Origin of the sequence: Actimicrobium antarcticum, assembly GCF_039536745.1 — a bacterium.
Classification (GTDB): domain Bacteria; phylum Pseudomonadota; class Gammaproteobacteria; order Burkholderiales; family Burkholderiaceae_D; genus Actimicrobium; species Actimicrobium antarcticum.
Genome location: NZ_BAAAZE010000010.1, coordinates 171542 through 229212, shown reverse-complemented (window position 1 = coordinate 229212; position 57671 = coordinate 171542). Strand labels below are relative to the sequence as shown.

53 protein-coding genes and 1 pseudogene (1 of these 54 cut by a window edge) are annotated in these 57671 nt (G+C 58.8%); 34 read left to right on the top strand and 20 right to left on the bottom strand.

From position 1 onward, the window contains the following. The 9 genes from edd to ABD720_RS13905 all read left to right on the top strand — a co-directional run. Positions 1–63: the end of a phosphogluconate dehydratase gene (gene edd, locus ABD720_RS13945; RefSeq protein ID WP_344763944.1), read on the top strand. The gene continues 1791 nt to the left of window position 1, outside the view; only the last 63 of its 1854 coding nucleotides appear in the window; the start codon falls outside the window, past its left edge; the stop codon is at positions 61–63. A gap of 17 nt (positions 64–80) precedes the next feature. After that, positions 81–710, top strand: coding sequence for a bifunctional 4-hydroxy-2-oxoglutarate aldolase/2-dehydro-3-deoxy-phosphogluconate aldolase (gene eda, locus ABD720_RS13940; RefSeq protein WP_344763943.1), 630 nt, complete (start codon positions 81–83; stop codon positions 708–710). Between the two features lie 196 nt (positions 711–906). Next, positions 907–1059 carry a DUF3309 domain-containing protein gene (locus ABD720_RS13935; protein ID WP_344763942.1) on the top strand — a complete coding sequence of 51 codons (153 nt, stop codon included), beginning with the start codon at positions 907–909 and terminating at the stop codon, positions 1057–1059. Between the two features lie 80 nt (positions 1060–1139). Next, positions 1140–2093 carry a DnaJ C-terminal domain-containing protein gene (locus ABD720_RS13930; RefSeq protein WP_344763941.1) on the top strand — a complete coding sequence of 318 codons (954 nt, stop codon included), beginning with the start codon at positions 1140–1142 and terminating at the stop codon, positions 2091–2093. Beyond that, the gene (locus ABD720_RS13925; protein ID WP_344763940.1) at positions 2090–2422 is read left to right on the top strand and encodes a chaperone modulator CbpM; all 333 of its coding nucleotides are present in this window, start codon (positions 2090–2092) and stop codon (positions 2420–2422) included. Before ABD720_RS13930 ends, ABD720_RS13925 begins: the two co-directional genes overlap by 4 nt. Positions 2423–2470: 48 nt before the next feature. Beyond that, entirely contained in the window at positions 2471–2671 is a 201-nt protein-coding gene (locus ABD720_RS13920; RefSeq protein WP_344763939.1) for a hypothetical protein, read from the top strand. Positions 2672–2700: 29 nt separating this feature from the next. After that, on the top strand, positions 2701–3096 hold the full coding sequence (locus tag ABD720_RS13915) for a TraR/DksA family transcriptional regulator (RefSeq protein WP_344763938.1): 396 nt from the start codon (positions 2701–2703) through the stop codon (positions 3094–3096). A gap of 73 nt (positions 3097–3169) precedes the next feature. Continuing rightward, positions 3170–3541 carry a translational machinery protein gene (locus ABD720_RS13910; protein WP_344763937.1) on the top strand — a complete coding sequence of 124 codons (372 nt, stop codon included), beginning with the start codon at positions 3170–3172 and terminating at the stop codon, positions 3539–3541. 10 nt (positions 3542–3551) lie between these two features. Further along, complete coding sequence (locus ABD720_RS13905) at positions 3552–4424, top strand: universal stress protein (RefSeq protein ID WP_344763936.1); 873 nt, start codon at positions 3552–3554, stop codon at positions 4422–4424. A 43-nt stretch (positions 4425–4467) separates the two neighbouring features. Here the strand turns inward: ABD720_RS13905 and ABD720_RS13900 are convergent, their stop codons facing one another. Next, the gene (locus ABD720_RS13900; protein ID WP_344763935.1) at positions 4468–6177 is read right to left on the bottom strand and encodes a methyl-accepting chemotaxis protein; all 1710 of its coding nucleotides are present in this window, start codon (positions 6175–6177) and stop codon (positions 4468–4470) included. Positions 6178–6528: 351 nt separating this feature from the next. Here ABD720_RS13900 and ABD720_RS13895 point away from each other — a divergent pair, with 351 nt between their 5' ends. Both ABD720_RS13895 and rpiA read left to right on the top strand, forming a co-directional pair. Next, positions 6529–7869 (top strand): hemolysin family protein, encoded by a 1341-nt coding sequence (locus tag ABD720_RS13895; protein ID WP_344763934.1) that lies wholly within the window; start codon positions 6529–6531, stop codon positions 7867–7869. A gap of 94 nt (positions 7870–7963) precedes the next feature. Further along, positions 7964–8635 (top strand): ribose-5-phosphate isomerase RpiA, encoded by a 672-nt coding sequence (gene rpiA, locus ABD720_RS13890; protein WP_344763933.1) that lies wholly within the window; start codon positions 7964–7966, stop codon positions 8633–8635. A gap of 94 nt (positions 8636–8729) precedes the next feature. Here rpiA and ABD720_RS13885 read toward each other — a convergent pair whose 3' ends face one another. The 3 genes from ABD720_RS13885 to argA all read right to left on the bottom strand — a co-directional run bounded on the left by ABD720_RS13885 (position 8730) and on the right by argA (position 13072). After that, positions 8730–10739 carry a hypothetical protein gene (locus ABD720_RS13885; protein ID WP_344763932.1) on the bottom strand — a complete coding sequence of 670 codons (2010 nt, stop codon included), beginning with the start codon at positions 10737–10739 and terminating at the stop codon, positions 8730–8732. A 704-nt stretch (positions 10740–11443) separates the two neighbouring features. Then, positions 11444–11716, bottom strand: a complete 273-nt coding sequence (locus tag ABD720_RS13880) for an oxidative damage protection protein (RefSeq protein WP_344763931.1) — start codon at positions 11714–11716, stop codon at positions 11444–11446. Between the two features lie 45 nt (positions 11717–11761). Continuing rightward, positions 11762–13072, bottom strand: coding sequence for an amino-acid N-acetyltransferase (gene argA / locus ABD720_RS13875; protein ID WP_344763930.1), 1311 nt, complete (start codon positions 13070–13072; stop codon positions 11762–11764). Between the two features lie 25 nt (positions 13073–13097). Here argA and hrpA point away from each other — a divergent pair, with 25 nt between their 5' ends. After that, complete coding sequence (gene hrpA / locus ABD720_RS13870) at positions 13098–17036, top strand: ATP-dependent RNA helicase HrpA (RefSeq protein WP_344763929.1); 3939 nt, start codon at positions 13098–13100, stop codon at positions 17034–17036. Between the two features lie 36 nt (positions 17037–17072). Here hrpA and ABD720_RS13865 read toward each other — a convergent pair whose 3' ends face one another. Then, positions 17073–18050, bottom strand: a complete 978-nt coding sequence (locus ABD720_RS13865; protein ID WP_344763928.1) for a hypothetical protein — start codon at positions 18048–18050, stop codon at positions 17073–17075. A 176-nt stretch (positions 18051–18226) separates the two neighbouring features. Between ABD720_RS13865 and ABD720_RS13860 the strand changes: the two genes are divergently transcribed. The 7 genes and pseudogenes from ABD720_RS13860 (at position 18227) to ABD720_RS13830 (ending at position 27509) form a co-directional block, all read left to right on the top strand. After that, positions 18227–19126 (top strand): DMT family transporter, encoded by a 900-nt coding sequence (locus tag ABD720_RS13860; protein ID WP_344763927.1) that lies wholly within the window; start codon positions 18227–18229, stop codon positions 19124–19126. A 131-nt stretch (positions 19127–19257) separates the two neighbouring features. Continuing rightward, complete coding sequence (locus ABD720_RS13855) at positions 19258–20310, top strand: ABC transporter substrate-binding protein (RefSeq protein WP_344763926.1); 1053 nt, start codon at positions 19258–19260, stop codon at positions 20308–20310. Positions 20311–20344: 34 nt separating this feature from the next. Then, positions 20345–22393, top strand: a complete 2049-nt coding sequence (locus ABD720_RS13850; RefSeq protein WP_344763925.1) for an ATP-binding protein — start codon at positions 20345–20347, stop codon at positions 22391–22393. Between the two features lie 1824 nt (positions 22394–24217). Beyond that, positions 24218–24340: pseudogene (locus ABD720_RS19345) on the top strand (PEP-CTERM sorting domain-containing protein); the annotation flags it as partial. Between the two features lie 341 nt (positions 24341–24681). Beyond that, positions 24682–26016, top strand: a complete 1335-nt coding sequence (locus ABD720_RS13840; protein WP_344763923.1) for a sensor histidine kinase — start codon at positions 24682–24684, stop codon at positions 26014–26016. Next, the gene (locus tag ABD720_RS13835) at positions 26016–26633 is read left to right on the top strand and encodes a response regulator transcription factor (protein WP_344763922.1); all 618 of its coding nucleotides are present in this window, start codon (positions 26016–26018) and stop codon (positions 26631–26633) included. Before ABD720_RS13840 ends, ABD720_RS13835 begins: the two co-directional genes overlap by 1 nt. Positions 26634–27239: 606 nt before the next feature. Then, entirely contained in the window at positions 27240–27509 is a 270-nt protein-coding gene (locus ABD720_RS13830; protein ID WP_344763921.1) for a hypothetical protein, read from the top strand. A 136-nt stretch (positions 27510–27645) separates the two neighbouring features. Here the strand turns inward: ABD720_RS13830 and ABD720_RS13825 are convergent, their stop codons facing one another. After that, the gene (locus tag ABD720_RS13825; protein ID WP_344763920.1) at positions 27646–27843 is read right to left on the bottom strand and encodes a hypothetical protein; all 198 of its coding nucleotides are present in this window, start codon (positions 27841–27843) and stop codon (positions 27646–27648) included. Positions 27844–28138: 295 nt separating this feature from the next. Here ABD720_RS13825 and ABD720_RS13820 point away from each other — a divergent pair, with 295 nt between their 5' ends. From ABD720_RS13820 to ABD720_RS13785, 8 genes are all read left to right on the top strand, one after another. Then, positions 28139–28360, top strand: coding sequence for a hypothetical protein (locus ABD720_RS13820; protein ID WP_344763919.1), 222 nt, complete (start codon positions 28139–28141; stop codon positions 28358–28360). Positions 28361–28427: 67 nt separating this feature from the next. Then, on the top strand, positions 28428–29060 hold the full coding sequence (locus ABD720_RS13815) for a glutathione S-transferase family protein (RefSeq protein WP_344763918.1): 633 nt from the start codon (positions 28428–28430) through the stop codon (positions 29058–29060). 197 nt (positions 29061–29257) lie between these two features. Further along, positions 29258–29872 (top strand): GbsR/MarR family transcriptional regulator, encoded by a 615-nt coding sequence (locus ABD720_RS13810; RefSeq protein ID WP_344763917.1) that lies wholly within the window; start codon positions 29258–29260, stop codon positions 29870–29872. A gap of 52 nt (positions 29873–29924) precedes the next feature. Beyond that, complete coding sequence (locus ABD720_RS13805; protein WP_344763916.1) at positions 29925–31292, top strand: cytochrome ubiquinol oxidase subunit I; 1368 nt, start codon at positions 29925–29927, stop codon at positions 31290–31292. Next, on the top strand, positions 31292–32314 hold the full coding sequence (locus ABD720_RS13800; protein ID WP_344763915.1) for a cytochrome d ubiquinol oxidase subunit II: 1023 nt from the start codon (positions 31292–31294) through the stop codon (positions 32312–32314). The genes ABD720_RS13805 and ABD720_RS13800 overlap by 1 nt, the downstream gene beginning before the upstream one ends. Positions 32315–32521: 207 nt before the next feature. Continuing rightward, the gene (gene dcd / locus ABD720_RS13795; protein WP_344763914.1) at positions 32522–33088 is read left to right on the top strand and encodes a dCTP deaminase; all 567 of its coding nucleotides are present in this window, start codon (positions 32522–32524) and stop codon (positions 33086–33088) included. A gap of 105 nt (positions 33089–33193) precedes the next feature. Next, positions 33194–35101 carry a UvrD-helicase domain-containing protein gene (locus tag ABD720_RS13790; protein WP_344763913.1) on the top strand — a complete coding sequence of 636 codons (1908 nt, stop codon included), beginning with the start codon at positions 33194–33196 and terminating at the stop codon, positions 35099–35101. A 77-nt stretch (positions 35102–35178) separates the two neighbouring features. Then, positions 35179–36039 (top strand): ankyrin repeat domain-containing protein, encoded by an 861-nt coding sequence (locus ABD720_RS13785; RefSeq protein WP_344763986.1) that lies wholly within the window; start codon positions 35179–35181, stop codon positions 36037–36039. Between the two features lie 465 nt (positions 36040–36504). Here the strand turns inward: ABD720_RS13785 and ABD720_RS13780 are convergent, their stop codons facing one another. The 7 genes from ABD720_RS13780 to ABD720_RS13750 form a co-directional block, all read right to left on the bottom strand. Further along, on the bottom strand, positions 36505–36933 hold the full coding sequence (locus ABD720_RS13780) for a hypothetical protein (RefSeq protein ID WP_344763912.1): 429 nt from the start codon (positions 36931–36933) through the stop codon (positions 36505–36507). After that, on the bottom strand, positions 36881–37498 hold the full coding sequence (locus ABD720_RS13775) for a nucleotidyltransferase domain-containing protein (RefSeq protein WP_344763911.1): 618 nt from the start codon (positions 37496–37498) through the stop codon (positions 36881–36883). The genes ABD720_RS13780 and ABD720_RS13775 overlap by 53 nt, the downstream gene beginning before the upstream one ends. 153 nt (positions 37499–37651) lie before the next feature. Next, positions 37652–39904 carry an Orn/Lys/Arg family decarboxylase gene (locus ABD720_RS13770; RefSeq protein WP_344763910.1) on the bottom strand — a complete coding sequence of 751 codons (2253 nt, stop codon included), beginning with the start codon at positions 39902–39904 and terminating at the stop codon, positions 37652–37654. 138 nt (positions 39905–40042) lie between these two features. Beyond that, positions 40043–40624, bottom strand: coding sequence for a DUF4337 domain-containing protein (locus ABD720_RS13765; protein ID WP_344763909.1), 582 nt, complete (start codon positions 40622–40624; stop codon positions 40043–40045). A 2-nt stretch (positions 40625–40626) separates the two neighbouring features. Then, positions 40627–41127, bottom strand: coding sequence for a dihydrofolate reductase (locus ABD720_RS13760; protein WP_344763908.1), 501 nt, complete (start codon positions 41125–41127; stop codon positions 40627–40629). Positions 41128–41247: 120 nt separating this feature from the next. Then, positions 41248–41622 carry a hypothetical protein gene (locus tag ABD720_RS13755; protein ID WP_344763907.1) on the bottom strand — a complete coding sequence of 125 codons (375 nt, stop codon included), beginning with the start codon at positions 41620–41622 and terminating at the stop codon, positions 41248–41250. A gap of 98 nt (positions 41623–41720) precedes the next feature. Then, a complete protein-coding gene (locus tag ABD720_RS13750) occupies positions 41721–41900 on the bottom strand; it encodes a hypothetical protein (protein WP_344763906.1) in 180 nt (59 codons plus the stop codon). Between ABD720_RS13750 and ABD720_RS13745 the strand changes: the two genes are divergently transcribed. Beyond that, the gene (locus ABD720_RS13745) at positions 41884–43596 is read left to right on the top strand and encodes an immunoglobulin domain-containing protein (RefSeq protein ID WP_344763905.1); all 1713 of its coding nucleotides are present in this window, start codon (positions 41884–41886) and stop codon (positions 43594–43596) included. The genes ABD720_RS13750 and ABD720_RS13745 overlap by 17 nt on opposite strands. Positions 43597–43674: 78 nt before the next feature. Here the strand turns inward: ABD720_RS13745 and thyA are convergent, their stop codons facing one another. Then, positions 43675–44469, bottom strand: a complete 795-nt coding sequence (gene thyA, locus ABD720_RS13740) for a thymidylate synthase (RefSeq protein ID WP_344763904.1) — start codon at positions 44467–44469, stop codon at positions 43675–43677. 329 nt (positions 44470–44798) lie between these two features. Between thyA and ABD720_RS13735 the strand changes: the two genes are divergently transcribed. Further along, entirely contained in the window at positions 44799–45830 is a 1032-nt protein-coding gene (locus ABD720_RS13735) for a hypothetical protein (RefSeq protein WP_344763903.1), read from the top strand. A gap of 15 nt (positions 45831–45845) precedes the next feature. On the opposite strand, the gene ABD720_RS13730 is transcribed toward ABD720_RS13735, so the two are convergent. The 6 genes from ABD720_RS13730 to ABD720_RS13705 all read right to left on the bottom strand — a co-directional run bounded on the left by ABD720_RS13730 (position 45846) and on the right by ABD720_RS13705 (position 52600). Beyond that, positions 45846–46181 (bottom strand): YnfA family protein, encoded by a 336-nt coding sequence (locus tag ABD720_RS13730; RefSeq protein WP_344763984.1) that lies wholly within the window; start codon positions 46179–46181, stop codon positions 45846–45848. Positions 46182–46310: 129 nt separating this feature from the next. Then, entirely contained in the window at positions 46311–48131 is a 1821-nt protein-coding gene (locus ABD720_RS13725; RefSeq protein WP_344763902.1) for an ABC transporter transmembrane domain-containing protein, read from the bottom strand. Next, on the bottom strand, positions 48128–49192 hold the full coding sequence (locus ABD720_RS13720) for a lipocalin-like domain-containing protein (protein ID WP_344763982.1): 1065 nt from the start codon (positions 49190–49192) through the stop codon (positions 48128–48130). The genes ABD720_RS13725 and ABD720_RS13720 overlap by 4 nt, the downstream gene beginning before the upstream one ends. Further along, entirely contained in the window at positions 49192–51714 is a 2523-nt protein-coding gene (locus tag ABD720_RS13715) for an ABC transporter permease (RefSeq protein ID WP_344763901.1), read from the bottom strand. Before ABD720_RS13715 ends, ABD720_RS13720 begins: the two co-directional genes overlap by 1 nt. Further along, positions 51711–52388, bottom strand: coding sequence for an ABC transporter ATP-binding protein (locus tag ABD720_RS13710; RefSeq protein ID WP_425547978.1), 678 nt, complete (start codon positions 52386–52388; stop codon positions 51711–51713). The genes ABD720_RS13715 and ABD720_RS13710 overlap by 4 nt, the downstream gene beginning before the upstream one ends. Further along, positions 52385–52600: a TIGR02450 family Trp-rich protein gene (locus tag ABD720_RS13705; protein WP_344763899.1), complete on the bottom strand. Its 216-nt coding sequence runs from the start codon at positions 52598–52600 to the stop codon at positions 52385–52387. The genes ABD720_RS13710 and ABD720_RS13705 overlap by 4 nt, the downstream gene beginning before the upstream one ends. Positions 52601–52737: 137 nt before the next feature. On the opposite strand from ABD720_RS13705, the gene ABD720_RS13700 reads away from it, so the two are divergent. Genes ABD720_RS13700 through ABD720_RS13680 form a run of 5 tightly spaced genes read left to right on the top strand, consistent with a single transcriptional unit; the run spans position 52738 to position 57214 of the window. Then, positions 52738–53847, top strand: a complete 1110-nt coding sequence (locus ABD720_RS13700; protein WP_344763898.1) for a transglutaminase-like domain-containing protein — start codon at positions 52738–52740, stop codon at positions 53845–53847. Positions 53848–53862: 15 nt separating this feature from the next. Beyond that, a complete protein-coding gene (locus ABD720_RS13695) occupies positions 53863–54381 on the top strand; it encodes a TlpA family protein disulfide reductase (protein ID WP_344763897.1) in 519 nt (172 codons plus the stop codon). Positions 54382–54391: 10 nt separating this feature from the next. Then, positions 54392–55360, top strand: coding sequence for an L-histidine N(alpha)-methyltransferase (egtD, locus tag ABD720_RS13690; RefSeq protein WP_344763896.1), 969 nt, complete (start codon positions 54392–54394; stop codon positions 55358–55360). 2 nt (positions 55361–55362) lie between these two features. Then, on the top strand, positions 55363–56556 hold the full coding sequence (egtB, locus tag ABD720_RS13685) for an ergothioneine biosynthesis protein EgtB (RefSeq protein ID WP_344763895.1): 1194 nt from the start codon (positions 55363–55365) through the stop codon (positions 56554–56556). Positions 56557–56575: 19 nt separating this feature from the next. Further along, positions 56576–57214 (top strand): glutathione S-transferase family protein, encoded by a 639-nt coding sequence (locus ABD720_RS13680; RefSeq protein WP_344763894.1) that lies wholly within the window; start codon positions 56576–56578, stop codon positions 57212–57214. Positions 57215–57671: the final 457 nt, after the last annotated feature.

Sequence of the window (57671 nt, the reverse complement as noted above, 5' to 3'; positions counted from 1 at the left end):
GAGGGCGCGACGACCTTTGATTTGCCACCCGTTTTGCCTACCGTCGAGAAAGTCACCGTATGAATCTGCTGCCACAACCCATGCCCGATCTGCTCCACATCATGCGTGCCTCGCCGGTCATCCCGGTGATCGCGATTGACGACCTCGATCAGGCCGTGCCGCTGGCCAGGGCGCTGGTCGCCGGTGGCATCCGTGTTCTCGAAGTCACGCTGCGCACCGTCCACGGACTGGCAGCCATCCGTGCCATTGCGGAACAGGTGCCCGATGCCATCCTCGGCGTTGGCACGTTGACGCTGCCCGAAGAATTTGCGGCGGCGCGCGACGCCGGTGCCGTGTTTGGTGTCTCGCCCGGGTTGACTGCGGCGCTGATTGCGGCGGCCCGATCCAGCGGTCTGCCGCTGCTGCCGGGCGTGATGACGCCGTCCGAAGTGATGGCGGCGCGGGAGGCCGGGTTCAGACAACTGAAGCTGTTTCCGGCGGTGCCGGCCGGCGGCGTTGGCATGCTCAATGCGATTGCCGGACCGCTAGCCGATGTCATGTTTTGTCCGACCGGCGGCATCTCGCTGCACACCGCGCCGCAGTTTCTGGCTTGCAGGAACGTGGCGTGTGTCGGCGGCTCGTGGCTGACGCCGAAAGATGCCTTGGCGGCGGGGGATTGGGCGCGGATCACGGCGCTGGCGAGCGAGGCGAGCGCATTGCGGGTGGGTTGACGGGAACTGCCTCCCTGCACCGACCCCATGCGGTGACTGCCTTCGCTGGCTCCTGAGTGAGACTGCACAGCCAAAGTTGCAAAACTGACCAACTTGGTGTGCCAGCGCACGGAACTTTCGGGTGTAGATGCGTACTCTGACGAGGTACCAAATTCATCAGAGAAATCTGTCACTCGTTCCATTTTCTGGAGTTCTCATGGGCACCATCCTGCTCGTCATTCTTATTCTGGTCGTCATCGGCGCACTCCCTTCGTGGCCGCACAGCCGTAGCTGGGGATATGGTCCAAGCGGCATCACCGGGCTTATAGTGATTGTCCTGATTATCATGCTGCTCACAGGAAGACTGTAAGCAGCCACCGACCGTATGCTGCGGCGCAAGTGCCGCGTCACACGGTCGGTGCATAGTCCAACCTTTGGGATGAGATTTCGATGAAGTACAAAGATTATTATCAGGCGCTGGGGGTAGAGCGCACCGCTTCCCTCGACGATATCAAGAAGGCCTATCGCAAGCTGGCGCACAAGTACCATCCCGACGTCTCCAAAGATCCCGGCGGCGAAGAAAAATTCAAGGTGGTGGCGGAGGCCTATGCCACGCTCAAGGACACTGAAAAAAGGGCTGCCTACGACCAACTGGGACAGCGTCCGGCCGGCGAAAATTTCGCTCCGCCGCCCGAGTGGCAACAGCAGTACGGCGCTGGCGCAGACCGCTTTGATGATGTCGATCTCTCGGACCTGATGGGAGCCTTTCGCTCGGGCGCGCGCGGCCAGGGCGGAGGTCGTTTTCGTGGCGCCTTTCCCGAGGACGGCGAGGATTACTCCGTAGTCGTACCCGTCACCCTTGAAAAAATTTACAGCGGCGGTGAAACCGATGTCGCCGTCGATCTGCCCAGGTATGACGAGCACGGCTTGCCGCATCGGGTCGCACGCACCTTCCGCGTGACGATTCCGAAAGGCGCGACCGACGGCCAGCGCATGCGCCTCGCTGGCAAAGGCGGAACCGGACGGCACGGTGGCAAGGATGGCGATCTGTATGTGGTGTTGTCGCTTATTGCGCATCCGGTGTTCCGGATCAACGGACGTGACCTGGTGCTCGATTTGCAGCTGGCACCATGGGAAGCAGTACTCGGCACGGCCGTCAAGATACCGACCCTGGGTGGCCAGGTAGAACTCAATATCAAGGCCGGGACCACGTCGGGTCAGCGCTTGCGACTGGGCGGTCGTGGTCTGCCGGCGGCGGGGAGTTCACCAGCGGGCAATCTGTATGCCGTCGTGCGCATCGTTGTGCCCAAGTCCGTCAGCCCGGAAGAAAAAACGCTGTACGAACAACTCGCTGCGGCATCGAACTTCGATCCGCGCAAACTCGTTGAAAAGGGAGCGTCATGAAGCTGACCATTTCCGATGCCGTCTGGCTCGATGACGACGGCACATGTACCGCGGCCCATTTGGCGGCGGTATCCGGTTTGTCGTCCGACGAACTTGGCGAACTGATCGATATCGGTCTCGTCAATCCGGTCGATCCTGATGTAACACCGCTGGCATTTCGATTGAGCCATATCGTCACGGTTATCGAAGCGCGCCGCCTGCGTGACGATTTTGAACTCGACCGCAACGGCATGGCGCTGGCGCTGACGCTGCTGCGCCGAATCGACGAGTTGCAAGTTGAACTAGGCGCATTACGTGCGCTGCAGAATCCGGCACAACCAGCGACGTAGTCACACACGGTGCGATGCAAACACCCACCACGACAAGGAGCCTCATTCATGAACAACAAACCTGCACCAGCCGGGCATCCAGCGTCGCCGGCCAAGAAAAAACCAGGCGAATCGCCTGACGTAATCTCTCACGAGCAACCTGACGAAGATGCGCTGGACGAGGCATTGGAAGAGAGTTTTCCGGCCAGTGACCCGATCTCCGTCGATATAACGAGAGTGGAAGCGCCGCCTGCAAAGAAGCGCTCCTGACCAATCCATCCATTTTTTCGGAGTACCTGATGACCAAGCTTACCGTCGCACATATTCACGATATCACCGCATCATTGCAGCAACGCCGCCAGGAGTTACTGGCGATCGCCGGACCGCACTTGCACCGCTCCGAGGATGCTTCCAGTCTGGTGCTGTCCAATCCGTCGGAAGACGGGGAGGGCTCCGTTGCCGCCGATGTCCTCAATGACACCGATATCGCCCAGCTTGGCCTTGAGCTGGCCGAGCTCGGCGAGATCGATGCAGCACTCGTGCGCGTTGACGCCGGTACTTTCGGCATCTGCACTGCTTGCGGCGAGCCGATCCCGGAGGCACGCCTGCGTGCCATGCCGGCAGCAAGGTTCTGCATCGCTTGCCAGGAGAGTAGCGAGAAAGTACTCGGCTTTCCACATAACGTGTCGCTCTGACGTTCCGGGCCATCCAGCCCCCAGCCCCAGAGGCGATTCGCCATCCGTTCAACATCACGCAAGGAGTCATTTCATGTCATTCAATCACGTCGTAGTCTGGATCGATCATGCGCAGGCCCATCTGATCCACTTTAATCCTGACGCCTCGGAAAGCGAGATGATCAACCTGCATTCGACGCACAACGCGGTTCATGTCGCGTCGGACAAGGAAGGCCCGGCCGCCCATCAGTATCTGGAGCAAGTGGCAAGCGCCCTGGCCGGTGCAGGCGAGATCCTGGTGGTTGGCCCTGGTGTCGAAAAACTCGTGCTGATGAAATATTTGTCGAAGCACCAGCCGGCAGTGGCGGACCACGTCGTCAGCGTGGAAACCGTCGACCATCCAACCGACGGACAGTTACTTGCCTACGCGCGCAAATACTTTGTCCGTGCCGATCGACTTCTGTAAAGGATGCTCCATGAATTACCCATCGATACTGGTTCACGTCGACGCGTCCAGCCGCACCGCAGAACGCGTGCGGATTGCGGCCGAAATGGCGCTGCGTGATGACGCGCATCTGATAGGCACGGCCACCACGGGTGTCTCGGGATTGTTCTATTTGCCGGGGGCGATCGGCGAAGGCAACCTGCAACTGGGTGCGATGCTGGACATGCTCAAGCAACGCGGCAACTTTGCCCTGGAGGGCTTCACGGCGATCGTTGACAAGATGGGCGTGCGATCTTTTGAAACCCGTTTGGCCGACGAGGAAGCAGGCCCCGGCATCAGCCTGCAAGCCCGTTATTGTGACCTGGTGATCATCGGGCAAACCGATCCGGGTGAGTCGTCACCGTCAGTCACCGATCAGTTTCCGGAATATGTCGTGATGCACTCGGCCCGTCCGGTGCTGATCATTCCGTACGCCGGCCATTTCGAACACATAGGTCGCCGCGTGCTGATCGGTTGGGATGGCAGCATGCAGGCCACACGTGCCGTGACGGCCTCGATTGCATTGCTGCGGCAAGCCGGGTCAGTCCAGCTGGTGGTGTTCAATCCGACCGCAAAGGCCGGGGTGCACGGTGACCAGCCGGGTGCCGACATCGCACTCTATCTGGCGCGTCATGGCATCAAGGTCGAGGTGTCGGTCCAGACCACCTACGACAGCAACTCGTCGATCGGACGAACGACCGATCTCGACATCGGCAACGCCTTGCTCTCGCATGCAGCCGATATCGGCGCCGATCTGATCGTCATGGGTGGCTACGCCCATTCGCGCTTCCGGCAGGTCTTGCTGGGCGGTGTCACCAACACCATCCTGTCGTCGATGACCGTACCGGTGCTGATGGCGCATTGATGCTCAGGGAGAGCGCGCAGGGCGGGCCTTCGGTACCGCTTTCTCAAAACTCTTCCCAGTCGCCTCCTGTCGCTGCAGCAACTGGTGTCGACAGCGCCTTTGCCTGTCTGGCCGGCACCACGGCAGGCCGCTTCTGCGTTGCACGGGGCAGGGCAGCTACATCGGGCCGAACGACGGCTTTAGGCGGCTGAACACGCGCGTCGTTTCTGCCTGCCGTCTTGAAGACACTCACCACTCCGACCAGATTTCCTGCCTGATCCTGCAGCGATGCTGCTGCTGCTGCCGCCTGTTCGACCAGTGCGGCATTTTGCTGCGTGACGTCATCCATTTGCATGATGGCCTGGTTGATCTGGTCGATCCCGGCGGTCTGTTCCTGGCTGGCCGCTGTAATTTCGCCGATGATATCGGTGACACGGCGCACGCTGGCGACGACTTCGGTCATGGTCGCGCCGGCCTGATCGACCAGTCGCGTGCCGGCATCGACTTTTTCTACCGAGTCGTTGATGAGCTCCTTGATTTCTTTTGCTGCACTGGCGCTGCGTTGTGCCAGGCTGCGCACTTCCGACGCCACCACCGCAAAACCGCGACCCTGCTCACCCGCACGCGCCGCTTCGACCGCTGCGTTGAGCGCGAGAATGTTGGTCTGGAAGGCAATGCCATCGATGACGCCGATAATGTCGGCGATCTTCCGGGCAGACTCGTTGATTGCGCCCATGGTGGTCACCACCTGCGACACCACGGCGCCACCCTTGACGGCAACGTCGGAGGCATTGACGGCCAATTGATTGGCCTGGCGTGCGTTGTCGGCGTTCTGCTTGACAGTGCTGGTCAGCTCTTCCATCGACGACGCGGTTTCTTCCAGCGCACTGGCCTGTTGCTCGGTGCGGGACGACAAGTCGAGGTTGCCGGTGGCGATCTGGCCGGACGCCGTGGCGATCGTATCGGTCGACTGGCGGATGTCGCCGACTGTTGTTGCCAGATTCAATTGCATCTCGTGCATGGCAAATAGCAGACTATGCCGATCGCCGTTGCGGGTGGCAACCTGTACGGTCAGGTCGCCCGAGGCGATTGTGCGGACGATCTCCAGCGCGTAATCGGGCTCGCCGCCGAGTTGGCGATAGACACTGCGGATCAGGAAAAACGCGCAGCATCCCGCAATCAGTACGCTGCCGATAATTGCGATGATAACGAGTGCCTGTATCGTCGCGTAACGCTCTTTCGCTTGGTCGTATTCTTTTTTTGCTTCACGCACCTGCAACGCTTGCAATGCTTCGATACCAGTCGTGACAGGCAAATAAAGTGCCTTGTAATTGGCTTCCAGTTTGGTGGCGACGTCGATCTTGTTGTCTTTCAAGGCTGTCACCATCGCACTCAGTCCATCTTTGAGCATCGTCGAACGGTCCGCTGTGAACTTGTCGGCCAATACCTTTTCTTCAGGCGTCAGGTAGGTCGCCATATAGGCAGTCCAGGTCTGGTCGATCTCAGCGGCATTTTTCTTGATCGTTTCGGTCTTCAGTTGAATGTTTGCAGCCACCGGATCGCGCATTGCTTCTTCAATGGCAGTCCGATTCAGTTGCAACAGGTGATCGATAGTCGAGATCTGCGCCAATGCCACGGTGCGGTCCTCATACACTGTCCGCAATCCTTCATTTGCCTGGCGCATGCCGAACAAGCCGGTCAGTCCGATGGCGAGAGACAACAACGAAAGAAAGCCGATCACGGTGATCAGGCGGGCTTTTAATGTCATGTTCATTAGTATTTTCCGGTGAGGTAAATCATCCCGATCGTTGAATTGGTGCCCATCGGCTGGGTTCGTTTTCCGTCGCTTCTTTCACGGCAACGCGATGCGCCGTCATGCCATTCGTCATACGGATGTGGTCTCGTTCCATCAATAGACCCCACCCATGAGCACCGACGTCAATGAAACATACCGAAAGTAACATTTAATTACAACAAGTAATGTTGCATTTATTCATTATTTTTCTGCCTAGCTCCGCAAGTGCACAGCTGTCCCGCTTTTTTCCGGCGAGACCGGTTTGCGCTGGGGCGTCAACTTCGCGGCATTTGCGTCTACACTGCACGCTTCCCGACTATCCTCACCTTCATGAACGACATCCTGCTGATTCTTCTCGCGCTATTTCTGGTGGCACTGAATGGTTTTTTTGTGGCTGCCGAATTCGGGATGGTCAAATTGCGCCAGACGCGCATCCGGGCGATTGCCAAAACCCAGGGGCTGCGCGGCCGCATCCTTGCAAAAGTGCATCGGCAGCTCGACTCGTATTTGTCTGCCTGCCAGCTCGGTATCACGCTGGCATCACTGGGTCTGGGCTGGGTTGGCGAACCGGCGTTTGCCAGCTTGCTGCATCCGCTCTTTATCGCCATCGGCGTCACCTCGGAGAGCTTCATTCATCTGGTCTCGTTCGGTTTTGCCTTTCTGGTGATTTCGTTCCTGCATATCGTGGTCGGTGAACTGGCGCCAAAATCCATGGCGATCCGCAATCCCGAGCAGGTCGGCCTTTGGTGTGCGGTGCCGCTGTACGGTTTTTACTGGAGCATGTATCCGATCATCTGGGTGCTGAACAAGAGCGCCAATGGCGTGCTGAAACTGGCCGGGCTGGGCAATACGCATGGCAATGACACGCACTATTCCGCCGACGAACTCAAACTGATCCTGCGCACCAGCCGGCCCGGTGAAAAATTCAACCGTGATGAATGGAATGTACTGGCGCAGACGCTCGATTTCAGCGAGCTCGATGTCGGTGACCTGATGCGGCCTGCGCATGAAATGGCGGTTCTGCATGCCGGCCAGTCGCTGGCGGAGAACCTGAAAGTGGTCTATCGCAGCCGGTTCAGCCGCTATCCGTATTTCGATGCCGATCAACGCGAAGTGCTCGGCGTGATCCATCTGAAAGACCTGTTCCTGGCGCAGCAGGAAGGCAAGACGGTCGATAACCTGGAGCAGTTTTTCAGGCCGGTGCAAACCGTCTCGCCGCGCATGTCGGCACTGGAGCTGTTTCGGCGTTTTCGCAAGGGCGCGCCGCATTTTGCGGTGGTCGGCCAGCCCGGCCAGAAACCCGTCGGATTCCTGACGCTGGACAATCTGCTCGGTGCGCTGGTGGGCGAAATCCGCGATGAATTTCGCCAGAACGACCAGGACTGGACGCGTCTGGATGACGGTACGCTGGTCGGCAAGGGCAGCCTGCCGATCTACACGCTGGAACGCATACTCGCCATCGATATCGAAAACGAAGCACTCGATCTCGATGACATCGATTCGGTCGGCGGACTGGTCATGGCCAAGCTGGGGGATATCCCGACCGAGGGGCAACGGGTCGAATTCGACCAGTTCGATGTCATGGTCAAGAAAATGACCGGGCCGCGCATTGTGCTGGTACGGGTAACTCCGAAGCAGGTTGATGTCGATGAATTCGGGCTGTCGGGTTGATTGCCGCCTGATTACCGCCTGATTACCGCCTGATTCCGGACTGGCCCGCTGACCCGGTTAAAATGCGCGGTTCCCAATCACCTGCCTACCTATCATGACCCAAGACGAACTCAAGCAAGCCGTGGCCCGTGCCGCCATTTCCCATGTCGTTGACGGTGACATCGTTGGTGTCGGCACTGGCTCGACAGCGAATTTTTTCATCGACGAACTGGCGCTGATCAAACACCGGATCAAGGGTGCTGTCGCCTCTTCCGAAGGCACTGCCGAACGCCTCGCTGCGCATGGCATTGAGGTATTCGACCTCAACGAGGTCACGTCGCTGTCAGTCTATATCGACGGCGCCGACGAAATCGACGCCACTGGCGCGATGATCAAGGGTGGTGGCGCGGCACTCACCCGTGAAAAAATTGTCGCCTCGGTCGCGACCAAATTCGTGTGTATCGCGGATGGCTCGAAGCTGGTGGAGGTACTGGGCGCCTTTGCCTTGCCGGTCGAGGTGATTCCGATGGCGCGCACGGTGGTGGCACAACATCTTGCCGCGCTGGGTGGCACACCGCGCTTGCGCGTCAGGGACGGTCGTGCGCTGCTGACCGATAACGGCAACGTCATCATCGACGTCGCCGGCCTGAAGATCACCGATCCGCTCGCCCTCGAAGCGGCGATCAATGCCATCGTTGGTGTCGTGACGGTCGGCTTGTTCGCGCAACGTGGTGCGGATGTTGCCTTGCTTGGTACTGCCGATGGTGTGCGTACGCTGACGTTTTGAATTCACGGCACCTTGAACGACAGGTGCTCAGCCGTCATTGGTCAGCAAATCGGGCCTGTTCCACTGCCGGTACCAGCGCCGGATTTTTTTCGGATCAAGGCTTGATCAGGCTGACCCGGGTTCCCCAATTCGTCAGCGCTACGCGCGTTCCATTGCAGCTGAACAAATTCGAAGGTGTAGTGAATTCGGCCAGACTGCAGCGTTGACCGATGTACTCCGATGCAATCCAGATATGGTCGCCATCAATGGCCGCCGCCGCATAATCTCCCCATCGTCCACCGCTCAGACCAAATGCGTTGTAGCCGCCGAACTCGTCGTCCGGACCTTTGCCAATCCCGACGATCTTGACTGGATTGCCTCGATGTCCTTTCGCGTTACTGAAGCGGATATATGCGGCGCTCGGAAAATGATCGTCACCGACCAACGTGAATCCGATCAGCCCTTTGCCATTGGGCAACGCGGCGATGGCAGGGCGGGTGACGCTGTTGTTGGCAAACGCGAGCTTGCCTTGCCTGAACACCGACGCGCTGACCCGGTTGCCTGACACGTTCGGCTTCAACACGTAATAGGCAACGCCGGCCTGTTCCTTGCCGCCGACGGTGACGACGGTGTCGAGGGCGCCATAGAGTCGATTAGCGGTAAAAAATACCTGCTGCATCCGTGAGTCGTTCGGATCGAGCGGCACCAGGGTTTCTGTCACGGCGGGCTGGTTCGTCGTCAGGTAATTCCAGCAGCCGATACCGAACGGTGTTGGCAATGCCCTGTCATTGAGACAATCGCGCAAAGGCGCCACACCAGGTTTCTGTTTGATCACCGGTGGCACGCCATAGGTATCGACATTGACGACATCGTGCAACAGCGTGAGGTTGGGGTTGGCTGTTGCCAGCGATGACGTATTGCCGAGCGCCCAGACCCGCAGGCGGCTATCGTTGCCGGAATTGGCAAAGACCGCCACAGAGCTCAATAGATATTCGGTACCGCGATTGTCATTTTCAACGTCGCCAGCCGGCGAGACCGCTGGCCAGACCGTAAATCCCGGATTGCCATCCAGCAGATAGTCGGCAGTATCCAGTTGCACCACCTGCACCGTGCTGCTGCCGGCCACCAGCGCTGCTTTCGGAAGCGCATAAATTTGCGCGCTATTGAAGCCGCCCGAGAACGGAAATTCATTGGTGGTCAGGTAGATCCCATGGGCATCGGCACCGATATGCGGATAGTCGCCAAGGCAGGGGCAATTCGGATGTGATGGCGTGCCCTCGGTGCCGTCATTCTGTACCGGCAATCGATACACCGACCAGCTTTCCAGCGGATTGCCAGAGTTGCTGACTGCCAGATCCAGATGGTTGGTGCCGGTCAAGTTTCCGCTGGAGGGAAAGGTGTCGAGCGTCAGTACCGCATGGAACCAGCGATTGACCTGCGGATCGAAATAGCAAACGGGATCAGTTATCGCGGGGCCGAACCGTGGCGGATTGGCCCCGCGGTCAATTGCCGCCGGATAGCCATAAAATGAATTCAGGTCAACGTCACCCGACAGCGACTTGCCGGAGCGGTCGGTGATTTTGAGGACGGTATTGACCGAGCTCAGTACGTAGCCATTGCCGGCGCATAGCGCCTGATCCGGAGGCTGGACACTGAACTGATTGCCCTTGTTGGCCAGGCGCTGGTTGCGCGAATTTGGCCCGTCGAAACTGGCAAGAACACGCTTGGTGATGCGCTTCGGATTGCGTTGATCCGCATTCTCGTCATCATCGGCATCATCGCCAACGTCCTCTCCCTCTGTCAGCGACTCGACAAATTCGCCCTTGCCGGTGGCGGTTGCAATGCTGCGGTTGATCTTGAACTTTTCAGCGCGTTGCAATACGCCCTTGATCGCTTGCGTGCCGACTCGACCGGTCGAGCTGGGACCATCTGCCAGATTCGGCACGCGATCAAAGATCGGTGAGGTTTCGGGTAGCGCCAGGCCAGTGGTGCCGGAAACGGTGGCTGGAAGCTGGATTGTTCCGCTGCGAGCGATTTGGCGAGCGACGGTCGCTGCGCTCGCGGACAGGCCGAACGACGATGTCAGTAGGGCGATGAGTACCCAGATGCTTGTTTTACGGTGCATTGTTCTCTCCAGAAATAGGCTTGCCTGAAACACGGATCGGTGCGAACGTGGACACACCGAATTGGCCTGCATCGGGTGTTGCGAGTTCGTTTTCCATGCTGGCTAACCGTCGCTGGGGCAAGGATGAGTCGGGTCAAGTGATCTATCCACTTGGCCTCGATTGCGTCAAGGAGCAAGCAAATTTTGTTGTGTTTGTGCTGAGGTTGTTTCTGCAGTGGCAAACCGCTGACTGATTTCTTGGCAGCGTTGTTTGCTGGTCGGACTTGGCCGTGAAAGGGGGACCGATACCGATTGTGCATGCCAGTTGTCGACAACGGGAGCGCTGTAGTGGTCCGCATCGTGACTTGACGCATGTTGGGCTTGGCAGCCCAACCTACGATTCGGCAACGGAGACGACGCTTTATTTGCAGCGCAACCTCCGCCATGAAAACTACCGACTGTTGGGCTGCCAAGCCCAACATGCGTCAAGCTTCCTGTAAAGTCTGCGTGAGCTAATGCGATTTGCGCTCAATCAGACAGCCGCTCTGACCGTTGCGACACAATCCCGATCGTGTCGCAACGGTACCGAATGGTCCGCCGCAATGACAAACGCCAAAAAAAAGAGCCCTCAGGCTCTTTTGTGCATTCTGTGTCGCATCACCAGAGATGGCATCGGGCGTACATACCGTCAGCCCATAGCCACCGCGCGTCGCCCGCGATCCAGCTCAGTCTGCCGGCGGTACATACCCTTGCGCGGCATCGGCACCATCGCCAAAGAAATGCTTTTCCATTTGCGTCGCCAGGTATTTGCGGGCGCGCAGGTCGGCCAGGTTCAGGCGGTTTTCATTGACCAGCATGGTCTGGTGTTTCAGCCAGGCGGCCCAGGCTTCTTTCGAGACCGTTTCCCAGATCCGTTTGCCGAGTTCGCCCGGGTACGGTGGAAAGTCCAGTCCTTCAGCTTCCTTGTCGAGTTTGATGCAATGAATCATGCGTGCCATGTGGGTGTCCTTGTTCGATTGAATTGGGTGTCTTGGTAGGGTTGGTTACAACGTCTTGACCAGCACCAGCGATTTGCGCTGCCAGTTATACATGTGCTGGCGATCTTTGGGTAACGCGTCCACCGACGCCGGTACGAAGCCGCGTTTGAGGAACCAGTGCGCAGTGCGCGTGGTCAGCACGAACAGCTTCTTGAACCCCTGTGCGCGGGCGCGGTTTTCCATGTGCTTGAGGATGCGTTCGCCATCGCCTTGCGCCTGGACTTCCGGGTTCACGGTCAGGCAAGCCATCTCGGCCATTTTTTCGGCAGGGAACGGATACAGCGCGGCACATCCGAAGATCACGCCGTCATGTTCGATGACCGAAAAATTCTCCACTTCGCGTTCGATCAGTTCGCGCCCGCGCTTGACCAGCGTGCCATCAGCTTCCAGCGGTTCGATCAGTTTCAGGATGCCGCCGACGTCTTCGATGGTGGCTTCGCGCAGGGTTTCGAGGTTCTGGTACGAGATCATCGTGCCCACGCCATCATGCGTGAACAGTTCCAGCAAGGCCGAGCCATCCAGCGCAAACGGCACGATGTGTGCCCGCGCCACGCCGCCGTTGCAGGCCTTGATCGCATGCTGCAAATAGAACGTGGCATCGCCCGGCAGGAAGCGCGCGCTGAGTACGGCCTCGGCCTGATGCGCGGACAGCTCACGGATTTCTTCGCCGGCCGCATCGGTCATCATCGGCGTTTCGGTGATGAAGATCAGCTTGTCGGCGCGCAGCGCAATGGCGGCGGAAACGGCCACGTCTTCCATGGTCAGGTTGAAAATTTCGCCGGTCGGTGAAAACCCCAGCGGCGACAACAGGATCAGTCCGCCGGCGTCCAGAATCGGATGGATCGTTTCATACGCCACCTTGCGCGCCACGCCGGTCAGTTCGAGATCAACGCCATCGATCACGCCGAGCGGTTTGGCGGTGACAAAATTACCGGAGATGATACGAATCGCGGCGTGTGCCATCGGCGTGTTCGGCAAGCCCTGGCTGAAGGCCGCTTCGATATCCAGGCGCAATTCGCCGGCCGCTTCTTTGGCGCATTCGAGTGCCGCGCTGTCGGTGATGCGCAAGCCGTTGTGAAAACGCTCTTCGGCATGGCGCAATGCCAGCTGTTCGGCCACCTGCGGACGCGAGCCGTGCACGATGACGACCCTGATGCCGAGCGCATGCAACAGCGACAGATCCTGGGCCAGTACCGGCAGTGCGCCTGACAGCACCAGCTCGCCGGGAAACGCCACCACGAAGGTCTTGTTACGAAAGGCGTGAATGTAGGGCGCGACGGAGCGCAGCCACTGGACGAACTCGATGGGTGTTTGCATGAGGCGCATTATAATTCGCTCCGCCATGACATCCCCCGAACCAATACAAAAAAGTCCGCTCGGCGTTCCCGCCCGCCGACAGCCTCGTCCGCCCGCCGCCGCACCCGTGCGCAACACCCTGCCGCCGATCACGTATCCGGAGGAGTTGCCGGTCTCCGGTCGCCGCGACGACATTGCCGCTGCGCTACGGGCGCATCAGGTCATCATCGTTTGTGGTGAAACCGGCTCCGGCAAAACCACCCAGCTGCCCAAGATTTGCCTGGAACTTGGTCGCGGCCAGACCGGGCTGATCGGCCACACGCAGCCGCGCCGGATTGCGGCATCGGCGACCGCCAAGCGGATTGCCCAGGAATTGAATTCGCCACTCGGCGAGCTGGTCGGTTTCAAGGTGCGCTTTACCGACACGCTATCAAACGGTGCCTGGATCAAGCTGATGACCGACGGCATCCTGCTGGCGGAAACCCAGACCGATCCGTTGCTGCGCCAGTACGACACCATCATCATCGACGAGGCGCATGAACGCAGCCTGAACATCGACTTTCTGCTGGGCTACCTGAAGCAATTGCTGCCCCGGCGCCCGGACCTGAAAATCATCATCACCTCGGCCACCATCGACGCCGACCGCTTTGCGCGCCACTTCGGCAGCGACGACCAGCCGGCGCCGGTGATCGAAGTATCGGGCCGCCTGTATCCTGTGGAAATCCGCTATCGCCCGGTTGACTCCAGCGACCGCAGCGAAGTCAAGCCGGGTGCAGCAGCCAAGTCTGCACCGAGCACCGCGCAAAAGGAACGCGGCCAGCGCGACCTGATGGAAGCGATTACCGAAGCTGTCGACGAGCTGAGCCGGATCGGTTCCGGCGACGTGCTGGTGTTCCTGCCCGGCGAGCGCGAAATCCGCGACGCCGCCGAAGCCTTGCGCAAGCACCATCCGCCGCATGTCGAGATCCTGCCGCTGTTTGCGCGGCTCTCGGCACAGGAGCAGGAGCGGGTCTTCAAGCCGTCCGGCGCACGCCGCATCGTGCTGGCCACCAACGTCGCCGAAACCTCGCTGACGGTGCCCGGCATCCGCTACGTGGTCGATGCCGGTCTGGCGCGGGTCAAACGCTACAGCTATCGCAACAAGGTCGAGCAGTTGCAGATCGAAGCGGTGGCGCAATCGGCGGCCAACCAGCGCGCCGGTCGTTGCGGCCGGGTCGCTGCCGGTGTCTGTATCCGGCTCTACGAAGAAAAGGATTATTTGTTGCGGCCGGCCTTCACCGAGCCGGAAATCCTGCGCTCGTCGCTGGCCTCGGTGATCCTGCGCATGAAGTCGCTGCATCTGACCGATGTCGAAACCTTCCCGTTCATCGAACCGCCACCTGGCCGGGCGATTGCCGATGGCTACCAGTTGCTGCAGGAACTGGGCGCGGTCGATGACAACAACGCGCTGACGCCGATCGGTCGCCAGCTCGGCAAATTGCCGCTCGACCCGCGTGTGGGCCGCATGATTCTGGCTGCGCTCGACAACGTCTGCCTGCGTGAAGTGCTGATCATCGCCTCGGCCCTGTCGGTGCAGGACCCGCGTGACCGGCCGCTGGAAGTGCAGGCCGCGGCCGATCTCGCGCACAAGAAGTTCGCCGACGAGAAATCCGAATTCACCAGCTACCTGAAAATCTGGAGCTGGTTCGAAGACGCCATCGAACACAAGAAAACCAATCGCCAGTTGCAGGACAGCTGCCGCGCCAACTTCCTGTCGCAGATGCGTTTGCGCGAATGGCGCGATGTCCATTCGCAATTGCTGACCATCGTCAAAGAGCAGGGCTGGCGCCTCAACGACACCCCGGCGACCTACGAGAATCTGCATTCGGCACTGCTGACCGGTTTGCTCGGCAACGTCGGTTTCAAGTCCGATGAGGACACGCATTACCTGGGCGCTCGTGCGATCAAGTTCCATATCTGGCCTGGCTCCAGCCTGCTGAAAAAAGCCGGCAAGTGGATCATGGCAGCCGAACTGGTCGACACCACGCGACTATATGCGCGTTGCGTGGCGCAGATCCAGCCGGAATGGCTGGAACGCGTCGGCGCGCATCTGCTGAAAAAATCCTGGGGCGAGCCACGCTGGGAAAAGCGGACGGCCCAGGTGACCGCGTCGGAACGCGCCACGCTGTACGGGCTGGTGGTCTACAGCCAGCGCCGCATCAATTTCGGCCTGATCAATCCGGTCGAGGCACGCGAGATTTTCATCCGCGATGCGCTGGTCGGCGGCGAGTTCGAGACCCGCGCACCGTTCTTTGCCTACAACAACAACCTGATCCGCGAGATCGAAAACCTCGAGCACAAATCGCGCCGCCTCGACGTGCTGGTCGATGAAGAACTGATCGCCGCGTTTTACGACAAGGTGCTACCGGCCGATATCTGCAACGGCATCACGTTTGAAAAATGGCACAAGGACGCCACCCGCGTCGAGCCGAAATTGCTGTACCTGAACCGCGACGACCTGATGCGGCACGAAGCGGCCGGCATCACCACCGACCTGTTTCCGAAACTGCTGCCGGGTGTTGGCATCGAGATGCCACTGTCCTACCATTTCGAGCCGGGTTCGCCGCGCGATGGCGTGACGCTGACGGTGCCGCTGTTTTCGTTGAACCAGCTGTCGGCGGCGCGCTGCGACTGGCTGGTGCCCGGCATGCTGAAAGAAAAAGTCCATCTGCTGCTGAAATCGCTGCCGCAAAAATTGCGCCGCAATTGCGTGCCGTTGCCGCACTACGCCGCGGCTTTTCTGGATCGCGTCGATGAACAAAAGACCTTCGGACGCGGCAGCCTGATCGAAGCGATCATCGCCGACGTGCGGGTGCACGCGCACATCACGCCGCTGCTCAGCGACTTCAAGGCCGAGACCTTGCCGGCGCATCACTTCATGAATTTCAAGGTGATCGACGAGCATGGCCGTCAGCTGGAGATGGGCCGCAATCTGGGCGCGTTGCAGGCCGAATTCGGTGGCCAGGCGCGCGAGAGTTTCCAGAAGATTGCCGAGTCGACGGCGATCACCAATGTGCCGGTCGCGCAGCCGAAAGCGGCAGCAAAGACCCGCACCAGCCAGTTCACGGCACCAGCGGCGACGCCCACCCAACATCAAAAACTGACCGCCTGGACCTTCGGCGAACTGCCGGAGCTGCTCGAAATCCAGCAGGGAAAACTGACATTGATCGGTTTTCCGGCGCTGGTCGATCACGTTACGCATTGCGATCTGGAAGTCTTTGATGATCCCACCGAGGCGGCGCGCATCCATCGTGGCGGCTTGCGCCGGTTGCTGGCCTTGCAATTGCGCGAGCAACTCAAGTACCTCGAAAAAAACATCCCCGGCCTGCAGCAAATGGGCATGCAATTCATGTCGCTGGGATCGCAGGAAGAATTGCGCGACCAGATCATTGAGGCCGGGCTGGAACGCGCCTGTCTGCAGGAGCCACTGCCGCGCACGGCGGCCGAATTCGAGGCGCGCAAGGAAGCCGGCAAATCGCGCCTTGGGCTGCTGGTCAATGAAATTGCCCGGCTGGTCGGACTGATCCTGACCGAATACCACGCGCTGCCAAAAAAGCTCCAGGGCGCCAAAGGGCACGCCCAGACCGTGGCCGACATACAGGCGCAATTGCAGGGCCTGGTCGGCAAGCGCTTCGTCACCGAAACCAGTTACACCAGCCTGACGCAGTTCCCGCGCTACCTGAAAGCCATCAATGTGCGGCTCGAAAAACTGCGTATCGATCCGACCCGGGATGCGCGCTGGCTGGGTGAATGGCAGCAGGCTGCGCAGCCGTGGCAGCGAGGTCTGTCAGTCAAGCAGACCGGCCGCACGGCTGATCCGAAAATGGCCGAGTATCGCTGGTTGCTGGAGGAGTTGCGCGTGTCGCTGTTTGCACAGGAACTGAAGACACCGATGCCGGTGTCGGCCAAGCGCTTGCAAAAGGTGTGGGAATCGATGCAGCGATAGGGCGGGGAGGGGAGATGACGGTTGCGGCCGGCAGAATCAGGCCGCAATCGTTTGCAGCTGCAACTGGACATCGCCGCGCTGTTCCAGTGGCAGTGCGGCGCCGATCGTGGTCAATCTGTCGAGCGCCCTGGCCTGATCCCGTGGCGGTAGTTTGCGTACCTTGCCCGCCAGCCCCTTGAGTCCGTTGCTGCAATGTTGCGCCGGCAGCGTAGGCAGTTGCGCGGCAAGCGTGTCGAAGGCGGCCTTGCGCTGATCCATCGGCAAGACGCCGATCTGGCGGATCAGGCCGGGCATGACACGCGCTTGCGCGTCGGCGTCGAGTGCGCCAGTCTGCGCGTGCAGCGCATGGAATCCGGCGTGATCCTTGCCGCCGGCTGACAGTGAGCGGGCGAGGGCGGGCAGGACCTGCGCCGCCGCGTCTGCCGGCAATTGGGCGGTACTTGCCAGCACCGTATTGAAACCGGCACGGCGTTGATCCGCAGGCAGGCAAGGCAGGCGCTTGGCCAGTCCGGTCAGTACCTTGGCGCGCTGCGGTGCGGGCAGGCTGGCACTCATGCTTATGAGCAGACTGAAGCCGCCAGCACGGACGCTCCGGTCTAGCTGCGACAGGTTGCGTGACAGTGCGGTCAGCATGCTGGCTTGTTGCGCTGGCGGCAATGCACTGGTAGCGCATACCTTGGTGAAAAAGATCGGGGTACGTGCCGTTGCTGCCTGGTTCTCGACGCTGTGTGCGGCGGTCGAGACCATCTGGCGGCCCTGCAAGGACGGACGATTCCAGCGCGCGGCGCTGTTTCCGGGAGTCTGCAGTGTCACTGGTTCGGTGATTGCCAGTCGGGATGGAAGCTGCTTGAGCAAGCGGGTTTTTATGGCCTGTCCGGCTTGTCGCTCGCTGCGTGCTTCGCTACCTCCCTGCGACATTCTGGCGTTTTGCGATGCAGGCGAGGGCGACGATGGCCGCAGGCCTTGCGGGTGCAAAGACGTCGGTTGCAGCGTACGGGTGTGTGAAATATGCATGATGGTCGCGTGTCGATTATTGGGATGGCACAGCTTCAGTGGTGTGGTTGGGGCGATGGTTCCATCTGTCCGGCATCGACAGCGGTCCTGGCGGTGCGATATCACGGCAGCCGCAAAACGTCTTACACTGCGCGCCATTGGCACGTCCTTTTTTACAGTTTTTACCGGAGCGATTCATGCAACCAAGGTTGACCTCGTCGACGGCATTGCTGCTCACTGTTCCGCCATTGCTCTGGGCCGGCAATGCCGTGGTGGGCCGGATGGTGCATCAGCTGGTGCCGCCGATGACCCTGAATCTGCTGCGCTGGAGCATTGCCTTGCTGATCCTGCTGCCGCTGGCAGGCTCGGTGTTCCGCCGCACCAGTCCGCTGTGGCCTGCATGGCGGCGCTTTGCCTTGCTCGGTTTGCTGGGCATCGGCCTGTACAACTCGCTGCAATACCTGGCGCTGCAAAGCTCGTCGCCGATCAACGTGACGTTGGTGGCAGCCAGCATGCCGGTCTGGATGTTGCTGATCGGCGGGCTGTTTTTCAACGCGCCGATCCGGCGCCGGCCGCTGATCGGTGCGGTGCTGTCGATTGCTGGCGTGCTGCTGGTGCTCAGTCGAGGCGATTGGGCGCAGTTGATGGCGCTGCATCTGGTGGCGGGCGACCTGTTCATGATCGCGGCCAGCATCGCCTGGTCGCTGTATAGCTGGATGCTGACGCAACCAAAGGAGCCACCCGACATCCGCCGCGACTGGTCCGCATTCCTGCTGGCCCAGGTTGGCTTCGGAGTGCTGTGGTCGAGTGTGTTTACCAGCGCAGAATGGGCCATTGCACCGCGCCAGATCGCCTGGAGCTGGCCGCTGGCGGCGGCGCTTCTGTACGTCGCGGTTGGTCCGGCGATCATTGCGTTTCGCTGCTGGGGTGCCGGTGTGCGGCGTGCCGGACCGACCGTGGCGGGCTTTTTCAGCAACCTCACGCCGTTGTTTGCGGCCATGATGTCGCTGGCATTTCTGGGTGAGATGCCGCATCTGTATCATGTCGCCGCATTCGCACTGATCGTGGGCGGGATTGTGTTTTCGTCGATGCGCTGAGGGCGTGTTGAGGCTGTGTTTTTGCAGCCATGCAAGCCTGCGAAGCATTTACAATCAGGCTCGACCGTGTCGCCGTGAGCGCCGGCAGCGCCGGTTTCCTCCTGAATTTTTATCGGAAAACTGACCACACCATGAAACCCGCTTCCGATGTCCCCGGGCGCCGGCTAGCTGTCGGCCGCCACGGATTGCTCTGGTTGACGTTGCTGGCGGCAGCGCTCGCGGGCATTGCCATTGCCGCGTTTGTGCTGATGCGCACTCCCGCCGTACCGCTGGCACCGCTACCGGCTGTGACGATCGCCGTACCGATGCAGCTCAACAGTGCCTCGCTGATCGTCGCCTCTGCGCAAGACCTGTTTCGCCAGCAGGGCGTGGACGTTATCGAGCAGCCGTTTTTGCTGGGCAAAGACGCGTTGCAATCGGTCATCGATGGCAAGGCCGATCTGGCTGTGGTGGCTGATACGCCGCTAGTATTTGCGCTGTCGCGCGGGGAGGACATCGCCATGCTGGCCGGGATTTCCCGGGGCCGGCGCTCACTGGCCATCGTCACCCGCAACGATCGCGGCATCCGTCGCATGCAAGATCTGGCGGGCAAATCGGTCGGGCTGTCCAAAGGAACCAACTTCACCTATTTTCTGGATGCGATGCTGCAAGTCCATGAGGTGCCCGGTGACCAGGTCAAACTGGTCGATCTGAAAACCGACGACGCGATTCAGGCATTCAAGGATGGCAGCGTCGACGCGATCGTGATGTTCCAGCCATTCACGGCGCGGCTGCAAGCCGAAATGGGTGACCGGATCACGGTATTTTATGGCGAGGAGGTGTATGCGTTTCGCTTCATCCTGACCGGCAAGCCAACCTGGATCGACAAACATCCCCATGAAATTCGGCAAATTCTGACGGCGCTGATCGCCGCCAACAAAGTGATCCATGACGATCCGTTGCAGACTCGTCGCACGGTAGGCCAGGCGCTACGAATCGACGATGCCATCATGGCGACGCTGTTCGATCCCGACGATTACATGGTCTCGCTCGACCAGGCCATGTTGCTGGCGCTGGATGACCAGACCCGCTGGGCCGTCAAGCAGGGGCTGATCACACTGCCTGCGACACCGAACTATCTGCGTGCCATGCGCTACCGGGATCTTGAAGCAGTGCGTCCCGCGGCAGTCACGTTCGTCCGATAGTGATGCGCAGTTATTTCACTGGCCAGGAGCTGTCTTGAAAATTCGTACCCAGATCAATGGCGTGCTCGTCATTGCCGCCATCGTCATTCCGGTCACCTTTTACATGGCGCTGGTGGCTGCCCGCGATCTCGAACAACGGGCCGGCGACATTACCGCTGCCGAGGAACTGATGACGAGCGCCACCCAGCTCGGCCAGGTTGCGGTCGAAACGGCGTTGTTCCATGAATCGCGTTCGCCGGAACAATGGCAGCAAAAAATTGCCGGTATCAAGGCAGATATCGACCAGATCAAAGCCACTACTCCCAGCGAAAAAAACAACCTTCGACTCCTGTACAAAAAAATTGCACTAATGCAGTTGGTATATTCGCGCCTGAATCGTCCGGCGCCATCGGCCATCGATCCGGGTACGATCGTCGCTGCCGTCGAAGCCCGCTCGATTGCATCGTTGCTTGTGATTACCCAGGAAATCATGGTGATTGGCACCGAACTGATACGCAGTGATCGCGAGGAAAGTGCCCGCGCCTTGCGCAACATGCAGATCTATCTCGGACTGATGATCCTCATGGTGGGAACTTTGACGGCATTCCTTGGTTATCTGGTGCGCCATCGCATTCTGCGTCCGTTGCGCGTGATCGAGCTGGGGACGCAGAAAGTGGCGGCAGGTATCTATTCACACCGCTTGAAGCTGCAGCGCGCAGACGAGATCGGTGAGCTTGCCCTGGCATTTGACGCCATGGCCATGCGCATCGAGCGCACCGCAGTGGACCTGGAACGACACCGTGACAATCTGGCCGCGCTGGTGTCGTCCAGAACCGCTGAGCTATCGAAAGCCAAAGACGTGGCCGAAGCGGTTTCGGTTGCCCTGCGCGACAAGAATCTCGAGTTGCAGCTGGCCACCAGCGTCGCGGAAAAAGCCAATGGTGCGAAGTCGGATTTTCTGTCCAGCATGAGTCACGAGTTGCGCACGCCACTCAATGCGATCCTCGGTTTTGCCCAGTTGCTGGAGTCCGGGTCGCCGGCGCCAACCGTGTCACAGCAACGCAGCCTGGAGCAAATCCTCAAAGGTGGCTGGTACTTGCTGGAGCTGATCAACGAAATCCTCGACCTGTCGCTGATCGAGTCGGGCATGGCGAGCCTGTCGCAGGAACCGGTGGCGCTGGCAGCGCTGCTGCTCGAATGTCACGCCATGATCGAACCGCTGGCGCAAAAGCGTGGCCTGACATTGCAGTTTCCGCACTTCGATACCCCTGCGTTCATCAGTGGCGACCATACCCGCGTCAAGCAGGTACTGATCAACTTGTTATCGAATGCGCTGAAATACAACCGCGCCGAGGGATCGGTCACCGTTGAATGCACGCTGAGCAGTCCCGATCGGATGCGTATCAGCGTGGGGGATACGGGCCTTGGACTCGCTCCGGAGCAGGTCGCGCAGTTGTTCCAGCCCTTCAACCGGCTCGGCAACGAAGCCGGTGCGGAAGAGGGCACCGGCATCGGCCTGGTGGTCGCCAAGCGCCTGGTCGAACTGATGGACGGCACTATTGGTGTTGATAGCGTTGCGGGTATCGGTAGCGTGTTCTGGGTGGAATTTGCTACGGCGTCCGCGCCACAACTGGTGGTGTCTGGCGATGATCCGCTGGCGTTGCTGCCACCGGCGCTGCGCGTGGATGCGCCGCAACGCACGGTGCTGTGCGTGGAAGACAATCCATCCAACCTGGCCCTGATCGAACAACTGATTGCCCGCCGTCCCGACCTGCGCCTGTTGAGTGCATCGCATGGCAATCTCGGTATCGAGTTTGCGCGTAGTCATCAGCCGGATGTGATCCTGATGGACATCAACCTGCCCGGTATCAGCGGGCTGGCGGCACTCCACATCCTGCGTGCCGATCCGTTGACCGCAACGATTCCGGTGATTGCGCTGAGCGCCAACGCGATTCCTGGCGAGATTGAAAAAGCCCTCGCTGCGGGATTTTTTCGCTATCTGGCGAAACCGCTTCGGGTCAATGAATTCATGGCGACACTGGATCTGGCGCTGTTGCAGGGTAGGGTTGCGGGGCTTGGCCCGACCGGTTTGTTATCGACGTAATACGCGATGATTGCGGCGGTTGGGAAAAGCGGGTGGTGTGGATTGCCGCGGTTGGCAAGAGCGGGTGGTTTGGAGGCGGCACGCTGAGGACGCGAGTTTCCGGGGTCAGAGTTTTTTTTCGCAGGGGTATCGCGAAAATGTCTCTGACCCCGGAAACGGATTGCGTAGTGTGGAGGTGGCGCACCGGCAGCTGCGGTCGCGATCAGCGTGCTCGGGGATCCGCAAGCAGGGTCAGATATATTTTCGCGGTGAGGCGTTGCGAAAAAAAACGCTGACCCTGGTTGCTGGTGAGGTGGCTTGCGGCTGTTGGGAAAAGCGGGTGGTGCGGATTACAGCGGTTGCCGTGAAAGATATCAGCCGTTCGGCCGCACACTTCCCTCGCCCGACAGCGATGCGGTGGGTTGATGTGAAGTAAAACGAATTGAGCGCTTTGCAGGTCGAAACTCCCATTCGAATGACATCCCTGCATTACGGCGTCTCGTACCCCCAGTTTCTTTCATTGTTCAGGGCGCCGCAAGGTGCGCCGCATGACTGTTGGGCTGCGAAGCCCAGCCTTTTCAAAGTAGGCGTCTGACTGCAAAAACAGCGACGGTGACGTTGCCGAATCGTAGGTTGGGCTGCGAAGCCCAACATGCGTCAAGCTTCCTGCGAGTTTGTTGTAGGGGAGTCGGTGGCGGAAGTTGTTAGCGCCTCGAAGCATCAAGCCAGTCTTTGCCCGACGCAGCCAAATCGCTTCCGCTTTCACCGACCGCAGACGAAACTTGACGCATGTTGGGCTTCGCAGTCCAGCCTACAGTCGGTAGTTCTCATGTTGAAATTTGCAGGCAATGCCCATCTTGAAAGGGCTGGCTGCAAAGCCCAACATGCGTCAATCTTCCTGTGCGGTCTGCGGTAACTAATACGCTTTGCGCTGAGTGCGACCAGGCCGGCAGCCGAGGTAGCTTGACGCCTGTTGGGCTTCGCAGCTATGCCTTTCAAGGTCGGCCTATGTAACTCATTGATTTATATAGGCTTTAATTTTAAAAAATTAAAATCGCATGCCTGTAACTCATTGAAAATAAAGACAAAAATTCTTCACCTTGAGACGCATAGCTTCGCAGCCCAACCTACAGTCGGTCGTTTTCATATTGAAATCAGCGGTGCCACTGGCTGTCACCAGAACAAGCAAGCAAGGGAGCAACAATTGCGGTTTTCGGCCGGATTTTCCAGGGTTCCTGCCCGCACCTCCCGAGCAAACAGGCAGTCGCGGTTAAATAAGCGCGTCATCAGATTAATTAATACTTCAAATAATAAAATTAATAATCCGACAATTTATATGTTTAAATGACAACGTTTCACGTGATTATGAATTGTAAAGACATCTAACTTGAGAGCGGAACCGTGAAAAAATTTGTCATTGCAGCTGCGCTGGGCATGCTCGGCGCTAGTTCGTTTGCAGCGACCGAACACATTGTCAATGGAACATTTAATGACAATGTGTTCGGATACAGCGTCGGGCAAACAGGCTGGTCCACATCATTGGACCTCGATAGTTTTTTCTATCTTCATACTTATGCGCAATACAGCGCTGGCAGCAATACCGCTTACATCACTCAAAACGTGCTCGGCGCATTAGGTAGTCAAAGGCTGTCGTTCGACTATATGGGCCCACGTTATTCTACTGAGTTGTTAAATCCTGCATTTGTGGCCTTCAATGGCATTGCATTAGGTACTCTCGATTTTGTTGTCCCTGGCACGCCTTTTCGTCATTACTCGTACAACGTGACAGGTACAGGAAATGATATTTTGACAATTCATTTCCCGAACGGTTACGACCGTAACTATCTTATGAACGTAAGCCTGACCAGCGCGGTCCCGGAGCCAGAAACGGTCGGAATGCTGCTTGCCGGTTTGGGTCTGCTCGGTTTCACGGCACGACGCAAGGCTGTGAAAAAAACCGCAGCGTAGCAGCCTTGGACTGAAACAGGCCGTGTTCGCATTTGAAGTCTGTTTCAGCCCGGATTATCTGCAAATGACAAAAGGAAAATGCCCGCACTTTCCGGTTTAGCTGAAGGTGGCTAATAAGTAGAGGATGCCGAGAGAGCGATTTATCGCTCTCCATTGCGTGTGTATCTGTTTATTAATACCAAGCACTCTATGTTGTCGTGCGTTACGACGGCTGTCGCTAACTTAAGCTAACTATATTGACCATCCGGCAGTCGAATTCGCTGATTACGCTATTCCGGTAAAAATTGCTTTGATGAAGGCCATATATTGCGTAAATCGCGTCGAACTAAACGGATTTAGCGATGATCTCCGAGATGAAAAGTGCAATGATTGAAAATTTCTTTAAAAAAAATCAAGAGCACCTCGAAGTAGGACAAGCCTTCGTGAGGGCCGGTAGCGCGATGATTTTTGCTCTCTATTCGGTCGCTTTGCATGCATTTGGTTTTGGTGCAGAGGCTCGAGAATTTATCGTCGTAATAATTGTCTATCTTGTATTTACTTTGTCGCAGTTGCTATTCACGCGACACTATCCGGATTTTTCGTTTTGGCGCTGTCTCTGTAACGCAGTATTGGATCTCTTTTTTGTCTCTATGCTAATTGCAAAAAGCGGAATGATTGGTACGCCTTTTCTTTTTACGCCAGCCATCGTGTCAATAGGATACGGCTTGCGTCACGGAATTAAATTCGGCTACTTTTCGAGTGTCGCAAATCTGGTTTTCGTCTCTGGTGCGATTTATTTTTCACCGTTTTGGCAGGGTCTTCCGATGATTGCCATTGGCGTAATCCTGACATCCTGCTTGGTGCCCGTCTATGCCGTGAGTCTGACGCGACAACTTTCCATTGGAAAAAAGCAGATGGCAAGCCGGGCGGAGCGATTTGAGAAAGCGGCTGACGATTCAAACGAGCGCCTTCGAATTCGACATGGCGAGCTTGCACATGTCGCAAAAGTAAGTCTTCTGGGTGAAATGACATCCGGTATCGCGCATGAGATAAATCAACCACTTTCGGCAATTCTTAGCTACAACCAGGCATGCATTCGAATGCTAAGGTCTGGGCAAAGCAATAGTGATGAAATTATCCGTGTGATGACAATGGCGGGAGAGCAGACAAAAAGAGCAAGTCAAATTGTCGAGAGATTTCGCGCTGTTGTAAAGAAGAAACCCATCGATCAAATTCCAACCGATATTAACCAAACCATATTGAATGCGATTAGACATTTTGAACAGGAATCGCATCGTTTGATGCTCACCATAGTAACCAATCTGGATCAAATGTCACCTTACGTACAAGGCGATGGAATTCAACTTGAGCAAGTTATCGTCAACCTCTTTCGCAATGCATCGGACGCGATGAGTGCATTGGCACCAAATGAACGAAGCATTGCCGTATCGACATTTTCTGCTGACGGCAAAGTTGCGGTCACTGTTGCGGATAACGGCCATGGAATTTCATCTGATATTTTTCCGAATCTATTTACTCCATTTTTTACGACGAAAGCTGAAGGGATGGGATTGGGCCTGGTTATTTGTCAGTCAATAATCGAAGCGCTTGGTGGCACGCTTGTCGTGCGGAACGGACCAGACCGAGGTGCTGTTTTTTGTTTTACGCTTCCAGCGTGCCAGAGAGCGGGTGCCTGATGTCGAAGACGCTTCTCGATCCCGTGGTGTATGTGGTCGACGATGACCCGGCAGTGCGTGATTCGTTAGGACTTTTGCTTCATTCGATTGGTCTCGACACGCTACAATTTTCTTCGCCAATCGCATTTCTGAAGGGATTTTCACCCGATGTCCCGGGATGTCTTTTACTCGATATACGCATGCCAGGCAGCGGAGGTCTCGCGTTCCAGGAGGAGCTTGCCGGCTTGGGTTTTTCACTTCCCATCATATTTATTTCAGGACACGGTGATCTGAATCAGTGCCGTAGAGCTTTTCGAGCGGGTGCTTGTGATTTCCTCACCAAACCTATTGATGAAAACGTATTGATTGAAAGTGTTCAAAAAGCCGTCCTAAGCAGCGTCAATTTTCTCAGTGAGTCTGGCCTCAATCAAAAGGCCTCAGAAATTGTTGCGTTGCTATCCCCACGGGAGCGTGAAATCCTGGGCCTGATGGCCACCGGAGTGTCGAACAAAGAAATTTCCTACAATCTGCATCTCAGTCTGCGAACGATCGAATCACACCGGGCAAGGATATTCGAGAAATTCGGTGTTCGTTCCTTGGCAAAATGCTTGAATTTATATTCAAACAGCAAGGCGTGACTACGATTCATCGCGCTTGACCGATCGGCAAGCGGCGTTACGTCAATCAGATGCAAGCCGCAGCGACACGTCTATTCTGATCAGCGTGACGGAGATAGCCATTTGAATGTCCCTCTCGGTGCGGGAGGGGGGAGGGCTTCCGGGTGGAGCGCGGGGTTATTTTGCTGGAAGTGCCGTCACCGACGCCCTGGAATCGTTACGCGAGCTACTTGCCGGTCCATACCAACGAGCACGGCAGGATTCTGTGTGTAATTCCGATACGGGAAAAGAACCGGCTACTTGCCTGAGCCAGTCCAGGCAGCACGCGGACCGGTATCGTGCAAATCCTGGCAACGACATATCGCCTGCAAACGACTCAAAAACATAGACCCGCCAACTTGTCCGAACGATGTACTGCAACGAAGGATACGCCAGCCAGCATCCAAAGTTCATGAGCTCACGCCATGCTTCTGGAATACGCACTCAGTAGAACCCGCAATTCAGACCGTAGTTTTCCGAATAGTCATTCTCTTCTCTTAATCTTATTCTTTATCCTGCTAAATAAGCAATTTAGTGAGGCTGCATAATCTCTAGTGCAAATGGTTTTAATGACTGTGGAGCAAGACAATGTCGACATTTAAAAAATACAGATCCCTGATTTGCGGAGTGATTATTGTGGTTGGAGTAATCACGATATCGATGGGCAATGATTCAACTTCTTACAATGATGGCGGCATTTTTCAGGCGGCCAAAGCTGAAGAATTAAACGTTAAGCTATCTGCAGAAACTATGATTACAGTACCGACAGCACAGAAATCAAGTTGGAGTCAGGAGTGGGCAATACAACATGCTGCCATTGCTGAACGCACTGATGATGAGCCAGATAAGAGTTTCTAAGGAGCGTCGATTTAGCACCAAAAAATGGTGACTAAATCAGCGTAGTTGGTCGGGTACTGTGACCACACATCGGATGCTTGCTGAAAATTTTTTTGCGGGGCCGGCCGACTCCGCCGCGTCTTTCTCAACCTCCTAATCAGGCCAGCGCTTCCTTCGCCGCCTGCTCCGGCGTCAAGCCGTCATAAAACTGATCCGTGAACCACTCGACCTGTTCCTCGATATGGTCTTGCGCTTCGGCCACAGTGGCACCGCCCGCCACCAGGAAACCCTCCACTTCGATACACCATTCGATCAGTGCCAGGGTTTCGGGATCCAGTACTTCTTTCTTTGCCATGATCGTTCCTTGAGAGAGGGGGAATGTGTCGACGACTGCAGCGGTGTTCGTGGCGATCAGCCCAGCCATTTTTACAGCGGCCACCGGCGTGCTTCATCGGCCGTATATTCTCACGAACCCCGGACCTGTCCCGCTTTTGATGACGCAGCAAGTCCCGGGGCGGCCGGTTTTTCTCCGCGATTCGGCCGCCATGTCGCGTGGTACTGCCAAAGTTGTGACAACGTCTATTCCGGGAGTGAAAACATCCATTCCCGTGCTACTGTCGCTCCACACTTTCACTTCAAAGGACTCAATCATGAATGGCATCAAAGTACTCGGCATCGCACTCATCATCGCAGGTGCACTGGGGCTCGGTTACGGCAGTTTTAGCTACACCAAGGACACGCAGGCTCTGAAAGTCGGCCCGATCGAATTGAACGTCAAAGAAAAAGAAACCGTCAATATTCCGGTGTGGGCCGGTATCGCTGCCATCGTTGCCGGTGGCTTGCTGCTGGTGGCCGGTAGCAAAAAAGGTTGATCAATTCGGGGGGCGCGGCGGGTAGTTCGTGTCAGCCTCCCTGTCTCATCTCTCGTCAGGAGCCGGCATGTCCCCATCATCGCGTCACGTCACGCTGTTTCATTGTCCGAATACGCGCTCTTCAGGCGCACTGATCCTGCTGGAAGAGCTGCAAGCCGATTACACGTTGCAGGTGCTGAACATGAACGCCGGCGAGCAGCGTGGCGCGGCCTATCTGGCGATCAATCCGATGGGCAAGGTGCCTGCGGTGCAATACGGTGATGCCATCGTCACCGAACAGGCCGCGATTTATCTGTTTCTGGCCGACCTGTATCCGGAAGCTGGCCTCGCCCCTGGTCTGACCGATGCGCTACGCGGACCGTACTTGCGCTGGATGGTTTTTTACGCGTCGTGTTTCGAGCCTGCCGTAGTCGACCGCGCACAGAAGAATGCGCCGGCACCGCAGGGCATGTCCCCGTATGGTGACTTCGACACGATGCTCGGCACGATGACCGCGCAGCTGGCGCGCGGGCCGTACATGCTCGGCGATCACTTCACGGCGGTCGATGTGCTGTGGGGTACCGCGTTGACGTGGATTACCGGTTACGAATTGGTGCCGGCAACGCCGGTGATCAAGGCCTACATCGATCGCATCAATGCACGGCCATCGGTGGCCAGAGTGCGTGCGAAAGACGCGGAGCTGGTTGCCGCGCAGGCTTGATGCGATCCTGATACCCGCGTTTCCATGCAATAGGCAAGATCGGCAGCCGTGCTCCCCGGCTGCCAGCACCCGGCTACGATGCCACCCGCACATTCCCGATTCGGCATCTGTCGACCATCGGCAAGCTTTGCCAAAATTCCCTATAATCCGTTCTGAACATTCAGTAATTCCTGAAACTTCATGTATTCAAAACCACCATGAACCTGTCACCACTGATTCAGAACTTCGTACTTCACTTCGGCGAGATGGGTAGCCGCTGGGGTATCAACCGCACCGTTGGCCAGATTTACGCGTTGTTGTATGTCGCCGAAAAGCCGCTCAACGCTGACGAGATTGCCGACACCCTCGCTTTCTCGCGCTCCAATGTCAGCATGGGCCTGAAGGAACTGAGTTCCTGGCAGCTGGTACGCCTGCAGCATCTGCCGAATGACCGGCGCGAATATTTTTCGACGCCGGAAGATATCTGGGCCATCTTCCGCACGCTCGCAGACCAGCGCCGCCAGCGTGAAATCGATCCGACGCTGACCATCCTGCGCGACCTGTTGGTGGCCACGCCGGCCAACGACGATGAAGTGCACGCCCAGAAGCGCATGAAGGAAATGCACGATCTGATCGAACTGGTGACGCACTGGTTCGACGATATCCAGCGTCTCGATACCCGCACGCTGGTGCAGCTGATGAACCTCGGCGCCAAGGCACAAAAATTTCTCGAACTAAAGAAAAAACTGTCGCTCGTCACCGGTGGCAAACGCGCTGCCGAAGCTGCAGTCAAGCCCGACAACGCGAAGACCTCCGGCTCCACGAAGGAATGACCATGACCAACCAGATAGCCTGCCTCGATAACCTGACCCGATGGAGCTTGCAATGACCGATCCGCTGATGCTGGCGCGCGTGCAATTCGCTGCCAATATGACCTTCCATATCCTGTTCCCGACGATCTCGATCGCGATGGGCTGGGTGCTGTTTTTCTTCCGGGTGCGCCACAACAGCACCGGCGACAAGAAGTGGGCCGAGGCCTACCAGTTCTGGGTCAAGATCTTTGCACTGACGTTTGCGCTGGGCGTGGTCTCGGGCATCACGATGAGCTTCCAGTTCGGTACCAACTGGCCGGGTTTCATGCAAACGGTGGGCAATATCGCCGGACCCTTGCTGGCCTATGAAGTCTTGACAGCGTTCTTTCTCGAAGCGACTTTCCTCGGCATTATGCTGTTCGGTGCGCAGCGCGTGTCGCAACGGGTGCTGACGGTATCGACCTTCATGGTCGCCTTTGGCACGACGCTATCGGCGTTCTGGATCATCGCGCTCAATTCCTGGATGCATACGCCAGTCGGCTTTGAAATGATCAATGGCAAGGCACATGCGACCGATTGGCTGGCCATCGTCTTCAATCCGTCGATGCCGTACCGCCTGACGCACATGCTGATTGCCTCCGGCCTGACCGTGGCATTCCTGATTGCCGGGATTTCGGCGTATCGCTGGTTGCGCAAGGACCGCACGCCGTCCGTCATGGCCGCGCTGAAAACCGCCATCGTGATGGCGGCGGTGATGATCCCGATCCAGATCGTGGTCGGCGACATGCATGGCCTGAACACGCTGGAACACGAACCGGCCAAGATCGCCGCCATGGAAGGCATCTGGAAAACCGAAAAAGGCGCGCCACTGCTGCTGTTCGCGGTACCGGACCCGGCCACGCAATCCAACAAGTACGCCGTCGGCATCCCGAAACTCGGCAGCCTGATCCTGACCCACAAGGCCGATGGTGAAATCAAGGGTATCGATGCCTTTGGCGACAAGCACCCACCGGTACCGCCGCTGTTCTGGGGTTTCCGGATCATGGTTGGCGTGGGCATGCTGATGCTGGCAGTGTCGTGGTTCTCGGCGTGGACCTTGCGCCGCAAAGGTGACATCAATCCGCTGCTGGCCCGCACGCTGGTGGCGATGACGTTTGCCGGATGGCTGGCCACGCTGGCTGGCTGGTACGTTACTGAAATCGGTCGTCAACCTTATCTGGTCTACGGCGTGCTGACCACAGCCGACGCCGCCTCCAAGATCGCCGCACCGATGATCGCCTCGACGCTGGCGATGTACCTGGTGCTTTATCTGGCACTCACGGTGACCTATATCAGCGTGGTGTTCCATCTGGCGCGCAAGGGTGGCAAGCCGGAGACCGCGCCGTATGCGGCACCGGTTCAGGCGAGTGGCCGTCGGCTGGCCACCAACGGAGGCCGATGATGGCTGAACTTTCCCAACCGGGCGGCTGGCTGCCCGTGGTGTTCCTGGCGCTGCTGGGGATATCGATGATGGTGTACGTGGTGCTCGACGGCTTCGATCTGGGTGTCGGCATCCTGTTGCGCCGGGCTACCGACGAACAGAAAGACATGATGATCGCCTCGATCGGGCCGTTCTGGGATGCCAACGAAACCTGGCTGGTGCTGGGGGTCGGGATTTTGCTGGTGGCGTTTCCGGAAGCCCATGGCGTGATCCTCGGCGAGCTGTACCTGCCAGTGGCGGTGATGCTGATCGGACTGGTGTTGCGCGGTGTGGCATTCGACTTCCGGGTCAAGGCACGCGACGAACACAAGGCGGCATGGAACATGATTTTTTATGGTGGCTCGATCGTCACCACGGTGGCGCAAGGCGTGATGATCGGTTTGTACATCACCGGTTTTGTGAACGGCTGGGCGCAGATCGTGTTCGCCCTGTTCACCGGACTGGCGCTGCTGGCCGCCTATGCGTTGCTGGGCGCGACCTGGCTGATCATGAAAACCGACGGCGCACTGCAACAGCGCGCGGTCGTGTGGGCGCATCGCAGCCTGCTGCTGAGTGCGCTGGGCGTGGCCGCCGTATCGATCGCCACGCCGATGGTGAGCCAGCAAATTTTTGCCAAGTGGTTTTCGTTTCCGAACATCCTGTTGCTGGCGCCGGTGCCGATCATCACGGCGGGGCTGTTCCTGATGGTCGATCAGGTTTTACGGCGCTTGCCGGCGCGGCTTGAAGGTGGCAGCGAGCGCTGGTGCTGGGTGCCGTTTGCCTCGACGGTAGGGATTATTTTGCTGGCGTTTAATGGCTTGGCATACAGCCTGTTTCCGTATCTGGTGGTGGACAAGATCACGATCTGGCAGGCGGCCAGTGCGCCGGAATCGTTGAAGATCATTTTGATTGGTGTGGCGGTGGTGTTGCCGGCGATTATTGGGTATACGATTTTTTCGTACAAGGTGTTTTGGGGGAAAGCGCGGGAGTTGACGTATTACTAGCTTTGGATGGCGAACAACCCCTCCCGTGCGTCGGCAGCGATTTTTGGTTGACGATGCAAAAGAGATCGACCCGGATCTGATGGGTCGGTCTCCAGCAACAATTTGGCCGGGTTCCATGCGACTTTTCACGTAAAATCCGCTACCTGCTGCGTTGTTGCAATCAATGCCGGCGCAGTTCCCGCCCTCCAATCACCGCACGAGACAACAATGAGCATCAAATCCGACAAGTGGATACGCCGCATGGCCGCCGAGACCGGCATGATCGAACCCTTCGAGCCCGGCCAGGTGCGTGAAGCCAATGGCCAGAAAATCGTTTCCTACGGCACCTCGTCGTACGGCTACGACATCCGCTGTGCCGATGAATTCAAGATCTTTACCAACATCAATTCGACCATCGTCGACCCGAAAAACTTCGACGAGAAATCGTTCGTCGATGTCAAAAGCGATGTCTGCATCATTCCCCCCAATTCGTTTGCCCTGGCGCGCACGATGGAATATTTCCGGATTCCGCGCAGCGTGCTGACGATCTGCCTTGGCAAATCGACCTATGCCCGCTGCGGCATCATCGTCAATGTCACGCCGTTCGAGCCGGAATGGGAAGGCTATGTGACGCTGGAGTTTTCCAACACCACACCATTGCCAGCGAAGATTTATGCCGGCGAAGGTTGCGCACAGGTGCTGTTCTTCGAAAGCGATGAAGTCTGCGAAACCTCATACAAGGATCGCAATGGCAAGTACCAGGGCCAACGTGGCGTGACGTTGCCGAGAGCCTGATCGAGCGCAAATCAGCGTCACCTAAATCGCTGGCGGCTACGGCAGGCTGATTCTGTCGCCGTCGCAGATAGTCCAATTGCGGTTTGCCTGCTGGTCGGAAATGCCATGAAAGTTCTTCAATACATCGGCCTCGATACCACCGGGGTCACTGCGGCCTACCGCAAAGTCGTCGCCGCCATCGAGCGCGATGACTTCGCCGGTGCGCAGGCCAAAAAACTGGTCAGCCACAGTCACGCCAAGTTCTATCGCGCCCGACTGAATGATGCCGACCGACTGCTGTTTTCGCTGGTGCGTCATGGCGACGAGGTGTGCGCCCTGATGCTGGAAGTGATCCTGAACCACGATTACGACAAGTCGCGATTTTTGCGCGGTGCCGTGATCGATGAGGCGCGCATTCCCGACGTTGACCTGGCCGAAGCACGGCAGGAAGCGATGCAGGACCCCACACCGTTGCGCTACCTGCGTCCTGACTCGACTACCGTTCACCTGCTCGACAAACCGATTTCGTTCGATGCGGCCCAGGACGAGATTTATCATCTGCCCGCCCCGCTGATCGTGGTCGGCAGCGCCGGTAGCGGCAAGACTGTACTGACCCTCGAAAAGCTCAAGCAGGCCACTGGGGAGGTGCTGTATGTAACGCACTCGACTTTCCTGGCGCGCAATGCCCGCGACCTGTATTACGCCAATGGCTACGAACACCCCGGGCAGGATGCAGTGTTTTTGTCGTACCGCGAATTCCTCGAAACGATCCGTCAACCGGCTGGCCGCGAGGCGCTGTGGCGTGATTTTGCAGGCTGGTTCGATGGCGTGCGGGTGGGTTTCAAAGGCATCGATGCGCATCAGGCTTTCGAGGAAATCCGTGGCGTCATCACCGCCGGCAGTGCGGGCGTGTGCGATCGCGCTGCTTATCTGGCGCTCGGTATTCGCCAGTCGATTTTTGCTGCGGAACAGCGTCCGGCGCTGTACGACCTGTTCGACAAATACCGCGCCTGGCTGGCTGCTGCCGGCCTGTTCGATGTGAATCTGATCGCACAGCAATGGCAATCGCTGGCCGCGCCGCGCTATGACTTTGTCGTCATCGATGAAGTGCAGGACCTGACCGCGATTCAGCTGGCGCTGGTGCTGCGTACGCTGAGGCAGCCCGGCCAGTTTCTGTTGTGCGGTGACTCGAACCAGATCGTGCATCCGAATTTTTTCTCGTGGGCGACGGTGCGCAGTGTGTTCTGGCACGATCCGGCGCTGGCCGAGCGGCAAGCCCTGCGCGTCCTGACGACCAATTTTCGCAACGGCACTGCCGCCACCCGCGTGGCCAACCAGCTTCTGAAAATCAAGCAGCAGCGCTTCGGTTCGATCGACCGAGAAAGCAATTTTCTGGTCGACAGCGTCGGCGGCACGACCGGGCAGGTTGCGCTGATGGCCGACAAGGACACCGTCAAGCGCGAGCTCGATCGCCAGACGCGCCAGTCGACCCGCTTTGCCGTGCTGGTGATGCGTGATGAAGATAAGGCCGCAGCGCGCCAGCATTTCGGCACGCCGCTGCTGTTCTCGATCCACGAAGCCAAGGGCCTCGAATACGACAACATCGTGCTGTACCGGTTTGTCTCGGACCATCGCGCCGAGTTTGCCGGCATCGCCGAGGGTGTCGACAAGGCCGCGCTGGAGGTCGACTCGCTCGAATACCGCCGTGCGCGCGACAAGTCCGACAAGACGGCCGAGGTCTACAAGTTTTTTGTCAACGCGCTGTATGTGGCACTGACGCGGGCGGTGTCCAACCTGTATCTGGTCGAGTCCGATACCATCCATCCGTTATTCGATCTGCTCGACCTGGCCACCGGAGGCGCAGTGCAGGTCGATAAGGCCGCTCGTCGATGGAAGACTGGCAGAAGGAAGCCCGCAAGCTCGAACTGCAAGGCAAGCAGGAACAGGCCGAGGCGATCCGGCGCGACATCCTGCGCCAGGCGGCGGTACCGTGGCCGGTCTTCGATACTGATAAAACCCGTGAGCTCCTGGTGAAGGTTTTTCGAGATCAGGCACCGGGCAACAAGCAGCGCCAGCAACTCTATGACATCGCCACCTGTTTCGATTTGCCGATGCTGGCGAGGCGGCTGGCGGTCGAGGCGAAATTCGAGGTAGCGCGCAATTTTGATGCGCAACGGACGGCATTGCAGGGTAAAAGCTATTCGCCCTATTTCACGAATCACTTCAAGGACGTGCTGCGCCAGTGCGATCAGTATGGTGTCGACCATCGCTTGCCACTGAACCAGACGCCGCTGATGGTGGCTGCCATTGCCGGCAACATCGCGCTGGTTGAAGCCTTGCTGGAGCGCGGCGCCGATCGCGAAGCCGTCGATCACTATGGCTGGAACGCGCTGCACTGGGCCATGCGGGAAGCGTTTCGCGACGAGGCTTTTGCGCGCGGGCCGTTTGCCCTGCTGTATGAATTGTTGGCGCCCTCTGCATTGGATGTCAGCGCAGCAGACCGGTTGGTCCGACTCGACCGTCACATGGCGGAATATTTTTTGTTTCAGACCATGTGGGTACTGTTCTCGTCGCGCTTCACGCATTTCCAGGATCGGCCGCATGGCGCATTCGACACTGCGGCGATCCTCGATGTCTGGCAGTATCTTCCGCCCAATGTGGTGTGGCCCGAACGCAATCTGCGCCGGCACATCTCTCATATCCTGTCGCGTAACGAGGTCGCGCGTGATTATGCGTACAACCGGGCGCTATTCGTGCGGGTCCAGCAGGGCTGGTACCAGTTCAATCCCGGCTTGCGGGTGCGCCGCAGCGTGCAGGGTAATGAAACCTGGGTGCCGGTGTTCGAGGCATTGAACCTGGGGTTGACTGCCGAATTTGCGCTCGATTTCATGGTCAGTCGTGCTGCGGGTTTTCTGGAGAGGGCTGGGCTGCCGGCGCCAGTAGCGCCGATTGGGGCCGATCGGGCGCGCTAGTTGTTATAGACGATGCTGCGTGACTTCATGCTGCATTTGTTAGTTTCTCAGGCTTGGTTTGTGTGGTGTGGGTCTTTACCGCAGTGTGTAACTCGGGCATTGAAGCCAGCCCTTACAAGGTGTTCGTCGAGTCGCAAATTTCACCACGCGAACTACCGGCTGTTGGGCTGCGAAGCCCAACATGCGTCAAGCTCCGTAAGCGATCGGAGCAAGTGGAAGCGATTCGGCTCCCTCGGGTAACGACTGGCTTGATGCTTCGGAGCGCTAACAACTTCCGCTACCGAAGACTGTACAACAACCTCACAGGATGCTTGACGCATGTTGGGCTTCGCAGCCCAACGGTTCGGCAACGTCACCGTCGCTGTTTTTCTGTCCGACGCCCACCGTGAAAGGGCTGGCTGAGAAGCCCAAATGACGGAACTTCAACCGTCGCTGGTGCCAGTCTTTCTCGAGGCAATACGATGCTCAGTCTGTGATCTGCTCTCGCAGATCAGGTACTTGTTGCTGTAGTCGGGTTACAAGGTTAATGAGTTCCTTTACCAGTGCATCGTCGACATCCAGGTGCCCTTCATATTCAGCCAGGTTTCGTTTCTTGTGGCAATAGTCAAGAATGCGCCAGTCGTCGGCAGTCCATCCCAGCGTGTGTGGCAGGCATTGAAAAACCAGATAACGGTCTTCACTACGGTAGCCAGACGCACGCAACGCCGCCAGTGCGAGTGCGTGTGATGCGTCATAGGCGAGAGTAAAACGGCTGGCCAGCGTCAAGCCCGGATTTTGTGCATCGGTTGCGCGTTCCAGGGCGGAGCGCACGAGGCCGTCAAATTCACGCAGGCTGGAAGGTTCAGGCTTGAGTTTGCGAATCCGGACCAGGTTCGCCAAGGCGTCTGAGTTCATCATCGTTTCCAATCAGAAAAATTTTAGGTTGGTCCAATACCCGCATCAAAAAATGCTGTTGTTCATGCCGCCGTTTTCTGAATTCCTCCGGCGTGTACATTGTCGGATTGATGACACGGCCCAGTGCCTGTTGAGCTGGCGACAGCGTTGACAACAGCGTCCCATAGCTCATCTCGTCGCCCACCAGCATCAGATCGACATCACTTGCTGCGGTTTCGGTTGCTTTGGCGACGGAGCCATAGACAAAAGCCACCTGCACGGTTTGCAAGAACGGGGCGAGGACGGCCTGGAGCACGCCTGTCAGACCAAAGGTTTTTTGTATCATTCCATACAATTCCGGGTAGACAGGATGATCCCTGTTTGCCCGGAAGCGACGCATATTGCCAATCCGTTGCGAGGTGATCAACCCGGCTTTTTCCAGTCGTGTCAGTTCACGCTGCACCGACGCACTGCCGAGTCCGGTCAGTCGAATGATTTCATTGAGATAAAAGGCGTTGTCGACCCGCACAAACAGCAGGGCCAGAATTTTTTGAAGGGAGGGAGAAAATAGCGCGTCAGCAATCATGTGCAAAATATTAGCATGATAATGCCAATAAATAGCATGCTGGGCGATGACATGTCATCTCATTACGCTTATGCGTGAAGAGCTCCCGCCGGCACAACACCGTGCCAGCAAGACTATGCTGCCCGATCAGCGTCGGGCAGCAAATTTGCCGAATTACTTGCGCACGCAATCCACAAAATACCCGCGCTTGCCATCGACTTCCCGCGTCACCAGACCATGCACATCGGTCTCGAAGCCCGGGAATTTCTCATTGAAATCCCGTGCAAAGCGCAGGTAATCGACAATCGTGCGGTTGAAGCGCTCGCCCGGGATCAGCAGCGGAATGCCCGGTGGATACGGGGTCAGCAGGATCGACGTGACGCGGCCTTCGAGTTCGTCGATAGGGACCCGGTCGATTTCGCGGTGCGCCATCATCGCAAATGCATCCGATGGTTTCATGGCCGGCTGCATGTCCGACAGATACATCTCGGTGGTCAGGCGGGCGACGTCGTAGGCCTTGTAGAAGTCATGGATCTGCTGGCACAGATCACGCAGGCCGATGCGCTCGTAACGCGGATTGGCAGCGGCGAATTCCGGCAGGATGCGCCACAGCGGCTGGTTCTTGTCGTAGTCGTCCTTGAACTGCTGCAGCGCCGTCAGCAGCGTGTTCCAGCGGCCCTTGGTAATGCCGATGGTGAACATGATGAAGAACGAATACAGCCCGCACTTTTCGATGATCACGCCGTGTTCCGCCAGATACTTGGTCACGATCGAGGCCGGGATGCCGGTCTCGCCGAACTTGCCGTCGAGCGACAGGCCCGGGTTGATGATGGTGGCCTTGATCGGGTCGAGCATGTTGAAGCCCGGCGCGAGGTTACCGAAACCATGCCAGTCATCTTCGGCGCGAATCATCCAGTCATCGCGCTCGCCGATACCGTCTTCCGAAAAGGTGTCCGGCCCCCAGACCTGGAACCACCAGTCATGGCCCCATTCGAGATCGATCTTTTTCATGGCACGGCGGAAGTCGAGTGCTTCCAGAATGCTTTCTTCGACCAGTGCGGTGCCGCCCGGTGCTTCCATCATCGCCGCTGCGACATCGAGCGAAGCGATGATCGAATACTGCGGCGAGGTCGATGTGTGCATCAAATACGCCTCGTTGAACGCATCCTGATCGAGCTTGACAGTTTCGGATTCGCGCACCAGGATTTGCGAGGCCTGCGACAGGCCGGCCAGTAATTTGTGGGTCGATTGCGTCGAAAAGATCATCGACTTCTTGGCGCGCGGACGGTCCTTGCCGATCGCGTGCATGTCCTTGTAGAAGTCATGGAACGTCGCATGCGGCAACCACGCTTCATCGAAATGCAGCGTGTCGATTTCGCCATCGAGCATCGTCTTCAGGGTTTCGACGTTGTAGATCACGCCGTCATAGGTCGATTGCGTGATGGTCAGGATGCGCGGCTTCTTGTTCTTGGCTTCGCGGGCAAACGGATTGGCCTCGATTTTTTTGCGGATGTTTTCCATCGTGAATTCCGACAGCGGAATCGGGCCGATGATGCCGAGGTGATTGCGCGTTGGCATCAGAAACACCGGGATCGCGCCGGTCATGATGATCGAATGCAGGATCGATTTATGGCAGTTGCGGTCGACCACGACGATGTCGCCCGGCGCCACCGTCGAATGCCAGACCATCTTGTTGCTGGTACTGGTGCCGTTGGTCACGAAGTAGCAGTGGTCGGCATTGAAGATGCGCGCCGCATTGCGTTCGCTGGCGGCAACCGGGCCGGTATGGTCAAGCAGCTGGCCGAGTTCTTCGACGGCGTTGCAGACGTCGGCGCGCAGCATGTTCTCGCCAAAGAATTGATGGAACATCTGTCCGATCGGTGACTTCAGGAATGCCACGCCGCCGGAATGTCCCGGGCAGTGCCACGAGTACGAACCGTCGTTGGCGTAATGCACCAGCGCACGGAAGAACGGCGGCGACAGCCCATCCAGATATGACTTGGCTTCGCGGATGATGTGGCGCGCGACGAACTCGGGCGTGTCTTCGAACATGTGGATGAAGCCGTGCAGTTCGCGCAGGATATCGTTGGGGATATGGCGCGAGGTGCGGGTTTCGCCGTACAGGTAAATCGGGATATCGGCATTCTTGTGGCGGATTTCTTCGACGAAGGCGCGCAGGGACTTCAGGGCGTGGTCGGTTTCTTCGAAGGAGCCGGCGCCGAATTCTTCATCATCGATCGACAGGATGAAGGCAGAGGCGCGCGATTGCTGCTGGGCGAACTGGGACAGGTCGCCGTAGCTGGTTACGCCGAGCACTTCCATGCCTTCTTTTTCCATGGCGTCGGCGAGGGCGCGGATGCCCAGGCCAGAGGTGTTTTCAGAGCGGAAGTCCTCGTCAATGATGACGATCGGGAAGCGGAATTTCATGGTGTTCTCCAGTGGCCGGATTGGTCACGCGGCAAGTGAAACGCACACCGGGTCAGGTGGCGTCGTGGATCAGGAAACGAATTTTCGCAGAAATGCAGCGGCTGTGGGAGGTCCGTTGGATGATTGATTTTCAAGAATTTAATGACCAGCCAGCAAATGCGGAAACCACGCCAGCAGGCCCAGCCCGAGACCAATCGCGGCAATCCCGTAGGCCATGTACTGCATCCACTTGCGGCGCGTCAGCAGCGTGATGGCAGCCAGTGAAATCGCGATCTGTTCGGCAGTCGTGGCCATGGCCCAGCGATGATGCTGATGCATTTGCTGCTCGGATTGATGATCAAAATCCAGCGAGGCGGCTTCGAGTTTTTCTGCCGCTACCTTGATGTCTTCCTTTTCAAGTTTGTAGCGTGCGGCATCCGCCTTGTACTTCTCGACATTGACACCCGGCAGCGCCATCGCCAGTTCGGCCAGATTCTGCTTGTTCGATTTGGCCTGGTAATAGTTCCACTGGTTCGAGGCTTCGGTCTTCTTGATGGCGGCGTCGTTTTTCAGCAGCGCCGCATTGTTTTGCGTGGCACCGCCCAGATAGCCGAACAAGGCACCGACGGTGGCCAGGATCGCGGTCATGACCGCAATGCGGCCCGAGAATTTGTCGCCATCATGGGCGGCGTGTTCGACCGCATGATCGTGCGGTCCGTGGACATGAAAACCTTCTGACATGACTAGCCTTGTGCGGTTGGGGAAGTGCGTTGGTAGGTGACGAAATCGAAGTCGAATCCGTTGGCGTCGGAGTGATGCGATTGCCGTTCGGTTTCGCGCCACTGTGCCGGATCGATCGCCGGGAAAAAGGCGTCACACTCGAAGCGCTGGCCGATGGCGGTGACGATCAGGCGATCCGCCAGCGGTAATGCCAGGCCATAAATTTCGGCACCACCAATGACGAAGACCTCGGCTGGCGCGCACAGGTCCAGCGCGGCCTGCAGCGAAGCGACGCGCTCGACCCCGTCATGGTGCCAGTCCGGATTGCGACTGATGACGATGTTGTGACGGTTCGGCAAGGCGCGCCCGATCGACTCGAAGGTCTTGCGACCCATCAGGATCGGATGGCCGCTGGTGGTGCGTTTGAAATGCGCCAGGTCTTCCGGCAGTTTCCATGGCAGCGTGTTGCGGATGCCGATGCCACCGGCGTTATCGGTGGCGACGATCAGGGTCAGTCTTGTCATGGTCAATGGCGGCGTCCGGTGTTTTTTGGATGGTTCGTGTGCCCGGATTATACCGGCGTGGGCGCAGGGTTCGGCAATTGCTCTTGTGCGACAACTTCGCCGCGACTGTTGCAGAAAACGTCAGATCGGCGCATCACCCTTGTTGGTTTGCCCCGACGTTTCGTCACGACTATTGCGGGAGATCGGCCACTGTGGCAACGCGCCGACCGAGCCGTCACTGAAAGCCTCATCGACACAGTATTTTTGGTTGTTTTTATTAAAAATCAACCAGGAGTAGTCGGCATGAAAATCAGTAGGCAGTACAAGTTTTGGATCCTCTCTGCAGCCAGCGCGTTGGTGCTGGCAGGGTGTGGCGGCGATAGCGGCAGCGGTACCGGGGCAGTTGCCGAGACACCGCCACCGACGTCGAATGACGTGCCCGCGACATCGGGCCGCATAGCCGGTATCGTCGTCGCCAGTGACACCGGACTGCCGCTCGGCAGCGTTCTGGTGCAAGTCGACGGCAAGTCGGTGACCACCGCCGCGGATGGCAGTTTTAGTCAGGATGGCATCACTGGCAAAGAGCGCGCGGTATTGCGCTTCGTGCGCGACGGCTATGCCGATGCCTTTGCCACCACCGCCGTCAGCGGCGGCGCAACCGCCAGCGTCAATGCGCGCATGGCACCGATCTCTGCCAGCGCCACCTTCGACAACAGCGCCGGCACCACAGTCAAGGACAGCATCACTCCCGCCAGCGTCACGCTGCCACCGTCCAGCGTGGTCGATGCAGCCACTGGCGCCGCACCGCAAGGCGCCGTCACCGTCAAGATCGCCGCCATCAATCCGGCCACCAATCCCGCCAACATGCCGGGTGACTACACCACCAGTACCGGCGCCAATATCGAAAGTTTCGGAGCGCTGTCGGTGCAGTTACGGGATGCGGCGGGCAAGGCGCTCAATCTGGCATCAGGGCAGAGCGCGACGATCCGTATCCCGCTCGCCAGCCGGTCGGGTTTGCCGCCGCCGACGGTACCGTTGTTTTACTTTAACGAGACGACCGGATTGTGGGTTGAGGAAGGCGTTGCAACGTTGGCGGGGGTTGCGCCGAATCAGTATTACGAGGGGAGCGTGAAGCATTTTTCGACGTGGAATGCTGATAAAGCTTTGGATTCGATTTTCGTCAATGGCTGTGTGTCGAGTGCTGACGGTAAATCACTGGATGCGGTGCCTGTGATAAGTAGCGGTATTGATTATTCTGGCATTGCATCTACCCGTACCAACCCAGAGGGAAAATTCCGTGTCGCGATGCGTCGCAATTCGCAGGCCACTATCGGCGCTGCTTATACACGCGTATCGAATGGAGTTCTGGCTGGACCATCAACCACTGACATCACGTTGCCTGAATGTCTGAAGCTTCTGCCGCCGGGAACCGTGGTGGCTCCCGCGTTTCTTTTGGCTCCGGCGTCAATCAGTGCACCGAACGGAACGCCCGTGTATTTCAGGACTACGATGACCATTGCCGGCAATTTCAGTTACCAGTGGTCACGCAATGGTCGCCCGATTGAAGGCGCGACGCTCTCCACGTTTCTGGTGCCTGCGGTTGCTTTGACCGACGATCAGGCACAGTTCACGGTGACGGTGACCAACTCTGCCGGATCGGTAACCAGCTCTGCGGCGAAGTTGACAGTGACCCCTGCTACACCACCGGCCGAATTGGCAAGCCTGATCCGGTTGCTGTTCCAGTCTTTTGGTATGTCCGGGATGGTTGCTGCACCGTTGAACGAGTTCACCAAGGAAAATGAAATAGACCAGACGTTCTGGTTGAATCCAGCCAATGTCTGCCGTACCGGTAGCGCCACTGGTACCTTCAACGGCCAACCGATTCCTGTCGGCACTTTGGTGGCGACAGGCAGCAACCGTGTTAGTGGCACGTTCAACGATTGTGCCAGTATCAACAGCAGGGATACTTTGAGCGGTACATCCAATATCAGCTACACGCTCAATGCCGAACTGACGCAATTTAACCTGACTGGCGATATCAGTGATTTCCGACTCAGGTCGGACATCGGTACTGCGGAAGAGTCTAGCCTGACCGGTAACGGCAGCGCGCAATTCACGCTGACCAAGACGAAGGCGAATGGCCTGACAAATTCTTTGGTGACATTTGCGCCATCGATCGGGTCGACATTACGCAATAACCTGACCGGTCAGCTGACGCAATTCACCGGTGGCGATAGCGCGCTTACTGATCTCGAGAACGCGGCGAAAAAAAGCATCGAATCAAGCCTCGAACAGCGCAATCTCCGTTTCATTTTAGATGGCGTCTCGTATGCATCGAACGGGAAGCTGTCTTCCAAGTATGCTGTTGACGGTACCTTCAGCGGCTCAGGACAGCTGAGCCTGATGCGCAATGGATTTCAGGTTGGTCGACTCTTCATCACACCGGAAGGATATTTCGTTGATATCAACGGCGTGGTGCAGCGCCTCTGACCTGGTCAGATAATGCCAATGCCTGAATAAAAAAAGCGCCTGCCGCATTCCGCGACAGGCGCTTTTTTCATGCCATCGTCAAACCGCCACCGGCGCCTTGATATGCGCATCCGGCGTGTACCCGGTAATCTCGAAATCATCAAACCGATAATCGAATATCGACTCCGGCTTGCGCTTGATGACAAGCTTCGGCAGCACTTGCGGCGTGCGCGACAGTTGTAAATTCACTTGCTCCATGTGGTTCGAATACAGGTGGCAATCGCCGCCAGTCCAGACAAAATCCCCCACTTCCAGCCCCGCCTGTTGCGCCATCATGTGCGTCAGCAGCGCATACGAAGCGATGTTGAATGGCACCCCCAGAAAGATATCCGCGCTGCGCTGATACAGCTGGCACGACAGCTTTCCGTCGGCCACATAGAACTGGAACAGCGCATGGCAGGGTGGCAATTTCATTTGCGGGATGTCGCCGACGTTCCAGGCCGAGACGATCATCCGGCGCGAATCGGGATTGGTCTTGATCTGCTCCATCACCTGCGTGATCTGGTCGATATGCCCGCCATCCGGTGTCGGCCACGAGCGCCACTGGTAGCCGTAGATCGGACCGAGATTGCCTTCGGCATCGGCCCAGTCGTCCCAGATCGAGACACCGTTTTCTTTCAGGTACCGGATATTCGTGGCGCCATCGAGGAACCAGATCAGCTCATGGATGATGGATTTCAGATGGAGTTTTTTGGTGGTGACCAGCGGAAAGCCGTCTTGCAACGGAAAGCGCATCTGGTAGCCGAATACCGAGCGGGTGCCGGTGCCGGTGCGGTCGGTTTTTTCGGTGCCGTGCTGCTGCACGTGGCGCATCATGTCGAGGTATTGTTGCATCGCGAAGGCTCAGGAAAAGTGGATGATTGTAGCTTATTGGCAGCCCTGTTATCGCGCTTGCCTTGCTCAAGAGTGGCGATGTCGGGTCGGTACGGGTCATGGCTCGATACCGGTAGACGACCCGCTTCACGACCCGCTTCGCAGGGCGTCAATAAGCGCAGCGCAGTGCGCCGTCTACGCATTTGCTACAGGTCTCGGGCTTATGAAGCCGGTGATGGATTGGCTTCGTACTCTGTGGTGGAACCACGAACAACCGGCACACCACTTAGCCCTATCAAGCCATTGCCTGCGTCATTGCCCAGCGAGCATCCATACCGAAACGAGCCACGATGAATATTTTCAAGCGCATCTCGAATTACCTGTTTCCAAAACCTGCATCCGTGCATCCTGAGCCGAGCTCATCGCGCAGGCCGCTCCTGCCTGGAAATGCGAGGTCGCACCACGAGCCATCGCTGCCGCCAGGATTGAAAGGGAAAAATCCTCGTGAGCGGGCGATACGTAACACCATAGAGAAAAAATTATCCCGTCCTCCCACCATGGTCGAACCCGCAGCTGCGGTTGCACGTTCGCCCGCGTCGAAGCGGGCCGGGCCAGCTACAGCATCGTTGAAGAACCCGACTCACCGGTCCAGGCCAGTGAACCAACCTCAAGCGTCGAGTCGATCCGCAGAAGCAGTGCGCGCGCGCATCAAGGCCTCTGACGCCTACATTGACGAAGAAACGATTTATGAGCTCGAAGGCGGCGGTTGGGGAAATATCCGTGGGCGTCTGGGTGATGATCCGCAGGACCGGAAGGCGACTTTGCCAAGGAAATCAAGGCGCGCGGACACTGCTGCCGCCGCCTCGCCCGTGGCGCGGGCAGTGTCTTCTGATCCTTCTCGTGAAGTACGCCGTGCCCGCCCCGTGAAAACATTAGCCATCGACCAGATCGTCCGGATGCGTATCGATGCCCTGTCGCAAAAGCAGACAAAGACTAGCGCTTCAGGTACGAAGTCCGGCGGCGTCAAACGGGCAAGAGACGAATCGACTAATACCAGTGCGTCGGCAATCAAGCGCCCCCGCACTCCGGAATATTTGCAGCGTCGCCAGGCAGCCTTGGACGACTACATTCAGGAAGAAACGATTTACCCGCTCGACGGTGGCGGTTGGGGAAATATCCGGGGCCGCCTCAGTGTCGATCCCTTTGCCAGAAAAGAGGCGTCAACCACGCAGCGAGACGCCATCGTGCCAGTTGCGGACAGCGCCATGGCGTCGGCCAATGTGGCACCTGCGGTCAGGAGTCAGTCGCATCGCGTGCAAAAGTGGACCCCGTCGCTGGCACCGGTCCCGGAACAGCCAGTGCCCGAAGCCGGGCGTGACTAGCGCCGTCGCTGCCGTTTAGCGCATTTGCGGCTGCAGCACGATGACTGCCATGCCGGCCAGCGCCAGCCCCGCACCCGTCAGGTCCCAGCGCGTCAAGGCAATGCCATCAACCAATCGCAGCCACAGCAAGGCGACCGCGATATACACGCCGCCATAAGCAGCGTAGACGCGCGCCGCCGCCGCCGGATGCAGTGTGAGCAGCCAGGAAAACAGCGCGAAAGCAAGCGCTGCCGGCAACAGCAACCAGGCCGACTTGTCTTGTTTCAGAACCAGCCACGTCAGGTAACAGCCGACGATTTCGGCCAGCGCAGTCACGCCAAACAGTCCGCCTGATTTCAGTAATTCCAGCATGGTGTCTTTCATCGAGGCGGTTACGTGGGATGTGTTGGATGCCGTTTGCCTCAAACACCGTCAGACAGGCTTGGTGGCATTGGCCGATGCAACGTCAACAATTGAAACGCGCACAGCCGCCTCGCGCCGTTATCCCTGAACCCCGAACTGCAACGCCGCCAGACTCGCATACAACCCGTCCTGCGCAACCAGTTCCGCGTGCGTGCCGGTCTCGACTATCCGTCCATGCTCCAGCACGACAATCCGGTCAGCCCGCTTGACGGTGGCAAGGCGATGCGCAATCACCAGTGTGGTTCGGCCAACCATGGCCGCTTCCAGCGCGCTTTGCACCAGCCGTTCGGATTCGGCATCGAGCGCGCTGGTGGCTTCATCCAGCAACAGCAACGGCGGGTTCTTCAGCAGCGCACGGGCAATCGCGATGCGCTGGCGTTGGCCGCCTGACAGGCGTACGCCGCGCTCACCCAGGAATGACTGATAGCCCTCCGGCAAGCGCTCGATGAACTCGTGGGCTGCGGCCATTTTGGCGGCGGCGATGACCTCATCGTCGCTGGCGCCATCGCGGCCGTAGCGGATGTTTTCCATGGCATTGGCCGAGAAGATCACGGTGTCTTGCGGCACGATGCCGATCGCACCACGCAGCGTGTGCAAATCAAGTTCGGTGATGTCCACGCCATCGAGCAGGATGCTGCCGTGTTGCGGGTCGTACAGGCGCAGCAGCATCTGGAACAGGGTGGTCTTGCCGGCGCCGGACGGACCGACGATGGCCACAGTTTCACCGGCCGGGATCGTCAACGAAAGGTGTGCCAGCGCCGCGCTGTCGGGGCGTGATGGATAGTAAAAAGTGATGTCGTTCAAGTCCAGCGTGGCGCCACCAGCGGTTTGCGGTGGCAGTGCTTTTGGATTGGACGGCGACTGGATCGGTGATTCTTCGGCCAGCAATTCCAGCAGGCGTTCGGTGGCGCCGGCAGCACGTTGCGCTTCACCCAGCACTTCCGACAAGGCACCGATCGAGCCTGCAACGATGGCCGCATACAGGATGAACTGGCCAAGCGAGCCACCGGTCATGGTGCCTTCGATGACGGCATGGGCACCCAGCCACAGCACGAACACGATCGCGCCAAACACCAGCAGGATCGCGATCATCGTCAGCAACGCGCGGGCGCGGATGCGGCGCATCGCGGTCTGGAAGGCATCTTCGACCAGTCGTCCGAAGCGATTTGATTCGATTTTTTCGTGGGTAAATGCCTGCACGGTGGGCATCGCGTTGAGGATCTCGCCGGCCATCGCGGAGGCGTCGGCGATGCGGTCTTGCGAGGCGCGCGAGAGTTTGCGCACGCGCCGGCCGAACACGACGATCGGTGCCACCACCAGGATCAGTGCGCCAAAAATGATGGCGGTCAGTTTGACGCTGGTGATGAACAGCATCGCCATGCCGCCGATGAACAGCAGCACATTGCGCAGCGCCATCGAAATACTTGTGCCGACCACCGACTGGATCAGCGTGGTGTCGGTGGTCAGGCGCGACAGCACTTCGCCGCTCTGGGTGGTTTCAAAAAATTGCGGACTTTGCGTCACCACATGCGCGTACACCGCGTTGCGAATGTCGGTGGTGACTCGTTCGCCCAGCCACGACACCATGTAATAGCGGGCTGCCGTCGCCACGGCCAGCACGCTCGCCACGCCAAACAGCGCCAGGAAGTACAGGTCGATATGGGCCGCGCTTTTGATGCCGTTGCCGCCGAAACCGAGATCGATCATCTGCTTGAAGGCATACGGCACCGCCAGCGTCGCGCAGGCCGCAATCACCAGTGCGATGCCGGCCAGGATGAACTGGCGACCATAGGGTTTCAGGAAGGGGAATAGTTCGGCCAGGGTGGCGAGACTGGTTTTTTTTGCGGGTTCGGCAGGGGTGGTCACAGGTTTTGCAGCAGTCGCAGTTGTCGTTGTCATAGTTTCAGAGGTTTTACGTAGCCGGTCATTTCCAGGTAGCCGCGGCCTGTGGGTTGGCCGTCGCGCAGGATCGTCACGCCGCCTTCCCAGTACACCGAACCGGTCGACTGGCGCGAATCGAGTTCCTGATCATCTTGTAGCGGAATCAGTTGCCAGCGCGTCGTGCCGGTCGTAATGGTGGTCGCCACCGGGTACGACGCGCTGGTGCGCGGCGAGCGCCAGTGGCGATCCGGCGTGAAGTGTACTTGCTCCGGCGTAAACTGCGTTACCGCGCCGGATTTTTCTCGCAATGCAGCATGTGCCCAAAGTTTATCACCCCGCTTGTTACGGATCTGAAAAACCATCAGTGCCGCGCCATCGTCGAGGTTGGCACCGACCCAATCCCAGCCGCTGGCATCGGCATCGAGCACGCTGGTCGACCACTCGTGATCCAGCCAGGCGGTGCCGGTGATGGCCACTGGCGCACCGTTGCGGGTGAGCTTGCCGCTGACCTTGAGTTGCGGCTGGCTATAGTAATAACTGGCCTGTTCAATCTGCGGCCCCTTGCGTGAAAACCCGCCATCGCCTTGCAACAGGGGCGGCTGGCTCGGCGTTAGCGTCAACTGCAACGTGAATTCACGGCCGCGCACGCTGGCCTGATAGCTGCCGTCGGCATTGCGCAGCAAGCGCCAGTCGTCCAGCCTGATATCGGTATTGCCTTCACGCGCGTATGCCAGGTCGAAGCCGGCGCGGGCAGTGCGCTGGTCGTGCTGCAGTTTGCCGATGGCCGGGTCCGACAGGGCTGCGTGGGCGATGATCAGTTGCGACGGGGCGAAGGCGCTCGGATTGCTGCGGTCATGGTCGGTGGCGGAGCGAAAGAACGTGATCTGAAAACCCAGCGGCTTTTTATCCGGGGTCTCGATCCAGCCGGTGGCGTACCACCATTCGGTCCGAAACGCCGGATGCGCGCCGAAGTCGGCCGGGAACTGCAATGGCACGGCCGGCTTGACGGTGTCGAACACCGGTGGCGCGGCAGCGCACAGTCCGGCCAGCAGTAGCAGACCCAGTGCAAGCCAGCGCATCACCAGTCCTCCCGCACCGCGCGCACCGCATCACCGGCCACCGCGCGCGACCCTGCCACCACGGCGGTCAGCGCCGACGACACCAGCAGCAGGCCGGCTACCGACACCAGCATTCCCCACGGCATGTGCAATTGCATACTCCAATGAAACGATTGTGGATTGACGATGAAGATCAGCACCAGGCTGATCACCCATCCCAGAACGAAGCCCACCAGAATACCGATCCCGGACAGCAGGCCGCCTTCGGCACCGAGCACCAGCAGGATTTGCCGGCGCGTCACGCCCAGATGGCGCAGCATGCCGAACTCCTTGGCCCGCGCCAGCGTCTGCGCCGAAAATGTCGCCGCCACACCGAACAGACCGATTACGATCGCGACGACTTCCAGCAGGTACGTGACGGCAAAGCTGCGGTCGAAAATTTTCAGGCTGATTGCACGGATTTCGCCGGGGTCGGCGAACTCGACTGCGCTACCGAACGGCAGCGCCCGCACCGCCTTGATGATCTGATCGGTCCCCACGCCCGGCTGGAAAAACAGCGCCGCATCGGTGACGTCCAGATCGCCCGTCAGGCGCTGGTAATCGGCCAGACGGATCTGCACCGCGCCGGACTGCCGGGCGTAATCGCGCCAGACGCCGACCACCATGAACGGCGGCGCGTTCGCGCCCAGCGGCAGTCGCACTTGCTGGCCGACCCGGTAGCCATACAAATCCAGCATCGCTTCCGATACCCAGACCGGCAGCACACCGGGTCCGAGCTTGCGCGCATCGATCACGTCATCGGTCAGCGGCAAGGTTTTTTCGGGCGCGCTGACGCTGATCGGCCGTGCCAGCAGCACCACCGCCGGACGGGCCGGGTCCAGCGTCAATGGCAGCGTGCGCAGAAATTCGGTGCGGTCGAGGCCGGGCAGAGCGGCCAGCAGAGTTTGTTCGGCAGGTTTCATGGCACCGGTGTCGCCACTGGAGGCCGAGCGCACATACAGGTTGGCCGACAATAACTGCACCAGCCAGTCATCGACCGAGACCCGAAAACTCGACACCATGATCGCCATCGCCACCATCAGGCTGAAGCTCGACAGCACGCCGCCCAGCGCGATCGAGGCCTGGTTGGGTGCGTTCGCCAGCCGTGCCAGGGCCAGCATCGACACGGTGGTGCGCTGCCCGCGTCGGGCCAGCGCCGTAAACACCACCACGGCCAGTCGTGGCATCAGCGCGATACCGCCTATGAGCAGCAGCGCGACGGCCAGATAACCGAACAGCGGCAGCTCGAACACCGGCGGCAAACGCGTCAGCAACGCCGCCAGCAACAGGCAGGCCAGTGGCGGCCATGGCGTGGCGAGGCGTGCCAGCGCACTGTCTTCGCTGCCGGATTTGAGTGCCGGTGCCGGTTGCGCGCGGGCCGCTTCGAGTGCCGGCGCAAGACTGCCGAGCAGCGCAATCCCGGTTCCCAGCACAAAGAAAATCGCCGCTGTCACGCCATTGAATTGCAGGCTGGGCCGCACACCCGGGAAGTAGCCGCCACCGAGGTCGCCGCCGAAATAGTGCAATGCCAGCGCCGCCAGCGCCGTTCCGCCCGCCAGCCCGACCAGCGAACCCAGCGCGCCCAGCAAGCCGCCTTCGAGCAAGACCTGCCGCAACAGCAGGCTGCGCGTAAAGCCAATCACGCGCAGCAATGCAAATTGCGAACGCCGCCGCAGCACCGACAAGGCCTGCGTCGAAAACACCAGAAACGCGCCAGTGAACAAGGCCACCAGCGCCAGCACGTTCAGGTTGACCCGGTACGCGCGCGACATGTTGGCGCTGCGGGCTTCCTGGTCGGCACTCTCGGTGACCAGCAACGCGCCGCCAAATTCCTTCGTGAGTGCGTTGCGAAATGCGTCCCGCGAAACACCATCCGCCAGTTTCAGATCGATGCGCGAGACCTTGCCAAGCCGCCCGAAACGCCATTGCGCCGCCGCGATATCCATCACGGCGATGCGCTGCCCTGGCCGCGCACGGACGATGCCGCCGGCCACGCGCAGGCCGATGGTGCCGGTGCCGCTTTGCAGTCGCAGCGTATCGCCGGGCTTGACGTTCAGCCACGACTGCGCGGCGGGCGACAGGAAGATCGCGTCGTCGGCCAGCGTGTCGAAGGGCTGATCGGCGGCAGGCACGCCCAGCAGGTCGGGCGCCAGCGCGGCGGCGCGGAAGATATCGATGCCGATGATTTTCAGGGCGCCGCGCTGACCGGGAATGGTCGCGTCGATCTCCAGCACCGGGTTGGCCAGCACCACACCGTTGTGGCGTGCCAGCTGCGGATACCACTTTTCATCAAATAGCGGCTGCGCGCCGCGCACCTGCAGGTCGGATTGGCCTGACAGGCTTTTTGCCGCTGCCGAAAACTCGTTGAAGGCAGCGCCATTGATCAGGTCGATGGCAAAGCCGAGGCCGACACCCAGCGCGATCGCGGCAATCGCGGCCAGTGCCCGCAATGGATGGGCGCGCCATTCGCCGAACACCAGCCAGCGCGTCAGGACCGACGTCATGCGGCTGCGGGAAGCGCTTGCAAGCCGGCGCTGGTCAGTATCAGGATGCGGTCGGCGGTGGCGGCGGCGGCCAGCGAATGGGTCACCATGATGGCCGATGCGCCATTGGACTTGATTTCGTCGCGCAGCAGGGTCAGCACGTCGTGGGCGGTGTCGGGGTCGAGGTTGCCGGTCGGTTCATCGGCCAGCACCAGCTTCGGGCGATGTACCAGCGCCCGTGCAATCGCAACGCGCTGCAATTCGCCGCCCGACAACTGGCGCGGAAAATCATTGCCGCGTCCTTGCAGGCCAACCTTGTCCAGCATTTCGGTGGCGCGGGTCATGTCTGCGCCATTGAGCAGCAGCGGCAGGCCGACGTTTTGTGCCAGCGTGAGGTGCGGCAAAACATGGAATGCCTGGAAAATGAAGCCGAGCTTTTCACGGCGCAGGTGAGTCGCCTGATCGTCGGTCAGACCCGAGATCGGCACGCCATCGATCAGCACGGTACCGGCATCCGGTGTATCCAGGCCTGCGATCAGGTTCAGCAGCGTGGATTTGCCGACGCCGGATTCGCCCATGATCGCGACGTATTCGCCGGGCTGCAGGATAAAGTCCAGATGCGTCAGCACCACCCGGCCATTGCCGTAGGCTTTTTTGACGGCGCGGCATTCGAGTGCCGGTACCTGCATTGTCATTTCCATCCGACTACCCAGACTGTGGTGTCTTCCAGTTCGCGCCAGGCGATGGTCTGGATGCGCTGCGAGTGGACCGCTTGCAGATCCACGTGCGTGATCGGTGAGCCATCTTCCGGAAGGATCACTTTTGACACCAGAAAGTGCTTTTCACGATTGACGGGTATCAACGCGGTCCACTTTGAAAGCAGGAGTTTTTTGGGGGAGATCGGCATGCGACGGTTCGTTATCGAATAAGCTAAACTTCGGCTAGTTTAGTGTGGATTGCAGCACAGGGTAAAAACAGGCGATGTCGCCGCTTGTTGATCCCCGCATTTCTTCCGGCCAATTTCTTTCTTCTAGGATCGTCATCATGGATCGTCGCAGCTTTCTGAAAACCTCCGCCATCGCTTCGGCGGTATCGTTCGCACCGTTCGGCCAGGCGGCGTTCGCTGCTGACACTGCCAACACTACAACCACTGCCAACGAACAATGGCGCACCTTCGATATCACCACCCGCGTCGAACTCAACAGCACCGGCGCCGCCGGGGTCTGGTTGCCGATTCCAACCGTCAACACCGATTACCAGAAAGTCATGGAAACGACCTTCAAGGCCGAGGGTGGCAAGGCGCAAATCGTGCAGGACCCGAAGTACGGCGCCGGCATCCTGGTCGCTGAATTCTCCGGTGCCGAAAAGCCCGTGATCGAAGTCACTACCCGCGTCATGACCCGCGACCGCGCCGTCGACCTGGCTGCAGCACCGGGCGGCGCCGAACTCACGTCGGCCGAGCGCAAAAAATATACCGCGGCCACCGATCTGCTGCCGACCGATGGCATCGTGCGCCAGACCGCCAAAGAAATTACCAAGGATGTGACGACCGATGTCGATCGCGCACGCGCGCTGTACGAATGGATCGTCGATAACACCTACCGCGATGCCAAAGTACGCGGTTGCGGCGTCGGCGATATCAAGTCGATGCTGGAGTCCAAAAACCTCGGCGGCAAATGCGGCGACCTCAATGCCCTGTTCGTCGGGCTGGCCCGTTCGATCGGCATTCCGGCGCGTGATGTCTACGGCATACGCGTTGCCGATTCAAAGCTCGGCTACAAATCGCTGGGCAAGTCCGGCGACATCACCAAGGCACAGCACTGTCGCGCCGAATTCCATCTGGCTGGTTACGGCTGGGTGCCGGTCGATCCGGCCGACGTGCGCAAGGTCGTGCTCGAAGAAGGCGGCGGCTTGCCACTGACCGATGTCAAGGTCGAAGCGGCGCGCAAGCGCCTGTTCGGTTCGTGGGAAATGAACTGGCTGGCGTTCAACTATGCGCACGATGTCCAGTTGCCCGGCGACGTCAAAGGCAAGATCGGCTTTTTCATGTACCCGAATGCGACCATCACCGAAGACGGCAAACCCGCGCGCGTCGACAGCCTCGATCCGGACAACTTCAAGTACAAGATCACCTCGCGTGAAATTGTCGGCTGACCCGATCTGATGCGTATGTACTGTTTGATCCGGACCTGGGCCGCTGCCATGGTCCTTTTGATGTTTTCCATGGTGGTCCATGCCGAAGCTGCGTGGACCACGTACTCGACTCCGGGTGGCCAGCCACCGCCAGCGCTGGTGCTCGATGACCTTGAAGGCAAACCGGTTGACCTGGCCAGCCTGAAAGGGCAGGTCGTGCTGGTGAATTTCTGGGCCACCTGGTGCGAGGGCTGCAAGGCCGAAATTCCTGCACTGAACCGCCTGCAACAGACCTTCAAGGACCGCAAGCTACAGGTCCTTGGCATCAACATCGGTGAAGGCAAACCACGCATCGCGCAATTCACGCAGCGCATTCCGATCCAGTACAAGGTGCTGCGCGACGCCGATTCCGACGTGATGAAGGCATGGCGCGTGCGTATCATGCCGACCAGTTTTCTCATCGACAAGCAAGGCAAGCTGCGCTACCAGCTGGTCGGTGATGCGGACTGGGATGATCCGAAGATTCAGGCACCCGTCCTCGAACTCTTGAAATAGGAAACTGACCATGGCGCAATTTATTCAGCGTTTCCATGCCGACAAATCGGCCATCCGCGATGAACTGAACGTGGGCCTGCATGCGCCACAGGCAATGACCTCGCCCAAATATTTATACGACGCACTGGGCTCGAAATTGTTCGAGGCGATCTGCGAGCTGCCCGAGTATTACCCGACCCGCACCGAGGCCGCGATCTTTGCTGCCTACGCCGACGAGATCGCCACCTCGGTCGGCACCGGGCGCACGCTGGTCGATATCGGTGCTGGCAATTGCGCCAAGGCGGCGCGACTGTTTGGCGTACTGCAGCCGGCACACTACGTACCGATCGATATTTCGGTCGACTTCTTGCGCGACTCGGTCGATACCCTGCAACAGCGTTTTCCGGCGATGGAAATCACTGCGCTTGGCGTCGATTTTTCGGCGCCGTTTGCCTTGCCTGACAACGTCGGGTCAGCGCAGCGACTGTTCTTTTATCCGGGTTCATCGATCGGCAATTTCACGCCAGCCGAGGCGACCGACTTCCTGGCGCGGCTGGCGCAGGCCGGTGACAACGACGGTGGCTTGCTGATCAGCGTCGATCTGATCAAGGAAACCGCGCTGCTCGACGCTGCCTACGATGACGCGCTTGGCGTCACGGCTGCCTTCAACCTGAACCTGCTCAATCATCTCAATACCGTGCTGGAAGCGGATTTCGATGTGCGCAGCTGGAAGCACATCGGCTTTTTCAATGTTGAGCACAGCCGCATCGAAATGCATCTGGAATCGCGATTACTGCAGACCGTGCATTGGCGTGGCGGCAAGCGCAGCTTTGCGGCCGGCGAGCGGATCCATACCGAGAACAGCTACAAGTACACCATCGCCAGTTTTACCGCGCTGCTGGAACGCGCCGGCTTCAAGCCGCAGCAGGTCTGGACCGATCCGCACGGCTGGTTCATGGTCTGTCATGCCAAACCGATTTCCCGGCCAGGAGGAATGTAACGATGAATGCACCCGCCGAACTGCGCGCCGTCAACCAACTGGCCGCGCAGTTCGCGCGCGTGCGTGGCCACACCGTTGCGCTTGCCGCGCCACTGTCTGCCGAAGATGCCTGCGTGCAGTCGATGCCGGATGCCAGTCCGGCCAAATGGCATCTGGCGCACACCACCTGGTTTTTCGAGACCTTCATCCTGGAGCAATTCGAAGCCGGTTTTCAGTCGCATCATCCGGCCTTCCGCGTGCTCTTCAATTCGTATTACAACGGCGTCGGCGAAAAGCATGCACGGGCCCAGCGCGGCATGCTGACACGGCCTGCGCTGGCCGAGGTGCTGGCTTATCGGCGCGCGATCGATGCGCGTGTGTCGGCGCTGCTGGCGGCGGGGCCTCCCGACGCCCTGATCACATTGGTCGGACTTGGACTGGAGCACGAACAACAACATCAGGAACTACTGCTGACCGACCTCAAGCATTTGCTGTCGATGAATCCGCTCAACCCGGTCTACGCCACCGATGGGCCGCTGCCGCCGGTGAACCGGGGACCACTCACCTGGCAGCGGGTCGATCCCGGTATCGTTGAAATCGGTTTTGCGGGGAATGGCTTTTGCTTTGATAACGAGTTGCCCCGTCACCGCCAATTTGTCGAAGGGTTTGCGCTGGCGTCTACGCTGGTGAGCAACGCGGAATATCTCGCATTCATCGATGCTGGCGGATACAGCGATGCAGCCTGGTGGCTCTCGGAAGGCTGGGACTGGGTGAGCAGCAACGCGTTGACGCAGCCGCTGTACTGGTGCAGACATGACGGCAACTGGCATGAGTTCACGATGCGCGGCCTGCAGCCACTGGACCTGCAGCGTCCGGCCATCCACCTGTCTTTTTTTGAGGCCGAAGCCTACGCACGCTGGGCCGGCGCACGCCTGCCGACCGAAGCCGAATGGGAATGCGCGGCGCAATCGGCCGGCATCGATGATCTGTTCGGCGCCTGCTGGCAATGGACCACCAGCAGCTACGCGCCATATCCCGGCTATGCGACTGCCGATGGTGCGCTGGGCGAATACAACGGCAAGTTCATGGTGAACCAGTATGTCTTGCGCGGCGCGTCGTGCATCACTGCCGAGGGCCATGCGCGTGCCTCGTACCGCAATTTTTTTCCGGCCACGGCGCGCTGGCAATTCAGCGGCATTCGTCTGGCCAGGTCGTGATTTTTTGTCAGGAGACTCCGTGATCCAGCTCTACTACGCACCCGGTAATGCCAACCTCGCGCCACACATGCTGCTTGAAGAGCTGGGCGTGCCGCACGAACTGATCCTGGTCGACCGCGACAACCATGTCCATCGTGGCGCGGCCTATCGCAAGCTCAATCCGAATGGCCTGATCCCGGTGTTGATCGACGGCGATCTGGTGCTGTATGAAACCGCGGCGATCTGCCTGCACCTCGCCGACACCCATCCCGAAGCCGGGCTGGTGCCACCGCTCGGCAGCGCCGAACGCGCGCATTGCTACAAGTGGCTGATGCATCTGACGAACACGGTGCAGGCCGAGATGATCACGTATTTTTATCCGGAGCGCATGGTCGACGATGCGGCTGCGGGTGCGCAGGTCAAGGCCCACGCCGAAGCGCGGCTGGCGCAGATGTTCGATCTGATCGATGCGGAACTGGCCGGCGGCGGGCCGTATCTGCTGGGTGCGCAGTTCAGCGTGGTCGATCCGTATCTGTTCATGCTGGCGCGCTGGAGCCGGATGATGGTGCGACCTGCGCGCAATCGTCCGGCGTTGGGGCAGTATCTGGAGCGGATGGCAGCCCGGCCTGCGGTGGTGCGGGCGTTTGCGGCGGAGGGGATTGCTGCGCCGTTTTGTTGAATGGTGCGGGCGTCATTCTTGGTAAAAAAGTGATATGTAGGTGGCCAGAAAACGTGACAAGGAATCGTTGGCGACGTTTTCCGAGCACACGCAGATATCGGTTCCCCCTGCGTCGCATGGAGGCCGGTAATCTGTCGGCGTCGTTGGATGTCCATGCCACGGCTTTCTTCTCTGAAAAGTCGACCACCCGGTTGAGTCGCGCCACGAATTGCTGCATCGAGCTGCCGTGATATTTGTCATCAGAAAATAGCACTGGTCTTTGTATTCGCTTGGGGGGCACAGGTGGTCACATGGTGTCGCTGAACGGCGAAAAAAAGCGGGTACAAATGGCCGTTGAGTCTTCATCGGCTGGGTTTTTCAACATGCAGAGACAGGGGTTTTTGCCAGAGCGAACACGGTGGACAGAAGCGATACGGGCTTTCTTTGGCTGCACGATACGTGGTCATCGGGAACGGAA

Coding starts and splice junctions, on each gene's coding strand:
- eda (WP_344763943.1), top strand. CDS start 81: ATGCCCGATCTGCTCCACATCATGCGTGCCTCGCCGGTCATCCCGGTG.
- ABD720_RS13935 (WP_344763942.1), top strand. CDS start 907: ATGGGCACCATCCTGCTCGTCATTCTTATTCTGGTCGTCATCGGCGCA.
- ABD720_RS13930 (WP_344763941.1), top strand. CDS start 1,140: ATGAAGTACAAAGATTATTATCAGGCGCTGGGGGTAGAGCGCACCGCT.
- ABD720_RS13925 (WP_344763940.1), top strand. CDS start 2,090: ATGAAGCTGACCATTTCCGATGCCGTCTGGCTCGATGACGACGGCACA.
- ABD720_RS13920 (WP_344763939.1), top strand. CDS start 2,471: ATGAACAACAAACCTGCACCAGCCGGGCATCCAGCGTCGCCGGCCAAG.
- ABD720_RS13915 (WP_344763938.1), top strand. CDS start 2,701: ATGACCAAGCTTACCGTCGCACATATTCACGATATCACCGCATCATTG.
- ABD720_RS13910 (WP_344763937.1), top strand. CDS start 3,170: ATGTCATTCAATCACGTCGTAGTCTGGATCGATCATGCGCAGGCCCAT.
- ABD720_RS13905 (WP_344763936.1), top strand. CDS start 3,552: ATGAATTACCCATCGATACTGGTTCACGTCGACGCGTCCAGCCGCACC.
- ABD720_RS13900 (WP_344763935.1), bottom strand. CDS start 6,177: ATGAACATGACATTAAAAGCCCGCCTGATCACCGTGATCGGCTTTCTT.
- ABD720_RS13895 (WP_344763934.1), top strand. CDS start 6,529: ATGAACGACATCCTGCTGATTCTTCTCGCGCTATTTCTGGTGGCACTG.
- rpiA (WP_344763933.1), top strand. CDS start 7,964: ATGACCCAAGACGAACTCAAGCAAGCCGTGGCCCGTGCCGCCATTTCC.
- ABD720_RS13885 (WP_344763932.1), bottom strand. CDS start 10,739: ATGCACCGTAAAACAAGCATCTGGGTACTCATCGCCCTACTGACATCG.
- ABD720_RS13880 (WP_344763931.1), bottom strand. CDS start 11,716: ATGGCACGCATGATTCATTGCATCAAACTCGACAAGGAAGCTGAAGGA.
- argA (WP_344763930.1), bottom strand. CDS start 13,072: ATGCAAACACCCATCGAGTTCGTCCAGTGGCTGCGCTCCGTCGCGCCC.
- hrpA (WP_344763929.1), top strand. CDS start 13,098: ATGACATCCCCCGAACCAATACAAAAAAGTCCGCTCGGCGTTCCCGCC.
- ABD720_RS13865 (WP_344763928.1), bottom strand. CDS start 18,050: ATGCATATTTCACACACCCGTACGCTGCAACCGACGTCTTTGCACCCG.
- ABD720_RS13860 (WP_344763927.1), top strand. CDS start 18,227: ATGCAACCAAGGTTGACCTCGTCGACGGCATTGCTGCTCACTGTTCCG.
- ABD720_RS13855 (WP_344763926.1), top strand. CDS start 19,258: ATGAAACCCGCTTCCGATGTCCCCGGGCGCCGGCTAGCTGTCGGCCGC.
- ABD720_RS13840 (WP_344763923.1), top strand. CDS start 24,682: ATGATCTCCGAGATGAAAAGTGCAATGATTGAAAATTTCTTTAAAAAA.
- ABD720_RS13835 (WP_344763922.1), top strand. CDS start 26,016: ATGTCGAAGACGCTTCTCGATCCCGTGGTGTATGTGGTCGACGATGAC.
- ABD720_RS13830 (WP_344763921.1), top strand. CDS start 27,240: ATGTCGACATTTAAAAAATACAGATCCCTGATTTGCGGAGTGATTATT.
- ABD720_RS13825 (WP_344763920.1), bottom strand. CDS start 27,843: ATGGCAAAGAAAGAAGTACTGGATCCCGAAACCCTGGCACTGATCGAA.
- ABD720_RS13820 (WP_344763919.1), top strand. CDS start 28,139: ATGAATGGCATCAAAGTACTCGGCATCGCACTCATCATCGCAGGTGCA.
- ABD720_RS13815 (WP_344763918.1), top strand. CDS start 28,428: ATGTCCCCATCATCGCGTCACGTCACGCTGTTTCATTGTCCGAATACG.
- ABD720_RS13810 (WP_344763917.1), top strand. CDS start 29,258: ATGAACCTGTCACCACTGATTCAGAACTTCGTACTTCACTTCGGCGAG.
- ABD720_RS13805 (WP_344763916.1), top strand. CDS start 29,925: ATGACCGATCCGCTGATGCTGGCGCGCGTGCAATTCGCTGCCAATATG.
- ABD720_RS13800 (WP_344763915.1), top strand. CDS start 31,292: ATGGCTGAACTTTCCCAACCGGGCGGCTGGCTGCCCGTGGTGTTCCTG.
- dcd (WP_344763914.1), top strand. CDS start 32,522: ATGAGCATCAAATCCGACAAGTGGATACGCCGCATGGCCGCCGAGACC.
- ABD720_RS13790 (WP_344763913.1), top strand. CDS start 33,194: ATGAAAGTTCTTCAATACATCGGCCTCGATACCACCGGGGTCACTGCG.
- ABD720_RS13785 (WP_344763986.1), top strand. CDS start 35,179: ATGCTGGCGAGGCGGCTGGCGGTCGAGGCGAAATTCGAGGTAGCGCGC.
- ABD720_RS13780 (WP_344763912.1), bottom strand. CDS start 36,933: ATGAACTCAGACGCCTTGGCGAACCTGGTCCGGATTCGCAAACTCAAG.
- ABD720_RS13775 (WP_344763911.1), bottom strand. CDS start 37,498: ATGATTGCTGACGCGCTATTTTCTCCCTCCCTTCAAAAAATTCTGGCC.
- ABD720_RS13770 (WP_344763910.1), bottom strand. CDS start 39,904: ATGAAATTCCGCTTCCCGATCGTCATCATTGACGAGGACTTCCGCTCT.
- ABD720_RS13765 (WP_344763909.1), bottom strand. CDS start 40,624: ATGTCAGAAGGTTTTCATGTCCACGGACCGCACGATCATGCGGTCGAA.
- ABD720_RS13760 (WP_344763908.1), bottom strand. CDS start 41,127: ATGACAAGACTGACCCTGATCGTCGCCACCGATAACGCCGGTGGCATC.
- thyA (WP_344763904.1), bottom strand. CDS start 44,469: ATGCAACAATACCTCGACATGATGCGCCACGTGCAGCAGCACGGCACC.
- ABD720_RS13735 (WP_344763903.1), top strand. CDS start 44,799: ATGAATATTTTCAAGCGCATCTCGAATTACCTGTTTCCAAAACCTGCA.
- ABD720_RS13730 (WP_344763984.1), bottom strand. CDS start 46,181: ATGCTGGAATTACTGAAATCAGGCGGACTGTTTGGCGTGACTGCGCTG.
- ABD720_RS13725 (WP_344763902.1), bottom strand. CDS start 48,131: ATGACAACGACAACTGCGACTGCTGCAAAACCTGTGACCACCCCTGCC.
- ABD720_RS13720 (WP_344763982.1), bottom strand. CDS start 49,192: ATGCGCTGGCTTGCACTGGGTCTGCTACTGCTGGCCGGACTGTGCGCT.
- ABD720_RS13715 (WP_344763901.1), bottom strand. CDS start 51,714: ATGACGTCGGTCCTGACGCGCTGGCTGGTGTTCGGCGAATGGCGCGCC.
- ABD720_RS13710 (WP_425547978.1), bottom strand. CDS start 52,388: ATGACAATGCAGGTACCGGCACTCGAATGCCGCGCCGTCAAAAAAGCC.
- ABD720_RS13705 (WP_344763899.1), bottom strand. CDS start 52,600: ATGCCGATCTCCCCCAAAAAACTCCTGCTTTCAAAGTGGACCGCGTTG.
- ABD720_RS13700 (WP_344763898.1), top strand. CDS start 52,738: ATGGATCGTCGCAGCTTTCTGAAAACCTCCGCCATCGCTTCGGCGGTA.
- ABD720_RS13695 (WP_344763897.1), top strand. CDS start 53,863: ATGTACTGTTTGATCCGGACCTGGGCCGCTGCCATGGTCCTTTTGATG.
- egtD (WP_344763896.1), top strand. CDS start 54,392: ATGGCGCAATTTATTCAGCGTTTCCATGCCGACAAATCGGCCATCCGC.
- egtB (WP_344763895.1), top strand. CDS start 55,363: ATGAATGCACCCGCCGAACTGCGCGCCGTCAACCAACTGGCCGCGCAG.